The 41720-nt window shown below is 48.0% G+C and carries 38 protein-coding genes, 1 riboswitch and 1 other annotated feature; of the genes, 22 read left to right on the top strand and 16 right to left on the bottom strand.

The genetic code is table 11. The features are described from left to right. Positions 1-168: 168 nt before the first annotated feature. From KJS69_RS28345 to KJS69_RS28355, 3 genes are read right to left on the bottom strand one after another with little or no spacing between them, the layout of a single operon-like run. Entirely contained in the window at positions 169-843 is a 675-nt protein-coding gene (locus tag KJS69_RS28345; protein ID WP_213587489.1) for a TetR/AcrR family transcriptional regulator, read from the bottom strand. A gap of 41 nt (positions 844-884) precedes the next feature. Further along, a complete protein-coding gene (locus KJS69_RS28350) occupies positions 885-1925 on the bottom strand; it encodes an ABC transporter permease (RefSeq protein ID WP_213587491.1) in 1041 nt (346 codons plus the stop codon). Then, the gene (locus KJS69_RS28355) at positions 1922-2656 is read right to left on the bottom strand and encodes an ABC transporter ATP-binding protein (protein WP_213587493.1); all 735 of its coding nucleotides are present in this window, start codon (positions 2654-2656) and stop codon (positions 1922-1924) included. The genes KJS69_RS28350 and KJS69_RS28355 overlap by 4 nt, the downstream gene beginning before the upstream one ends. Positions 2657-2933: 277 nt before the next feature. Here KJS69_RS28355 and KJS69_RS28360 point away from each other — a divergent pair, with 277 nt between their 5' ends. Both KJS69_RS28360 and KJS69_RS28365 read left to right on the top strand, forming a co-directional pair. After that, entirely contained in the window at positions 2934-3404 is a 471-nt protein-coding gene (locus tag KJS69_RS28360) for a MarR family winged helix-turn-helix transcriptional regulator (RefSeq protein WP_213587495.1), read from the top strand. Between the two features lie 149 nt (positions 3405-3553). Beyond that, entirely contained in the window at positions 3554-4933 is a 1380-nt protein-coding gene (locus KJS69_RS28365) for a serine hydrolase (protein WP_213587497.1), read from the top strand. A gap of 724 nt (positions 4934-5657) precedes the next feature. Here the strand turns inward: KJS69_RS28365 and KJS69_RS28370 are convergent. After that, complete coding sequence (locus tag KJS69_RS28370) at positions 5658-7283, bottom strand: WG repeat-containing protein (RefSeq protein WP_213587499.1); 1626 nt, start codon at positions 7281-7283, stop codon at positions 5658-5660. Positions 7284-7470: 187 nt separating this feature from the next. Here KJS69_RS28370 and KJS69_RS28375 point away from each other — a divergent pair, with 187 nt between their 5' ends. Continuing rightward, positions 7471-8253: a DeoR/GlpR family DNA-binding transcription regulator gene (locus KJS69_RS28375; RefSeq protein ID WP_213587501.1), complete on the top strand. Its 783-nt coding sequence runs from the start codon at positions 7471-7473 to the stop codon at positions 8251-8253. 81 nt (positions 8254-8334) lie between these two features. Here the strand turns inward: KJS69_RS28375 and KJS69_RS28380 are convergent, their stop codons facing one another. Together KJS69_RS28380 and KJS69_RS28385 are read right to left on the bottom strand one after the other, a co-directional pair. Next, on the bottom strand, positions 8335-9195 hold the full coding sequence (locus KJS69_RS28380) for an alkaline phosphatase family protein (RefSeq protein WP_213587503.1): 861 nt from the start codon (positions 9193-9195) through the stop codon (positions 8335-8337). 38 nt (positions 9196-9233) lie between these two features. Next, positions 9234-10091 carry an SMR family transporter gene (locus KJS69_RS28385; RefSeq protein ID WP_213587505.1) on the bottom strand — a complete coding sequence of 286 codons (858 nt, stop codon included), beginning with the start codon at positions 10089-10091 and terminating at the stop codon, positions 9234-9236. Between the two features lie 407 nt (positions 10092-10498). On the opposite strand from KJS69_RS28385, the gene KJS69_RS28390 reads away from it, so the two are divergent. Continuing rightward, entirely contained in the window at positions 10499-12286 is a 1788-nt protein-coding gene (locus tag KJS69_RS28390; RefSeq protein ID WP_213587507.1) for a WG repeat-containing protein, read from the top strand. A gap of 216 nt (positions 12287-12502) precedes the next feature. Here KJS69_RS28390 and KJS69_RS28395 read toward each other — a convergent pair whose 3' ends face one another. Continuing rightward, positions 12503-13267, bottom strand: a complete 765-nt coding sequence (locus KJS69_RS28395; RefSeq protein ID WP_213587508.1) for an exodeoxyribonuclease III — start codon at positions 13265-13267, stop codon at positions 12503-12505. Positions 13268-13600: 333 nt separating this feature from the next. On the opposite strand from KJS69_RS28395, the gene KJS69_RS28400 reads away from it, so the two are divergent. After that, complete coding sequence (locus KJS69_RS28400; RefSeq protein ID WP_213587510.1) at positions 13601-14851, top strand: CAP and S-layer homology domain-containing protein; 1251 nt, start codon at positions 13601-13603, stop codon at positions 14849-14851. A gap of 119 nt (positions 14852-14970) precedes the next feature. On the opposite strand, the gene KJS69_RS28405 is transcribed toward KJS69_RS28400, so the two are convergent. The 4 genes from KJS69_RS28405 to KJS69_RS28420 form a co-directional block, all read right to left on the bottom strand. Then, complete coding sequence (locus tag KJS69_RS28405) at positions 14971-15507, bottom strand: DUF6273 domain-containing protein (protein WP_249730749.1); 537 nt, start codon at positions 15505-15507, stop codon at positions 14971-14973. A 105-nt stretch (positions 15508-15612) separates the two neighbouring features. Further along, positions 15613-15876 (bottom strand): hypothetical protein, encoded by a 264-nt coding sequence (locus KJS69_RS28410; protein ID WP_213587512.1) that lies wholly within the window; start codon positions 15874-15876, stop codon positions 15613-15615. Between the two features lie 463 nt (positions 15877-16339). Further along, positions 16340-16552, bottom strand: a complete 213-nt coding sequence (locus tag KJS69_RS28415) for a helix-turn-helix domain-containing protein (protein WP_213587514.1) — start codon at positions 16550-16552, stop codon at positions 16340-16342. A gap of 18 nt (positions 16553-16570) precedes the next feature. Then, on the bottom strand, positions 16571-17185 hold the full coding sequence (locus tag KJS69_RS28420) for a DUF2975 domain-containing protein (RefSeq protein WP_213587516.1): 615 nt from the start codon (positions 17183-17185) through the stop codon (positions 16571-16573). A gap of 275 nt (positions 17186-17460) precedes the next feature. Further along, positions 17461-17757, top strand: a binding site (T-box leader). 44 nt (positions 17758-17801) lie between these two features. Between KJS69_RS28420 and KJS69_RS28425 the strand changes: the two genes are divergently transcribed. The 4 genes from KJS69_RS28425 to KJS69_RS28440 all read left to right on the top strand — a co-directional run bounded on the left by KJS69_RS28425 (position 17802) and on the right by KJS69_RS28440 (position 21325). Further along, a complete protein-coding gene (locus KJS69_RS28425; protein WP_213587518.1) occupies positions 17802-18113 on the top strand; it encodes a hypothetical protein in 312 nt (103 codons plus the stop codon). 68 nt (positions 18114-18181) lie between these two features. Next, complete coding sequence (locus KJS69_RS28430; protein WP_213587520.1) at positions 18182-19729, top strand: 2-isopropylmalate synthase; 1548 nt, start codon at positions 18182-18184, stop codon at positions 19727-19729. 176 nt (positions 19730-19905) lie between these two features. Next, positions 19906-20415, top strand: a complete 510-nt coding sequence (locus KJS69_RS28435; RefSeq protein WP_213587522.1) for an NUDIX hydrolase — start codon at positions 19906-19908, stop codon at positions 20413-20415. Between the two features lie 166 nt (positions 20416-20581). Then, positions 20582-21325 carry a WecB/TagA/CpsF family glycosyltransferase gene (locus tag KJS69_RS28440; protein ID WP_213587524.1) on the top strand — a complete coding sequence of 248 codons (744 nt, stop codon included), beginning with the start codon at positions 20582-20584 and terminating at the stop codon, positions 21323-21325. A gap of 81 nt (positions 21326-21406) precedes the next feature. On the opposite strand, the gene KJS69_RS28445 is transcribed toward KJS69_RS28440, so the two are convergent. The 3 genes from KJS69_RS28445 to KJS69_RS28455 form a co-directional block, all read right to left on the bottom strand. Then, positions 21407-21874, bottom strand: a complete 468-nt coding sequence (locus KJS69_RS28445; RefSeq protein WP_213587526.1) for a C40 family peptidase — start codon at positions 21872-21874, stop codon at positions 21407-21409. Between the two features lie 9 nt (positions 21875-21883). Then, positions 21884-22021, bottom strand: a riboswitch (cyclic di-AMP (ydaO/yuaA leader). A 207-nt stretch (positions 22022-22228) separates the two neighbouring features. Next, positions 22229-23041, bottom strand: coding sequence for a hypothetical protein (locus KJS69_RS28450; RefSeq protein WP_213587528.1), 813 nt, complete (start codon positions 23039-23041; stop codon positions 22229-22231). Between the two features lie 10 nt (positions 23042-23051). Further along, a complete protein-coding gene (locus tag KJS69_RS28455; protein WP_213587530.1) occupies positions 23052-25028 on the bottom strand; it encodes a M1 family metallopeptidase in 1977 nt (658 codons plus the stop codon). 111 nt (positions 25029-25139) lie between these two features. On the opposite strand from KJS69_RS28455, the gene KJS69_RS28460 reads away from it, so the two are divergent. Continuing rightward, positions 25140-25643: a YwhD family protein gene (locus tag KJS69_RS28460; RefSeq protein ID WP_249730750.1), complete on the top strand. Its 504-nt coding sequence runs from the start codon at positions 25140-25142 to the stop codon at positions 25641-25643. A gap of 193 nt (positions 25644-25836) precedes the next feature. Here KJS69_RS28460 and KJS69_RS28465 read toward each other — a convergent pair whose 3' ends face one another. Continuing rightward, positions 25837-27876, bottom strand: a complete 2040-nt coding sequence (locus KJS69_RS28465) for a transglycosylase domain-containing protein (RefSeq protein ID WP_213587534.1) — start codon at positions 27874-27876, stop codon at positions 25837-25839. A gap of 410 nt (positions 27877-28286) precedes the next feature. Here KJS69_RS28465 and speE point away from each other — a divergent pair, with 410 nt between their 5' ends. The 3 genes from speE to KJS69_RS28480 all read left to right on the top strand — a co-directional run bounded on the left by speE (position 28287) and on the right by KJS69_RS28480 (position 30653). Next, entirely contained in the window at positions 28287-29114 is an 828-nt protein-coding gene (gene speE / locus KJS69_RS28470; protein WP_213587536.1) for a polyamine aminopropyltransferase, read from the top strand. A gap of 20 nt (positions 29115-29134) precedes the next feature. Then, positions 29135-30004: an agmatinase gene (gene speB, locus KJS69_RS28475; RefSeq protein WP_213587538.1), complete on the top strand. Its 870-nt coding sequence runs from the start codon at positions 29135-29137 to the stop codon at positions 30002-30004. Between the two features lie 229 nt (positions 30005-30233). Next, on the top strand, positions 30234-30653 hold the full coding sequence (locus tag KJS69_RS28480) for a YwiB family protein (protein WP_213587540.1): 420 nt from the start codon (positions 30234-30236) through the stop codon (positions 30651-30653). On the opposite strand, the gene KJS69_RS28485 is transcribed toward KJS69_RS28480, so the two are convergent. Next, positions 30650-31813 carry a S8 family peptidase gene (locus tag KJS69_RS28485; RefSeq protein WP_213587542.1) on the bottom strand — a complete coding sequence of 388 codons (1164 nt, stop codon included), beginning with the start codon at positions 31811-31813 and terminating at the stop codon, positions 30650-30652. The two genes, KJS69_RS28480 and KJS69_RS28485, sit on opposite strands and share 4 nt — an antisense overlap. 432 nt (positions 31814-32245) lie before the next feature. Between KJS69_RS28485 and rpoE the strand changes: the two genes are divergently transcribed. The 9 genes from rpoE to KJS69_RS28530 all read left to right on the top strand — a co-directional run bounded on the left by rpoE (position 32246) and on the right by KJS69_RS28530 (position 41470). Next, positions 32246-32803 (top strand): DNA-directed RNA polymerase subunit delta, encoded by a 558-nt coding sequence (gene rpoE / locus KJS69_RS28490; protein ID WP_213587544.1) that lies wholly within the window; start codon positions 32246-32248, stop codon positions 32801-32803. A gap of 487 nt (positions 32804-33290) precedes the next feature. Then, positions 33291-34901: a CTP synthase gene (locus KJS69_RS28495; protein ID WP_213587546.1), complete on the top strand. Its 1611-nt coding sequence runs from the start codon at positions 33291-33293 to the stop codon at positions 34899-34901. Positions 34902-35025: 124 nt separating this feature from the next. After that, entirely contained in the window at positions 35026-35421 is a 396-nt protein-coding gene (locus KJS69_RS28500) for a response regulator (protein WP_213587548.1), read from the top strand. A 182-nt stretch (positions 35422-35603) separates the two neighbouring features. Further along, positions 35604-36458 (top strand): class II fructose-1,6-bisphosphate aldolase, encoded by an 855-nt coding sequence (fba, locus tag KJS69_RS28505; protein ID WP_213587550.1) that lies wholly within the window; start codon positions 35604-35606, stop codon positions 36456-36458. Between the two features lie 104 nt (positions 36459-36562). After that, complete coding sequence (locus KJS69_RS28510) at positions 36563-37816, top strand: UDP-N-acetylglucosamine 1-carboxyvinyltransferase (RefSeq protein ID WP_213587552.1); 1254 nt, start codon at positions 36563-36565, stop codon at positions 37814-37816. A 107-nt stretch (positions 37817-37923) separates the two neighbouring features. Then, positions 37924-39201, top strand: a complete 1278-nt coding sequence (gene rho / locus KJS69_RS28515; RefSeq protein ID WP_213587554.1) for a transcription termination factor Rho — start codon at positions 37924-37926, stop codon at positions 39199-39201. A gap of 79 nt (positions 39202-39280) precedes the next feature. Beyond that, positions 39281-40552 carry a radical SAM family protein gene (locus KJS69_RS28520; protein WP_213587556.1) on the top strand — a complete coding sequence of 424 codons (1272 nt, stop codon included), beginning with the start codon at positions 39281-39283 and terminating at the stop codon, positions 40550-40552. A 250-nt stretch (positions 40553-40802) separates the two neighbouring features. Next, positions 40803-41000: a 50S ribosomal protein L31 gene (gene rpmE / locus KJS69_RS28525; RefSeq protein WP_213587558.1), complete on the top strand. Its 198-nt coding sequence runs from the start codon at positions 40803-40805 to the stop codon at positions 40998-41000. 83 nt (positions 41001-41083) lie between these two features. Further along, on the top strand, positions 41084-41470 hold the full coding sequence (locus KJS69_RS28530; protein ID WP_213587560.1) for a hypothetical protein: 387 nt from the start codon (positions 41084-41086) through the stop codon (positions 41468-41470). Positions 41471-41720 lie beyond the last annotated feature (250 nt).

Consider the following 41720-nt stretch of genomic DNA (forward strand, 5'->3'; position numbering starts at 1 on the left):
AATACTTTTCAATAGCTGCGATCTTTTCTGATCCTGATACTTTTGCTTTATGAGACATGAAAAAACGCTCCTCCTTACAGTAAACAGTTTTATTATTTCAACTGTCTACCTCAAGGGGAGCATAACACTTGAGGTGGGTCATTCTTGTTTATAGATCCTGATGAAAATCTACGTCTCATTCTGCCTTCCCGCGATGCCATACATCAGCAGATCAATCGTACGGTCAATTTCCTCTTCCTCATTCAGAGGAAATTCCGGCACAAGAAACACATGAAAGACGATCATGCCCATCAGCATACTGGCCGCAGAACGAATGATGCGCCAAGGCGGTGCTTCGACGATCTGCCCTTGCTCTTGAAAGTGCTTAATGACTTTCTGGATGCGAGAGACTACAATATTGGTTGCCAAGGCTTTGATCTGTTCCATCAGCTCAGGTTGAAAAGGCACCTCTTGGAACAGGATTTTAAGCAGTTTGATGTTTTTGCGTGCAAACTGAATCCGGTCTCGGGCAATCGCTCGAAAGAAATCATCCGCTTGTTGGTAGGGCACATCCAGCAGTTTGGCAAAATCACGAACGAGAAAAGGGGCTACTAGCTTGATCGCAATAGGCCCGGCGATGGATAGCAGGAGGTCCTTTTTTGTTTTGTAGTGGCGGAATATCGTTCCTTCTGCGACGCCTGCTTTTTGCGCGATTTCACTAGTGGAGGTGGCGGCGTAGCCTTTTTCTGAAAATATTTCTATGGCGGCCTCCAGAATCTTGGCCTGCTTATCTGTTTTGATCTGTTCGCCTTCCTCCGTCAATCGGATCAGGTCCTCCAGCCATTGCTCTTTTTGATCTGACATAGAGATCCCCTTCCCATGCTGCTTTTATTTCCATTAGAGTACTATATTTTTCGATGCTTGCGCAACGCGAGCACATTGGCTGCCATGAAGAGCAGTGTTAACGCCAGCAGAATGTAAACATCCATAGCAATAGAGCTCCAGCCTTCCCCGCGGATCATAATGCTGCGGAGAGCATCGGCCCCGTATTTAAGCGGCATGAGATGGGATAGCCAGCGAAGCCACGGCGACATGCTTCCCAGATCGAATAATCCCGAGAAAAACACTTGGGGTACAATGACAAGCGGGATGAATTGAATCATTTGAAATTCTGTGTTCGCGAATGCCGATAAGAAGGTGCCGAAGCTGAGTGCCGTCAAGGACAAAAGCAGCATGATCAGCAGCACGTACCCAAACGATCCAGCCATGAAGCTGCCCAGTATGCCGATCGTATATCCGGCGATAAGTACCGCCTGCAATGTGGTAAATAGGCCGAATCCCGCCATGTAGCCGGTCACGATCTCTGAGCGGCGCAGCGGAGTGGCCAGAAGGCGCTCCAAGGTTCCGCTGGTTCGCTCCTTCAAGAAGGAGACCCCTGCGATCAGGAAAACGAAGAAGAACGCAAATAAGCCGATCAATACCGGACTGAAATGATCAAATGAGGTCATCTCCTTCGACCCGTGCAAATAGTCAAAGACCGGAGCGGGAGGGGAGGAGGTCTGACCTTGTACCGGAGTCTGCCCCTGCATCGTTTGCTGTATAACCACCATCACTGCTCTGTTCTTGGCGGCATCGCTGCCTTCCAATGTCACGTGGGGAGTATTGTTATCCAACTTGATCACAGCGTCGATTTCTTGCCTTGCCAGTGCTTCATCCGCTTCATTAGCAGTGCCGAATGTTATCACGGAAGCACCGTTTGTGCTCAAGCTCTGGGTCAATGCTTCGGGCATTTGCACAACACCCAGCTTAGGCTCATAAGTATCGCCGTTGAAAACCAGATACATGAGGGACAGGACCAGAAGCGGGGCCGCGATCAGTAATGCCATCGTTCGTTTATCATGCAGGAATTGCCGGATGATCCGGACAATAAGGGCGCGAATTCTCATGCGCGTACACCTCCATAGTACAGAAATGCTTCTTCCAATGTGGCGCTGCCGGTTTCCTGCTTCAACTGCTCCAGCGTTCCTGCGGCTATAAGGCTTCCTTCGCGAATCATACCGAGCCGATGGCATTTATCAGCTTCATCCATGACGTGGGTCGTTACGATGATCGTTGTTCCTTGCTTGCTTTGGTTATCCAGCTCCTCCCAGATTGATTTGCGGAGCACGGGATCGATGCCCACGGTCGGCTCATCCAGGATCAGCACCTCCGGTTGGTGAAGAAGCGCAATAGCGAGCGACAATCGGCGCTTCATTCCCCCGGAGAAGGCACCGACGGGACGACGCAGATGAGGGGTTAAATCGACTAGCTCCATCACCTCGAGCATTCGTTTCTTTAGCTGTCCGCTGCGAAGGCCGAAGAGTGCGCCGAAGAACTCCATGTTCTCTTTGGCTGTCAGCTCCGTATATAAGGCGTCGGATTGAGACATGTAACCCATTCGGTTCATCATCGCAAGCTTAGGCATAGGGGTACCCAGCACTTCAATTTGTCCGCTTGTCGCTTCGTCGATGCCGGCGATCATTTTGACCAGGGTGGTTTTGCCGGAACCGGACGGACCGAGAAGTCCGAAAATTTCACTTTTGCTAACTTGCAGACTCATGTCCCGGATGATTTCTTTGTCGTCAAATTTGCGAAAAACATGTTGCACGTCGATACAAATGTCAGCAGATTCTCGCATCGTAAACACCTCTTTTTAAAAATGAGTGATTACTCACTCGAATGAATAATCTAAATATACACCTTAAGTTTGTGAGCATCAAGTAGGCTATTGTTTTTTTCACATTAGGATTTAAAAATTTGTATTGGCTGAACGACTTAGGCGTACCAGCTGTCCGGTGTCCTGGATACCGTTCTCGATCGATTGAGCTCCGTCCAATTCAGTGGGTTGCAAATTCATTTGTTAATCATTATAATAATTAAGGTAGCTTAATTATGAAGGGTGTGAATGTATTTAGATGGAGAAGGTGAATCCCGAGCTGATCCGTGTCGTCAAAGAGATGAATGAAGCCGATTATGCTATGAACATCATGCTGGTTCAGGCCCATGAATCGCTGTTTGATAGCGAAATTACGACTAAGCAGACTATTCTGCTGGAATTCGTTCATAAGCACGAGCGATTAACAGTCAGCGAAATTGCGGAACGGATGAAGGTTTCCTCCAGTGCGGTCAGTCAAATCATCAGCAAGCTGGAGAAGGCCAAGTATGTAAGCCGGGAGATTAATCCGCACAATCGCAGGGAAATATTCGTTCGTTTGGACAAACGGGGGATAGAGCACTTCGTCAAGGAAGAGCAGATGGAACGATCGATCATTGAACGCTTTTATTCCCAGCTCGATTTCGAGGAAGTCGTCGCATTGAAGAACACCATCCTGAAGCTTAAGGGGATTGTAGAGAAGGAACTGAACGGCGTCTCGGAGGAGGAGTGAACAGCAAGTGGAACAGAAGAAGTGCCTTGAATGAAAGGCGTAATTCTTCTTTGTCCAATAGTTAAGATGAATTAATAATTAAGACTAATAATTAATGATAATCATTATTTATTTGCCTTATATTTTATATGGAAAAGGGAGAGGATCACATGGAAAGCACGAAGAGACAGCGTTTGGAACGATTGTTCGGGGACATGGGAGAAAAGGGTGAGGTGAATGGAGTCCTCATGGCTGCCGAGCATGGGGAAATCATTTATCAAGCTGCCTTCGGGGAGGCCGATCTATCCAAGGGCCGTCGGTTGACGACAAACTCCGTGTTCGAATTGGCCTCACTATCGAAGCCGTTCACAGCCTTGGGCGTCATAGTGCTTAAAGAGCAGGGAAAGCTGGCCTATGACGATCTAATTGAACGATGGGTGCCGGAGCTTCCTTACAAGGGGGTTACCGTACGGCAGCTGCTCTGTCATACGTCGGGCTTGCCGGATTATATGGACTTGTTCTTCGAGCACTGGGACCGTACACGAATTGCGACGAATGCAGATGTTCTGGAGCTGTTGATTCAACATCGGCCTCCGGTCTATTTCGAACCTAATGAAAACTGGTTATACAGTAACACCGGTTATGTGCTGCTGGCGATCATTATTGAGCGGGTAACGGGACAGCGGTTCGCTGACTTTATGAAGGAAAGCGTGTTTAGCCCGTTAGGCATGACCGATACGAGAATCTACAATCGGAGGTATAGGTGGGAGGCAATTCCTGATTATGCCTTCGGCTATATCTACGATCTTCATTCCGCTCGTTACGAGCTGCCCGACGATGTGCCGGAAACGAATTACGTTGTGTTCCTGGATGGCATCCAGGGGGACGGAACCGTGAACTCGAATTTAACCGATCTGCTCAAGTTAGATCGGGCACTATATGCCGGAGAGCTTGTGAGCAAGCAAGCGCTGGAGGAGGCATTTGCGCCGGTTCGCTTGAACAACGGCGAGACCTTCGACTACGGTTTCGGCTGGATATTGGAAGCGAATGAGGGAAAGGGCAGAGCCGTTAGTCACAGCGGAGGGTGGCCAGGATACGCCACTAACCTGATCCGCTATATCGACGCCGATAGGACGCTGATTTATTTGAGCAACATGGAGCAGGACGTAGAATTCAACCAAGCGATTCTGGCAGCGGCCGAACAAATTTTGTTCGATCTCCCTTATGATACTCCACGGCGCCCGGAGCAAAGGAAGCTTGCTGTCGTAGACCCTGGCCTGTATGAGCGCTATGTCGGAACGTACCGGCTGGATGACAGCGAGGGCGGTGGAGAGGGGACCGCTGCAGTTGTTCTGGTGGAGGAGGACAGACTCTACTTGCAGATCACCGGCAAAGTGCGGCTGGAGCTCTATCCAGCTAACGAAACGCGGTTCTTCGTTCGTTCCGTTCCGGTGGAAGTGAAATTCGTCGTGCAGGACGGGGAGGACAAGGCGGAGAAGCTGGTTATTTTCCAGGAGGGGACGGAGACTCAAGCGGTTCGGATTGATTAGGGCGATCGGCAATATAAGCGGACAGTTATCCCTCGCTTCGCTTCTTGACAGAAATTCCATTTAGCTTTTCAAGGACTCCTACTGGGGCACTCAAATCTGTGCAATAGTGTCCCTGAATCTAGCAGCTGCCACATAGGAAGAATTGAAGTGTAAAAATGCCTCTTAATCCAACCATTTCTCCGAAAATGGATATTGAAGTGCAAGAGTACCCTCTAATTTTGGCGAAACGTCGATTTTCATAAAACGTTGAAAATAGAGTGCATTTTTACACCCTAAGCTCAAAAATGGCTAAGACTGTAGAATGGGGGTGCATATTTGCACCTTCATTTTTTTCTGCCTAACTACAGACCACTATATTAAAAGCACAGCACTTTTCGCATCGTATCTTTCTTGTAACGCCAGTGGCACTAGTAACGTTGCCACCCCACCCTTGTTATGCCCCGCTTTTTGGCGAGGGAGAGCGCGGCTAATGCTGTTTTGCGCGCCCACCCGTTTCTTCGATAGTTCTTATCCGTTTGAATGCCGAACTCACATTCATTACCGACTACCCAATCCGTAAGGCACCAGCTGATAATGGCGGGGCCCTTATCCGTATTATCAATAGCGGCACACCCGCGTATTAGAGGGCTAGGCTCTGGGGTGCTATTAACCTATCCCTCCATTCCATAATGTATAAATCATCCAGCTCCGGCAAGGTCAAGCTTGTGTATATGATGTTTTTCATTCATGGATCAAATAATCGCAAGACCGTCAAAAAGGCTTGTTGACGTGTGTAAGAGCCCTTGGGATCAAATTCATTATTTCCGATGCCGCTCATAATGCCCCGGGAAGACACATAAGCAACGGAATCGACAGCCCAACTGGCGATATGTTCGTTATCTGCGAAGCTTACAGGAGGGGCTTCCGTATCCAGATCCAATACGTTGGCGGTATTTCTTAGCATAACGGCTGCTTCCTCCCGCGTCAGGGTGCCGTCGGGATCGAAGCGGCCCGCACCCTTTCCGGACACAATCCCAAGGGTATAGGCAGCGAGAACGTCCTTATCCATGGTGTCGGTAAAGGGAGATTCGGGCAACGAAACGCCTTTCTCTAATAGAAAGCGATCCATGCTGGTGGCTGTCTGAGCCTCGATGAAATGGATGACAAGTGTGCTGAATTGTTGTCGGGTGATCTTGTTCCTATAGTCGCTCTGCAGCGCAGGGGGAATAATCCCGACCTGAATGGCAAGCGCTATCCCGTCTTCTGCCCAGTCATCGGGAGAATCCCCGCTGGAAGGCAGAGCGAATCCCGCGTCCGGCTGGGGGTGGGAGAGATAGCCCCACTTGTCAAACTTCTGAACCGGAGCCAGCCCATCGTTGAAATCCCATGCAAAGTCGTATTGAAGTTCAATGACTTCCTTCCCCGTTTTATCAATAAATCCGTATTTCAGATTTTTGCTGACTCGTGCCAATCCTTCGCTAAAATCACTAGCATTATGATATTGAGGCTTGACGATTTCCTTCCCGGTTTTGTCAATAAAGCCCCAAACCCCGTTCTGTTGAACTCTGGCGATTCCCTCCTTAAAGCCAAGCACACGTTCATACTGCGGCTTGACCACTTCTTTGCCGGTTTTGTCAATGAACCCATATTTAATATCGTAGTTTTCTTCTTTAATGACTACCCCCATTCCTTCATCAAAACCGATAATATAATCGTAGGTCGTGCCCAGATCAACTTCATTTCCCCATAGATCTATGAGCCCGCTCTTGCCATTTTTCGTCACGGACGCCAGGCCATCGCTAAAGGGACTCACCGATTCATATTGAAGCGGAATGATTTCTTTACCGGTCGTGTCGATAAATCCGTATTTCTTGTTTCTTTTGACCCATGCACGGCCTTCGTAGAAAGTTCCGACCTCATCATACTGCAGCTTAACGACCTCATGTCCGTTTATATCAATAAAACCCCATTTGTTGGCTTTGCTGACCGCTGCCAAGCCTTCACTGAAGAAATCCAAGCTATTATCGTATTGCGGGGGAATCACTTCTTTGCCTGTTTTATCTATAAATCCATATTTCCCCGCCCTTAAAATTTTTGCCATACCTTCGCTGAAATTCCATGTGTAGTCATTGTAATTATCGGTGTATTCGTGTTGCATAGGGATGACGATTTGACCCGTTCGGTCAATAAAGCCACGTTGGCCGTCCTGTTCAATCTGTGCCAGTCCCTCGCTAAAGGGCCATGCTGCCTCGAATTGAGGAGGGATGGCATATTTCGGGGATTGTGCGAAGGCCACATGAGTTGTGCTAAGCATCATGACAGCACAACCCATAATGCTGAACACGCGTTTTAAAGAAGAGCGTTTAGTCACGGTGAAAAATCTCCTTTCTTTCCACTTTGTCCTTCGACAGGCTTCGAATTTGCCAAAATTTAGATGGTTATCCCTTCATTCGTTCGACAGGCTGCCACAAAATCCTCTTTTCGGAACTGGGATTGGCTGTATACTTATTCAAATATCTCGTATATGTTAAGATTATAGAAGTTAAGGGGGCGGGAATGTGTCACTGCAAGGGGAAGAAAGGAAGAACAAAATACTTCATATGCTGGAAATGAAGGGAAGGGTAGAAACCGGGACCCTGGCTAAAGCATTGAAGGTATCCACAGAAACCATTCGCAGGGATTTGGACGAGCTGGAAGGGGCGGGGAAGCTTAAGAAGGTATATGGGGGCGCGGTCAAAACACTGGACGGGGAAGAGGCGCCTCACCTTGTCCGAGAAGTGGTTAATGTGGAGGCCAAGAAAAGAATTGGCCACCAGGCGGCCGCCATGGTTAACCCCGGCGATACTATATTTGTCGATGAGGGAACGACCACTTTGAAGATGATCTCTTATCTGCAGCAGATTCGCGGCCTTACGGTGTTTACCAATTCCTTCCCCGCGGCTTCGGCGTTGATGGACTACACGAACAAACAATCATTTCACGGTAAAATCATATTTATCGGCGGAGAAGTCAACTCCGGTCACGCCAGAACGGCGGGTTCCCTCACCGAGCATATGATGGACTCTTTCTATTTTACGAAGGCGTTTATTTCCATAGATGGAATGGACCCCGAAGCCGGTTTTACCGGTTATGACGGCAGCAAGTCGATGCTGGCGGCCAAAGTGATCCGGCGAACGAAAGAGGCCTTTATTGTCGCGGATTCCTCGAAAATCAGAACTCGTGCCAGTTATCGAATTGCCGGCCTGCACGAGATTCACGCTATCCTATGTGAAAATCCGCCGCCTCCAGAGTGGCAAACGGCATTGGAAGCAGCGGATACCCGCTGGATCGTCGTTCCCTGACGGGCTGTTATCCGCTGACGGCTCTTCACTCTGCTAAAGAAAGACAACTGGTGCTGCCTAAAGGGGGCCTAGCGGAGCGGGCTATTCCTTCCGCGTAAACAGATTTGCGGGAACCTTGCCTTCCCAGGCCTCGCAAGGCGGCAAACCGAGTGCATAGGCAACGATAGAAGCGGTATCCTTGAGCGAAATCTCTCCCGTCAACTGGGTGCCGGGCTGGATATGGGGGCCGTGGCAGCCCCAGAAAACCGTCATATCCTGTGGATCGCCGCTGCCATGTCCCCGCGGATGATCACCGCCTCCGCCATGATCGGAAGTAAGAATGATGAGGCTGTCCTCCAGCCAGCCGGCTTCACGAATGGCATCCAGCACCTGCCCGACATAGCGATCCGTCTCCGTTATCTTCGCCAAATATTCAGGCACATGGGCCCCGTAGCCGAATTCATGGCCGGTATAATCAGGCTCGCCGAAATGAATAAACATCATTCTAAGATCAGGATGATTGCGGATATATTCTACAGCCGAGGCGGCCAATTCAGGATCCGGCAAGGACAAGGCGTCGAAGCCGCAGGACTCTTCGATGATTCCATGAATAATGGGCCGCCATTCACAGAAAGCGGCGAGCCTGCCTTCCGGCCACTGTTCTTTGGCCAGCTTCATAAAAGACGGATATGGAGAATCATCCGGATATTTCTCCTCGAAGGCCTTTGTATTATCAAGCCCGTGTTTGGCCGGATCGACCCCATGGAACATCGATCCCCAGCACTGTGCGCTGATGGAAGGGAAGACCGTTTGGGCATTGTAGGTATAGGCCCCGTTCTGCAGCACACGATGAATATGGGGTGTGGGCGTGTCTTTAATGAAGTTGCCCGCGCCGTCCAAACCAATGATAATCACTCTTTTGCAGATGGCCTTATCCCCGCTCTGAAGCTCTTTCGTGTTCATTTCATTCAACCTCTTTCCCATTGTAATATTGCCCAGGGCTATCCCCATAGAGCTATTGCGACAATTCCGAACGTAATCACCGAAGCCATGATGATTCTGCGCATTCCCTGCTGCTCCTTTAGCAGCAAAATACCGAGCAGCGTCCCGAACACGGTACCGACTTCCCGAATAGGCGCAATAGCGGCCAGCGGAGCCAGCTGCAGGGCGAACAGAAATAACAGATAGGAGCCGGGAGAGAGAAAAGAACCGAGCACAATTGTGCGCCAATTCATCTGCCATTCTGTCCTGATCAGGCCGGACTTCCATACATAACGAGTCCCCACCAGAACATAACCTATATTGGAGATTTCGATCAGGGCAAACGGTGACATCTGGGTCACGATCTGTTTGTCGGTCAAGGTATAGCCGGTAATGCACAGGCCGACGGATAAGGCCAGCCCAACCGCGAGTGGAGTCAACGCGTTAGACTGGACGCCCGGCTGGCTGGATAAATTGCTGATGACAAATAAGCCGACAATGATGAGACCCAATCCCAGCCAACCTATTAGCGATAGAGATTCGTCATAAATGAAGGTGCTCATGACGGGAACTAGCAAAGCGCCTGTACCCCTCATGATCGGGTAGACCTGGGACATATCGCCATGCGAATAGGCTTTCGACAGCAGAACAAAGTATGCGCCCTGAAAGCCCATGGACAGCGCGATCCATAGAAGCAGCGGCCCTGTCAGATGAATATGCGTCAGCTCATAAATAAAATACGGCAAAAATAACACTGCGGCCATGATGTGGATCAGCCATAGAAAGACGGCCTTATCCCGGCTTCTTTTCGTAAACAGGTTCCAGACGGCATGGGCCAGACCGGAACCTAGCACCAATAGAATCGCTAACGAAGTCATTATCAGATCATCTCTTTTCCTGCAGCAGGAATATTATCCTCTTCATAATAAAGGGATATGCCACAAAAAAGCAATATAAAATGTGGTTTTTGTTGTTTTTATTTGGTTTTTCCATGGTAGTTATGTTCTCTGGCTCAAGATCATGAACCTATTCCTGCGGGTGACCTTATTTTACAAGGATGAATATGGAGGAATGTAATTGATGGGTGGATATCCCTATGCTATACTGGCATCTGAAAGGCCGGATACGCTTACAATTTCGGCTGTTTCATTGGCTTGGATGGGAAACACCTTCTAAGTGCTGATCCGATGACAACCCACCTGCGGCCGTCACTTGTCCTTGGGGTGGGTTTTTTGGCGATTCCGGCCATCCGCTTCCAAGGGGTTAATGCGATGAGGGAGAGTGGATGAAAAACATGAAGAAACGATGGTTGGTTGTGGTATGCGCTCTGTTAATGTTCGGTGGCACTCCGGTAGGGAGGGCTGCCGAAGCTCCGGCTTTCGTGATTGAACCGAAATATGATGATGTGGATCTTTACTTCACTGAAGGATTGACGAGCGTTCAATTGGGTGGAAAGTGGGGGGTTGTAGATAAGACAGGCCATGAAGTCGTTAAGCCTCAGTATGTGGGCATCAATTTTTTTAAGGGCGGCTATGCTGATTTTGTTGGACAATCGGGACAATACGGCTTTATTGACCACACAGGCCGCGTAGTGGTCCAACCCCAATATTCCAGAGTAGAGATATTTGGCGATGTCTGGGCTGTTCAAAAAAATAATTTTTGGGGCCTTATCGACAAGTCGGGCAGGGAAATTGTTAAGCCCCAATATGATAATTATAAATGGCAGGGGAACGAGGGGCTTGCATCCGTGAAGAAGAACGGAAAGTACGGCTTTATCGACGAAACGGGCAAAGAGGTTATCCCTTTTAAATTCGATGTCGCGTACGGCTTTAGCGATGGGCGGGCTCTCGTTATTTTGGATGGCAAAGAAGGTTTCATTGATAGGTCGGGTAACATCGTTTTCTGGCGTCAACATGATTATGTATGGGACTTTGTCGATGGCATGGCGGTAGCGGAGAAGGACAACCAGTACGGGTTTATCGATCTAACAGGAGCGGAGAAAGTTCCGCCTGTCTATGACCGGGTGTTGGACTATGAGGATGGATATGCGTTAGTCTCAAAGAACAATAAAAGCGGCATGATCGACAAGAATGGTCAAGAAGTGATCGAGCTAAAATATGATATTCTGTCATATTTTAGCGAAGGCCTGTCCGTGTTTAAGTCAAAGGGACGGTGGGGGGCCATCGCTCAGACGGGTCAAGTCGTCATCGAACCGAAATACGATTATATGTATTCATTTATAGATGGTCTGGCGAGAGTGGAACTCCGTAATAAACTTGGATTTGTAGATAAGACTGGCCAGGAGGTTATTCCTCTCCAGTATGATTATGCCGCCGAATTTGCAGACGGCCTTGCGGTAGTCAGGAGAGACGGTAAATTCGGGTACGTTGATAAGCAGGGCCGGGAAGTGATCGAGCCTCAATATGAGGATGCCTATAACTTTAGCGAAGGTCTGGCTTGGGTTAAAAAAGGCGAGAAATGGGGGGCCATCGCTCAGCCAACTGTTGCGGCCGATTCGGCTCCTCCCCTCGCCGATGTCCCGGATGATTGGGCTGCCAGCGAGGTGGACGAAGCTATAGAAGGCGGCCTAATCCCTTCCATCTTACAGAGCGGATATAAGGATAAAATTTCCCGACAAGACTTCTGCTTCTTGGCAGTCCATTTTCTAACCGTTCAGACGGGCCGCTCCTTGGAAAACATCCTGTCGGAAAGAGGGTTGGATTTAAACGATAATCCTTTTAACGATACGCAGGATGCATTTATTACAGCTGCTAATAAGCTGGGCATTGTGAGCGGAAGAGGGGAAGGATTATTTGTGCCGGATGATCCTATAACCCGACAGGAAGCCGCGGTCATGCTCAAGAATACTGCGAAGGTGCTCGGAATAGATATGCCCGTATCCCCATCGGGTTTTGCGGATCAGGACAACATTGCCGCTTGGGCGAAGGATGCCGTTGATTTTGTTTTCTCGGCAGAAATTATGAGCGGGATGGGGGACCGGCACTTTGTTCCGGAAGGGACTTATACACGCCAACAGGCTTATATGACTATTTTGCGGTTAGCTAAAAATTAAAGAGCAAGTCCGCTAGGCAGAATGCGTCTTATGGGAATAGATTTTAATTACAGCAGAATTTATAAATACCAAAACCTGTCTTGCGGCTGGTTTTGGTATTTTTCTTGAAACTATATAATTTACAAAAAATCGTTATTGGTAAATTTTCGCCAGTAAACGCAGGCTTTCTTGATCAGAGATCATGGACGCCGCAGGCGTTTATCCTTGGCCTGGCGATTATCCGGGTATTTCCGAAAGGGTTAGAATGATTGGACAGTGGTCGCTGCCTGATATCTCCGAAGCTATTTGCGAATCGATCAGATAAGGGGCTAATCGTGAAGAAGCGAGAAAATAATCAATTCGCCATCCAATGTTGCGCTCTCGCACCTTGGGCATGTAAGACCACCAGGTGTAAGAGTCCGCCTGCTCGGGATAGAAATGCCGGAAGGTATCGATGAATCCCGCATTCAGCAATTGAGTCATCTTGTCCCGTTCTTCCGATGTAAATCCCGAGTTGCCCCGATTCGACTTCGCATTCTTCAAATCGATTTCCTGATGAGCGACATTTAGATCACCGCAAATAATAACCGGCTTTACTGCATCCAACTGCAGAAGATAAGCAAGAAACCGGTCCTCCCATTCCAGCCGGTACGCAAGTCGGGATAAATCGCGTCTGGCATTAGGAGTATATACATTGACCAGATAAAAGCCTTCGAATTCCAGTGTTAGAATTCGCCCCTCTTGCTCTTGATCCTCTTCCAGGCCGTAGCGAACGGAGAGAGGTTCAAGTTTGGTGAATACGGCGGTGCCCGAGTAGCCTTTTTTGGAAGCATAATTCCAATAAGTCGTATATTCCCCACCTAGCTCCAGTTGGAGTTGTCCTTCCTGCAGCTTGGTCTCTTGGATACAGAAAATATCGGCGTTTACTTCCTCGAAATAGGAATAGAAGCCTTTACGGATACAGGATCGGAGTCCGTTAACGTTCCAGGATATTAACTTCATGATCATGTGCAGCAGGTGCCGTGACTTTTGTCATAATAGTAAATAAACCAGCGAGAATAGCCTTACCCCCGGTCTACCACGGGCCCCTTCCTTCCTCCTCGTATTTCTTAATTAGTTCCATCATAAGTTTAGCATATAAGCCGGAGTGCTGGCCTTATTTTTTGTGAATAGGGAAGGTCGCTGGCCTTTGTGTTTTGGGTATGAAGGCCTAATTTTATAAATTCGTCCCTTTCAAGTATAACTGGAATAGTTCTTTCGACCGATAATAGAGATATGAGATTCTTTATAAATTTGGTTGAATGAGTTGTATAAATTGGGATGTGGGGGATGGAAGTGAAGAAATTAAAATCGGCTAGGGTCAGCTTTTTGGTCATGTGCTTCGTCATCAGCATGGCGTTATCCGTCAAGGCCGCAGATTCCGGGTTTACTGATATTAATGAAACGCACTGGGCATATCAGGCTATTGAGTGGGCTTCAGGGAATGAAGTAGTTCAGGGGTATTCGGATGGAACCTTTCGTCCAGGCGATGAGGTGACCGAAGCTGAGTTTCTGACGATGTTTATCCGCAATTTCCGAACGGTGGATGCCGGCAACGCGGGGCAGCATTGGGCCGATCCCATCTACCAGATAGCAAAGGAGAATAATTATCCTGTTCGAAGCTATGACGTGGATACATATCGGGATACCGTCATTACTCGAGCGGGCATAGCCGAGATTATCGCGGCAGCGGATGGCACCCATTACACAGGCAGCAATGCTATTCAGTATCTGCTGGATAAGAAATATAGCTCCGGGAAAACCGCGCCAACGGTTGAAGGCTATCAAGGGCAGGATTCCTTGACGCGCGCTGAAGCCGTCCAATTTATTAAAAACCTGCGTGAACAAGGGATGGAGGATATTTCACCCCGTCCGCGGGAAGCTGAACCGGAAGTGAAGAAAGAGGAAGTGTCGGAGGCCCGCAACAAGGAACCGCATCCATCGGATGGGGAGCGAAGTCAGGATCGGGATCGTGAAATAGGGCAAGAAATTTCTGCAGCAGATACCGGGGCGGAAGAAGGACTGAGCGAATACGATCATCTATTGTTGCAGGATGGGATGTCCCCTTTGAGCAGCAAAGAGCAACAATTGGCCGATCTCATTAATGAGTATCGGGAAGAGCTCGGGCTGCCCGCTATGCAAGTATCCAAGTCCTTGACCAAAGTGGCGCGCTATCATGTGTATGACTCCCATGTTAACCAGCCTTCTGGGGAAGATTGCAATTTGCACAGTTGGTCGGATAAGGGAGATTGGACAGGGGGCTGCTACACAAGAGACCATAAGAACGCCTCCCTTATGTGGGACAAGCCTAAAGAAATCACTAATAACAGCTATGAGGGACTTGGCTTTGAAATATCGTATTGGAACTCTCTGGAGGCTACACCAACTAATGCGTTAGAGGGATGGAAGAAAAGCCCAGGACATAATGACGTCATAATTGGAGTCGATTATTGGAGTAAACTTCGATTCATGGGAGTCTCTGTGGAAGGAAACTACGCTCATGTCTGGTTCGGGATCGAAGAAGATCCGAATGGATATTTTGAATAGAGAAAGCTCATAAAAAATAATGGGTATTCAGATTTTAGAGTGGAAAGGGCTTATAATTCGCCCTTCTCCATTTTACATTCATAGTTGTTGGTTGGGTATTTTCTCGGTTTCCATCTTTATCATGAAAGATTCATATTTAAAGCAGGACGCACACCATAACCGTCTATACTGTTATTCCCATAGCTGCGAACACTGCAACCTGTACCTACAAAAAACGCACGTGAAGGCTTGTTTCCTTGTGTTCGCAGCCACCACCAGGAAAAGCCAACTTCTTCGCCGTCTCTGATGATATAGTTATCTTTGTTCGTTTTATCATATACATATAAGCTGCATCCATCGGGCTTTTTCGTCTTGGCAAAATCGGTTCCAACAGCGCGCCTCAAATCCTTGCCGTGGCTCTCGGATAAATCGTTTATCTCGGCAACGCTTAGCAGAAAGACCTTGTCCTCCGTATCCGGGCAGCCCTCTCCGTTGTCCGTGCAATGAGTTGTCTTTATGAATTGCTTTTCAGCGTCACTGAATGCGGCGTTATAGAATTCATCATTCAGCCATTCGCGCAAATCGCAGTCATGCCACGTCATTTCCATGCAATCACGCCACTTCAGATTCGCGCTCTTGCCGTGATACCTCTTGCAGTCCAAAATATACTCACTCAAAACAAACAGCTCGCTTCCTGAATTTTGAAGAACCCGCCATTTAATCGATCTAAAAAACCGGAGGCTAATCTCGAATGGAGAGAAGCTTCCGGTCTTCTTATGTCGTTATTTGATCTTCTTTACTTTATCAATATCCATCTCGTTCTGAAAAATTCTCGCGGCCATATATTGATGCTCAACCTTATTTTCCCTTAGCTCGTACATAACTTCATCAAACCTTTTATCTACCTGCTCGAACCGCTTGTCAATTTGCTCAAACCTTCTCTGGTTCTCATCCTTCATTTCTTCAATGACGGCTTTAATCGTTCCTATAGATAGAATAAGATCACTCAACATGGTCTCGATCTGGTTTAGCTTTTGTTCAGACAAAGGGCATCACCTCCGTGCGAATATTTGTTCCTATATTATATCATTTTTTCATAGGGAAAACAATAATTTAAACATAGTGATAACAATAATAATATTATTATTGATAATAATATTATACTTTTGATATTGTATTATCTTGATATATAAATTGAACTAATGATTAGCTCATGAAGTGGAGAAAGAAAGATGCTTCCAGGGCGAGTTTTGGCTTTGTATTCCAACCATCCGAAGGCCCATCTATATAGAAGGAATCTGTTGGTTTCGGGGTCCCCGAAAAGTACCTGGAATTGCTTCGAAGCTCATCTTCACTTTTTGGGGAAGGAGTATGATGTTTGAAGCTTCGGAGGCACTTTCCTTCGGAACGGAATGATAGCTTTCTTTAGTTCAACATATATAGATAGCGCTATTGAAATATTCGTCCATATTTAATAGCCAATCGCGAGAATTGAAATACTTACATAAATCACTCTTCATCGTGAACATATTCGAGGATATCCCCAGGCTGGCAGTCAAGGGTTTCACAAATGGCTTCCAGTGTGGAGAAGCGAATCGCTTTAACTTTGCCTGTTTTCAGATTCGATAAATTGACGTTAGAAATGCCGATTTGATCAGCCAAATCGTTCAATTTCATTTTTTTATCAGCCAATACCCGATCTAAGCGGATAATAATCGGCATTGTGCTCAACCCCATCATTCATATTGTCATATCATGCTCCTCCTGTAGGTAAACCCCGTGCTTAAATACGTCGGAGACGATTAGGACCAGCAGACCGATGATAACTCCCTTCAAGGATATGCCAGACAAGTTGATCGCGAAAATATGGTTGACAAAAACCCAACAGAGAACATTGATTATAAGCTTTGCCAGCAGGGAGTACAGAATGACCGCTATGCCAAGTCTCTTCAAACGGACAATATTCGCTTTATCAAAAGGCCGGTTTCCTTTGACCATAGAACCTATTATATTTCTTATTTGTAATATCGAATAGATGTAGGTAATGAAAGTAAGGAACGTGCTGGAAAGCTCTGTGACCAAAAAGGCGGATTTGGCGCTAAATTTATCGGGACTGATCGGTTGAAAAAGCTGAAAGGGGATTAAGATGCTGCGCGAAGTCGTCTCGGACAATGCGACGGAGAATGACCAATGCGCGATCCCTTTCTCTGCGGTGAACTGCTCCTGTGGCTTCAGGCTGATCCAAACATCGGATGCTACCAACAGGATAAAAACAAGAATTACTCCCCACAAAAGCCACTGAAGCAATACATACATTTTTTGAAAATGGGCGGCAGCTTTCGTATTATTTCCCATCCCTCGTTTTTCCCTCCTTTTTCTTGTTTTTAATAGCATAACAGGGTTTAAAATGTTAAACAATAAAAATTTAATGATAAACGATAATTAATTTATGATTTGTATTAATAAAATTAAGAAAAATCTGCCCACTCTGTTCAATAAATGGGTTAAACTTGGGTGTCTCTGTGTGTTGGGAGTGGTAGCCAACAACAATTTTATTACAAATCCGTAAATGATGAATTGACATTTAATTTTTAGCGGACTATAATAACTAACAATTAATGGCCAATATTAAAAACACAATGAACAGGAGTAGTACGTGTCACTGGGTTTAGAGAACTGCGGGGTGGTGCAACGCAGCCGAAGGTGGAACGGAATCTCGCCTGGAAGTGGAACGATGGAACTTTGAAGGAATAGAGTCACGCTGTATTCCACATCAAGACAGTACATCGTTACGGTTGACCTCCGTGATCGGGTGCAGCGAAGTTGTCGTCCGGACACAGCTTCGTTGCTTGAGGTGGGTGGCATATCGAAGGGATGCCCCAACAAGAGTGGTACCGCGATTGGACTAACAGCCTGTCGTCTCTTAGAAGAGATGGCAGGCTTTTTTGTATGTATTTTTGAACCTCTATTTTTGGAAATCAAACCTATACAGCATAAAACGCAACGAACAGAAGCAGTAGAGCAAGCGCCGGGAATCAGAGAGCTGCGGGAAGGTGCGACGCAGTCGAAGGCAGGCTCGAACTCGTCTGGAAGCGGAACGGTGAAACCGTCAGGGAAGATGCAGAAGCAAGGCATCCCCCAGGCTTACTATATCGTTACGAACTCATCCCCGTTAACGGATGTCCCAAGGCTTGATGTGTATGCATTGGGGAACAAGGTGGGCTGCTTCGGGCAGCCAACGAGAGTGGTACCGCGAAGGTGTTTAACGCCTGTCGTCTCTTGATATGGAGATGGCAGGCGTTTTTGGTATTTAATTTCGACGAAACGAATAGCAAAAGGAGCTGGGTGGCAATGAACAGCAAAGGGAATGTTAACCAAGAAAATATTCGTAAAATACAAATTTTTGATACGACCTTGAGAGATGGAGAGCAGGCTCCAGGAGCGACTTTAACCTTTGAGCAAAAAATGGTGCTGGCACACCAGCTTGCGAAATTAGGCGTTGATGTAATGGAGCCTGGGTTTCCTATTTCCAGCCCAGGGGAATTCGCAGCGGTACGGCAAATTTCCCGGGAGCTGCAGCAGGTTGAAATTTGTGGCTTCGGCCGTGCGGTTAAAGAGGATATCGACGCGGCGCTGAAGGCGACTCAAGATGCGGAACGCCGCCGAATTCACATGTTCCTGTCCTCCTCGGATATTCATTTGCAGCATCAACTGCGGAAGTCCCGTCAGGAGGTGGTGGCGATGGCCCGGGAAATGGTCGCCTATGCCAAACAGTATGTAAATACCATCGAATTCACGACAATGGATGCCACTCGTACCGACATTAATTTTCTGGTGGAGATGGTCGAGGCTGTTATTGCTGAAGGAGCAACGATCATTAACTTGCCGGATACGGTCGGTTACGCGCTGCCGGAGGAATACGGGAATATGTTCCGCAGAGTTCGTCAAGAAGCGCGCGGCGGAGATACGGTGCAATACAGCGCCCATTGCCATAATGATCTGGGGCTGGCGGTAGCCAATAGCTTGGCGGCAATCCAAGCGGGAGCATCGCAAATTGAGGTGACGATGAACGGTGTCGGAGAGCGGACGGGGAATTGTTCCCTGGAGGAGCTGGTTATGGCAATAGAAACGCGAAAAGCGGCGCTTCAGGTTGGAACGGGAATATCGTCAGAACATATTTACGAAACCTCGCGGATGGTCAGCCGGGCGATGCATTTTCCCATTGCCTACAATAAACCGGTTGTGGGACGCAATGCTTTCCAGCATGAATCGGGAATCCACCAGGACGGTTTGTTAAAGCACCGCAGCACCTATGAAATTATGGATCCGGAGCAGCTGGGAATTCCGCGCAGCATGATTATTCTGGGCAAACATTCGGGACGACACGCCCTGAAGCACCGGATTGCGCAATTTGGCGTTACGTTGAATGAAGGGGAACTGGAGACCGTTTACCGGCAGTTTAAGGAAGTCGCCGATGAGCAGAAAATCGTAACAGATGACCGCTTGCTGGAAATTGTCGGGCATTCCGTTCGTCAGGATGAAGCCGTGGAGGCATACTCGCTCATCGATCTGCAGGTTGTGGCCGGAAGCCAGCGGGCCCGCGTCGCTTCGGTAACGATTCGCGATCAACGACAAGGAATGGAGCAGTCCTACTCCGGGGTTGGCGACGGTCCGCTCGAGGCTGTAATCAACTGTATTCAGCAAGCGATTCCGGTAGCCGCCGAATTCGAAGATTTGGAGATTCATTCCTTATCATCCGGAGAAGAAGCGCACGGTGAGGCAATCGTTACGATTACCCATGACGAGCAGACGTATCGAGGAACTTCGATGCACAAGGACATCGTTCTTGCCGCCGCGCAAGCTTACATCTCCGCATGCAATCAAGCGGTTATGCGATAAGCCATGTATCCATATTCACTTCCTGGCAAACCGGTAATTTTCCGGTGGAGATGACGCTGCGGGACCGAGTCTGGTGCAGTCCGGAATAGCCAGAGAATCGCCGGAATGTTAGACTATATAAGAATGGAGCGGAAGGGATGGGGCGATACGCTTGAAGATAGGAGTGGGGACGAGGAATGCTCAAATATACGATTTGCTATATACGATGGAAGGATAGTCTACTATTATTAAATCGGAAATCACCTCCGGTTATGGGATTGTGGCACGGAGTAGGAGGCAAGCTTGAGCCGGGGGAAACTCCTGTGAACAGCGTCCTGAGGGAGGTTGCGGAAGAAACCGGTCTTCTTTTGAATAGCGTCAAAGACAAAGGAAAGATAACCTGGGAGGTAGAGGGAGCCTCTTTCGGGGGAATGTATGCCTTTTTGACGGAGCTTCCTGATCCTGAACGTTACGCCACTCCTCGCTTGACAGAAGAGGGAATACTCGATTGGAAGCCGGTCGAATGGGTGCTCGACCCGAGGAACGAAGGAATTCCCTCTCATGCCCGGCACTATTTGCCCCTGCTTCTTAACGATCCGTCAGCGTATGATCATCAATTTGTATTCGTTGATGGGAGGCTGGTCAGTTATTCTTCCGTGAAACTAACTTCCGGTATCGTTGCTGAATCGCCGGTTAAGCTCATTTAGGTGCGGATTATTGGATACGGAGAATCGGACGAAAATGTAAATTCAATCCCCTATATATTCATATATCTTGAGAAGAATAAAAGGCGAGGAGATTCTATCGCTTTGAAAGGGGAAGCGGCGGAATCCTCCCCATCCCATTATGAGATTACTAGGAGAGTTGGTTAAGATGAAAGACGTTAATGACGTGGTTCGCATTATGGGAGTTCCGGTTGCCAAGCTGAGTATGGATCAGACGGTGCAGTGGCTGACGGAGCGATTGAAGACCGGTGGAACGGAGCTGTGTCATGTGGTGACCGCGAATCCGGAGATGGTTATGAACCAGCAGCACGATCAAGAGCTTAAACAAATCATCCATGAGGCCGAGCTGGTGACTCCGGATGGTATTGGCATGGTGATGGCTGCCAAGTGGAAAGGGGAGCCTGTGCCGGAGAGGGTAACCGGGTATGACCTTTTGCTTCGGCTGCTGGAGGCTGGCGGTCAGCACGGCTGGTCTTTTTATTTCTTGGGTACGGATGAGGAGACTAACCGGAAAGCGGTAGAAATCATCCGGAATCGTTATCCCGGGGTGCAAATCGCAGGGAGTCATCATGGATTTTTTGCCCCGGAAGAGGAAGACAGACTCGTCACCGAAATACGGAAGGCTCAGCCGGATTTTCTTATAGTGGCGTTAGGAATACCACGTGCGGAAAAATGGATTCACCATTACAAGAATCAGCTTGGAGCCAAAGTGGCCATTGGGGTGGGCGGCAGTCTCGATGTCATAGCGGGTAAAGTGAAGGGCGCTCCCGAGATATGGAAACGGCTTAATCTGGAATGGCTGTATCGGCTTCTTCGGCAGCCATCCCGTTGGAGACGACAGCTCGTTTTGCCCAAATTTGCGGTGAAGGCGTATTTGACCCGTAATGAATAGCGAGTCGCGAATAGATAAGGAAAAGAAGCTCAGACGATCGGGCTTGTCCGGTCATCCTGAGCTTCTTCTCGTGAGTGCCGATTATTGCTCGGCGGTCAATTGCTTGTAAGTGTCGTCTCCCAGAATTCTGCGGGAGGTGACGTACCTTTTGGCGTAATACTTCTCATCCATGCGGCTGATTGTTACGCCTTCATCCGTTGCGGAGTGGGCAAACTCTCCATCTCCCATATAAACGCCAACATGGGAAATTCCATTGCCGTCGGTATTGAAGAATACGAGATCACCAACCCTTAGATCGGCTTTGTCCACCTCGGTTCCTTCTTTGGCCTGTGTCTTGGAACTGCGGGACAGTTCGATATCAAACTTGGCAAAGAGATACTTGGTGAACCCGGAGCAATCGAAGCCAGCTTCCGTCGTGCCTGCCCAGAGGTATGGAGTTCCTACAAGGGCGTCAACTTCTGCGCTGAGCGGCGTTTCTGCGGAAGCGCTTCCCAGCATGAAGCTGAATAGTAGTACAAAACTGAATAAACCGACGACTGCTTTTCTCAAAACAAGATGTCCCCTTCCACTTTATGCCTACGAGGTTAGCTTGAGGGTTCGGTTGAAGGTCCCCTATGATTCTTAATGAATGGAATCAATTCACCCAATGTGGTTCCCCCGTTTCCCATTGCAGAGGGAATTAGGCATTTTGTTGCATCGCACAAAATAACTATTCTTCATTAATATTAAAAATCCTTCTTGAAAAGCCAAATCACAACATTTTTCTCGGCGGCTCGCCCCAAATTCCCATTAAATGTAAAATGTTGACAAAAAAAAAGACCCTTCGGTCTATCCCGAAAGGTCTGAAGCTATACGATTAAGCTCTGTATGAAGCCTCCAGGCATTCCCTGTTCCTGTAGAGGATTAGGCGGTCTTGCTCGAATACCATTCGTGCTGGGCGGTTATCCCCCACACGGAGACGAAGGTTTCCACAAAGCGATACAGTTGATAGAGGAGAATGGCCCAGAAACCGGCCCATATAAATACGACGGATAGGACGGCTACGGAAATCAGGAAGGAGAGCAGCAGCAGGGCGGCGGCTATTCCGAGGATGGGCAGAAAGCCTTTAAGCAAGCAAGCCAATGATTGGAATAGCGGCCGGTTAGCGGTCCTCCCGAATTGCAAGTACATAACGGCTAGTCTAATCAGATAACCATAGATCAGGAGGCCTGCCGCCCACGGCAGCAAATGAACGAGCAAGGCTTCATAGGAGACAGCTTGGCTCAGCATTTTTTTTACAATGGGAATGAGAAAATAGATGGGTCCGAGCGTAATAATCATTTGCAGCAGGTAGTAGAGAAAGAAAGATTTATACAATTCCTTCATTCCTTTAAAAAAACGGTAGCCATTGTTTAAACGGGTATATTCTACAGAGTAATACAGAGCCGCATTTAGAAAAGGGGTCAGCAGCATTCTAGCCGCAAACAGCCCGAGTAATAGCCATACATAAGGGACAATCAAGTCGGTTTTCATTAGCTGGAATTGGATTTCTGCCAGAAAGAGCTTCACCCTTTCCGGGGAGGCGTTCCCCGGATAACGGTATAGTAAAGGGACAACTACCGATTTCACGAGCTCATACAAGGCGAATCCCCAGGCAAAGCGATACAGGAACAGAACCATAATGACGAAGGGCTGCCTTAAGGCTGATTTCCAGCCCAACCGGATAAATTGCAGCATTACGGACACCTCACCAGGAGACCCAGCCGAAGAAGGTCTCGATTATTTTGACAACACCGGTATTCCAACGAACCTTCCATTTCGTATCAATCGTAGCGTTCATGAAATTGTTAATCTTTTTATTTTCTAGAATGAGATTATTATCAGGATCGATTACGACCCACGAGAGCGGGGAGGTGTGACTGAGATTGAATACGATCTGACTGCCTTGACTGTCCCATAGTTTATCGATCTTGGTGCCGTCGGCAAAATGAAATTGTATCGGCACCGTATGATGCTGGGCTCCTTTGCGGGTAATAAGAACTTCATTCTCGTATCGATCCTGATCGGTTGGTAGGATGCGAATGTTATCTACTGCGTAATCGATCATTTGTTTGCCATAAACATATTGATTAAAGAAGTCCTCCCAGCTTTTTTTCGTAACGTCCTCCACCACATTCTGGAAATCTTTTGTGGACGGATGGCGGAACTTCCAGCGTTGGAAGTAGGTTTTCATAATTTGCTGCATCGTGCGGGGGCCGGCTTCCTGCTCAATGGCCATCAACACGAGCTTGCCGCGGATGTAGACATTGTCGGCATAATGGCTATGATCTCTATAGTCCCAGGCGTTAATAGTCAAGGATGCGGGGGAAGTGACATAAGCGGCCTCCAGCGGCAATCTCGGTTTCACCCCATATTCCTGCTCCATGACCTTGTCTTCGGCATAAGAGGTAAATCCTTCATCCAGCCATGCCTCTTCAAATTCATTGGAGGCCACCATTCCATAGAAAAATTGATGCCCGATCTCATGGACGACGACTCGCTCCAGGTTGAGGTCGGCTGTGTCTTCTGCGGCCCCCCAAGCGGTGATAAGCGTAGGATACTCCATTCCACCGGCTCCGTTGGCATTGCCTGGTGGAACGACGATAGACAGAGTGGAATAAGGATAAGTACCATACCATTCGCTGAAGCGGGCAAGCGATTTTTTGGCGGCCTGAAAGTAGCGTCCCTTCAACGACTCGTGCTTGGGATCGAGATACAATTTAATCTTCACCCCAGGAACGTTCGGGGCGGAGAAGGGCTCCTCATAATACTGAAAATGTGGAGAAGCGGCCCAAGCGAAGTCATGGACATCATCGGCATAAAACCGGTAGGTTTTGGTTTCATTCTGGACGACTGCGCTTTTCGTTGGGAAGCCGGTAGCTGCAACGGTATAGGTGGACGGCACCTTGATCTTGACATCATAGATTCCGAAGTCGGAATAGAATTCTGAATTTCCATGATACTGATGAATATTCCAGCCTTCGGTGGACCTTCCCCTCATGCCTTCCGTTTCGTACACGGCGATTTTGGGGAACCATTGTCCTGCCATATAAAAGTCATCCGCATATCCCATTCGTGCAAACACTTGCGGCAGCTTGACTTCAAAATCCATGCTTAGCGTTATTTTTTGCCCCGGCAAAACTGGCGCGGGCAGGGAGAGCTTGACCAATGTTCGGTCATCACGATTTCCGTCGTCAGGCTGAACGTACTCCATACGGGCGGTCAAGTCATGCCCGTCCGACGTAGTGACCGTCTGCAAGGTCATATTGCCGAAGCTTCCCGGCTTCTGCTCGTCTTGTCTGAGCCTTCCGGCTGATTCTTGGAAGAATGTCGTTTTTTTCGATTCAAAGGCGTTGGGGTACAGGTGCAGATAAAGCTCTTCAATGGGAAGCTTTCCCGGATGCTCCCAGGTTAAGGTCTGGCTGCCTGTTAATGATTTGCTGTCGGGCTGCAGCGCCACGGAAATGTGGTATTCCACAATTCTTCTGCTCATGGGCGGCGGGGCCGCAGGGTCCGGAGCCTGAACGCCTTGGGGAACCGGGTCTTTAAGGATAGGTTCCTGATGCAAAGAGGTGGACAAATGCTCCCCACTATGAGTAAGGAGTTGGATGCCGGCAGTCACAGCACAGCTGACAAAGACTACAAGCAACCAGATTGTGAAAGGTTTGGTAAGCTTAAATTTCATTAGTTCTCCCCCCGTTGACAAGCATCTACAGCATGTATATGTTTGCAAAAGCGGGAATATTAGCTAAAATAAAGAAAAGCACATCGATTTATAGAAAAGCGAGTGATGATCATGGAAGACCTAACAAAAGGCAAGAAGCTTAACGCATTAAATATAGTCAGCACCCGTGTGAATCATAGAGGATTTGGAGCGGGTTCTATTGATTTGAACAATGTGTCCGGAATTATTATTGACGGCGATGAAGCCTATCTGGACAATGGCACCTTGCATGCCAAGAGCAAGGTGGAGAAACGCATCCGCTTCTCGGCCAATAAGGAAGACGTCCCTAACGGCCGTAAATGCTGGATCATTTGGGTAGCGGTAGACCGGAATGAAGAAGGGCAGTTTTATGCCGGCTTGGCGGCTTGTGAAATGCTGATCGATTCGGAGGCCCGGAGAGGTTGGAAAATTCTCGCCGATCATGTGAACCGCATGGACAAAGCAATGAAGCGGCATGTGCTGGTAGAGAATTTAAACGAAACCGAGAAGAAACAGGTGAAGGATGTTTTAATGGGTCACAGTCTCGAATGGTGGGATCGTTCCAGCGATGAGCTGAAGGAAGCCTTGTCCGTTTAACCGGCAGAAATCTCCTTTTTTCATTGAACGGAAATTATGGCGATTGTGTGTCATCCGTTGAGAAGGTTGTTTAATAGGGGTATACTATGGAAAGTATATTTGCATCAATATACTAGGACAGCAAAAAAGCAGACGCTTTCGTCTGCTTTTTTGCGTTCTTTTACATTATAGAATGGATCAGTTTCGGGGCTCCCTAATCGTTCCACCATCGCTTCAGATGATCCCACCACGACTGATTGCTGGTTGCGGGCTGCGGCTGTTGAGTAGAGTCCGTTTTGGACTCTGCACAGTATTCCACGGGCTCCGTCCCTTGGACGAATACTTCCAGGCGGGAGGGAGTGCATGCGTCGTTAGCGAGCTTGCCCGTATCCGGATCAACGTACACGCTGGTCACACCGTCCGGAATGGGAAACAGCTTGGGCGGTACGGGATCCAGCGTTTTTTCCATGAATTCGGCAAAGATGGGAGCCGCTTTGTAGGAATCGGCCGTTGTAATGGCTTTATTGCGGTCGTACCCGACCCAAACCGCAGTCGAAAGCTCCGGAGTATATCCGACCATCCAGGCGTCATTGTTCGTCGTTCCGGTTTTCCCCGCCGCCGGTCGCTTAATGACACTGGAAACGCGATTGGCAGTTCCGCCCTGCTCGAACACACTTTGCATCATATTGGTCAGGATATAGGCGTAGGGAGCCTCAATGACTCTTTCCTTTTTGGGCTTGGCCTCATACAGCACTTTCCCTCTCGAATTAACTACTTTGAGCACTCCAATCGGCTCTACGCGGACTCCCTCATTGGCGATGATTCCAAAGGCGGAGGCCATTTCGTATGGACTGACGGGGTATGTGCCGAGCGCCAGAGACGGCAGCGGCTCCAGCGGGCTTGTGATCCCCATCCTGTGCGCCAAATCAATTACCTGATCGGCTCCTACATCCATAATAGTCTGAACGGCATAGATGTTATCGGACTTTGCAATCGCACGGCGCATGTCAATGAGCTTATTCTCATAATGATTGTTGAAATTGCTGGGGCGGTAAGTTTTCTTGCCGTCGTCGTATGTGAATTCCGTCGGCTCGCTCTTGTACTGGCTCACCGGAGTAAATCCGTTCTGCAGTGCAGCCAAGTAGACAAAAGGCTTAAAGGAGGATCCCGGCTGACGGGTTGTCGTAAATACGCGATTGTATTGATTCGTGTTGTAATCCTTGCCTCCGACCATCGCTTTAATATGCCCATTGCGGGGGTCGATAGAAATCAGGGCCCCCTGTAATTCCTCGTTCGACTTCAAATGCTTGCTGAGCACTTCCTCGGCGATATTTTGCGCTCTTAAATCCAAGGTTGTATAAATCCGTATGCCGCCTGTTTCAAATAAGGAATCCTCCAGCTTCAGCTTCTCGCTAACCCATTGCCGGATATAATCCTGGAAATAAGGGGCCTCCGATGACCTGTCCTTGGATAGATCGGAGAAGACCAACTTTTCCTGAGCTGCTCTATCCGCTTCTTCCCGAGTGATGAGATTCTGGTCGACCATCGTGTTCAGAATGATTTTTTGGCGGTTCAGGGCATTGTCCATATTATAGAAAGGCGAATAATATTTCGGCCCTTTAGGTACGCCCGCCAACAGGGCGCTTTCCCCCAAAGTTAAATCTTTGGCATTCTTGCCGAAAAAAAGCTGCGAGGCAGCCTGCACACCGTATGTAGAATGACCATAATAGATTTGATTCAAATATTGCTCGAGAATTTGATCCTTGCTCAGCTGCATCTCCATTTGAAGGGCGTAAGCCGCCTCTTTAATTTTCCGGGACCAGGTTCGGTCGTGATTCAAATATAAATTTCTCGCTAATTGCTGGGTGATCGTGCTTGCGCCTTGCTGCAGCGACATGGTTTTAATGTTGGTGGCCACAGCCCGGGCCAACCCTTTCGGATCCAGACCGAAATGATCATAAAACCTTCGATCCTCGATGGCAAGTGCGGCTTGCACCAAATAAGGCGAAATATCGTTTAAAGAAACGATTTGCCGATTTTGTCCGGCATGGAAGGAATCGATTAATTCCCCATGGATATCATAGATCTCAGATGTTTGCAGCGTAGTGGTTACAGGTAAAGCCTGGGAGCGCAAATAGAGCAGTGATAGGACAATGGCGGCTGTGAACAAAATTAATAAAGAGAACAGCAAAGAAACCAGCTTGCGAATTCGTCTCATCCAACTTATGCCGGATTTTTCATCGCCATTTCGCATCGCGCACACCCTCTTTCCCTTGGAAGCATAAAGATCATTATTCCTATTATGGAAAAGGTTGGGACCCGCTATTCATTCATGATCAAATTTTCTGGGCGGGCGGCCAATAATTCCTCGCTCAACAAACAGTATTCATTTACTAAAGTGGCGATGAGGTTTTTTTCATTGCAATTTTAGCGCGATTTACTATAATACAATTGTTGCTTTATTCGTTTGACGTTAATGATTCGTTGAAATTGAAAAAGTAATATAGGATCGGCCCTGAAATTTTAGGGTAAATGAAGGGTAGAAGCTGTTTTGAAGCAGGTTCGGCATGTATTCCTATTCCTACTAAAGAGCTGTCCTCAAGGAATACAACAAAAGGTTTCAAGCAAAGCTATTTTCAATAACCGAAAAGAGGGATAGGACCAATGGAGTTATGGTATACCGAGAAGCAAACGGAGTACTTCGGCATTACGGCAAAAATAAAAGAAACGTTAGTGGCAGAAAAGACAGAGTTTCAGGATCTGGCCATTATCGATACAGTAGAGTTCGGGCGGATGCTCGTTTTGGATGGAATGGTCATGACTACGGTCAAGGACGAATTTGTTTATCATGAAATGGTGGCTCATCCCGCGCTTTATACACATCCGAATCCTAAAAAGGTGCTCGTGGTTGGCGGCGGAGACGGGGGAGTCATCCGGGAAATTATGAAACACCCGGAAGTGGAAAAAGCGGTTCTGGTCGATATCGACGGCAAGGTGATTGAATATTCCAAAAAGTTTTTGCCGGAAATTGCTTGTGAACTGGAGAATCCGCGGGTAGAAGTCATTGTCAATGACGGTTACATGCATATTCATGACCACAAAAATGAATATGATGTCATTATGGTCGATTCTACAGAACCGGTAGGTCCGGCGGTGGAGCTGTTCAGCAAAGGCTTCTATCAGGGAATTTACGATGCTCTTAAGGAAGATGGAATTTTTGTAGCCCAAACGGATAACCCATGGTTCAAAGCAGATCTTATTCGCAAGGTGAATCACGATGTTCGTGAGATTTTCCCGATCGTTCGTGTCTATTGGGCCAATATCCCAACCTATCCGAGCGGCTTATGGACTTTTACAATGGGCAGCAAAAAGCATGACCCGCTGGCCGTGGAGGAAAGTGCTATTCCAGAAATCAATACTAAATATTACTCGCCGCGAATTCACAAGGCTTCGTTTGCACTGCCGAAATTTGTGGAAGAGCTTTGTAAATAAGGATGGGGGGAGATTGCCACATGCGGTTTGACGATGCTTATTCGGGCAATGTATTCATTGCCAGCTCATCGGACTATGATTCGTCCAAAGCGGTTATCTATGGCATGCCGATGGATTTTACGGTCAGCTTCCGCCCTGGCTCGCGGTTTGGCCCGGCGCGAATTAGAGAAGTATCCATTGGCCTGGAGGAATACAGTCCCTATTTGGATGCCGATCTGGCGGATGCAGCTTATTTTGACGCCGGTGATTTGCCGCTGCCTTTCGGCAATGCTGCGCGCAGCCTGGATATGATTGGCGAATACGTCAAAGGTTTGCTTAACGATGGCAAATTCCCGCTTGGTTTAGGGGGGGAGCACCTGGTCTCCTGGCCCGTCATCCGCGAGATGTATGCCAAATACTCGGACCTCGCCGTTATTCATATTGACGCGCATGCCGATTTGCGTGAGCAATACGAAGGGGAGCCGCTGTCGCACTCGACCCCGATTCGTAAAGCGGCGGAATGGATTGGCGGGCGCAACGTGTATCAGTTCGGTATTCGTTCCGGGACTCGTGAGGAATTTGAGTATGCGCGCAAACATCTCCATTTCTATCCGTTCGATGTTCTGGAGCCGCTCACCAAAGTGCTGCCGGAGCTGGCCGGTCGCCCGGTTTATGTTACGATCGATATCGATGTTCTCGATCCTTCGGCTGCGCCAGGAACCGGGACAGCCGAAGCGGGCGGGATTACCTCGAAGGAGCTGCTGGCCGCCGTTCATGCGATGGCCCGTTCGGACATTCATATTGTCGGGGCCGATGTGGTAGAGGTGGCTCCGGTCTATGACCCTTCCGAGCAGACACAGATAGTAGCGGCCAAGCTAGTCCGTGAAATGCTGCTTGGTTTTGTAAAGTAAGCCAAGCTCCCTTAGAGGACGAGCCCAGTATCGATGTTGTTGTCTCGGCTTCTTGGTATTCATCGTGATCAAAAAGAGATTTTTTGAGCAACCTCTTAAAGGATTAAGGCTGAGCCTTAATCCTATTTTTAAAATTATCCTTTATAAAAAATCATTATCGGTAAATTTCGACACGTATATCGTATTTAATAAAGCAGGAGATGGATGGCGATTCAAAGGAGGACAATGTATGGCAGCCAATAAAGAAATTCGACTAGTCGTTAAGAGCGTTCAAGATGACAGTACGACAGATCAGACCGTTATAGCGGAATGGTATCCGAAAGAAAAGAGCGGCTATATACGGTATAGGGAAGCAGAGTCTGAAATGGGCAAGACTACGACAACCGTTAAGGTCGGCACGGACGAAATCAAAATCATTCGCCACGGAGAGCTTCAATCGGAGCAAACCTTCGCTCTTCACAAAAGGCTGCCGGGCTTTTACCGGACTCCACAAGGAATCATCCACTTGGAGACCATTACCCATAAGCTGGATATTCATATGGTCGACGGCATCGGCAGATTGTCATGGGAGTATGAACTATTCGTACAACAGGAAAGCGTGGGCAGCTTTAGCCTGACGTTGGAAACGGAGCCTTACGTTGTGCATTAAGACAGGACAGAACGAACCGCTTGTAAAGCATTAAGCTCCCCGGTAACCGAAGAAGTAGACCTTTTTCTTTGAATCGTGCTTGAGCTTTGCTTCAATAATTCCTTGACGGTTCGGTGCGGCATTTTGCCGCGGAGGGCCATCATCATGGCGATAACCCCGGAAACATGAGAGGTAGCCATGGAGGTGCCGCTTAGCTCGTTATATTTGCCATTCAGCCACGATGAATACACCTTATCTCCGGGGGCGTAGATATCGATGCTTTTGCCCCGGTTGCTGAACCGGGCTATTTTTTTGTTCCTCGTTGTGGCTCCGACAGCGATTGTAGTCGTGAATCTCGCTGGATAGTCGATTCGGCCTGTGCGACCGTCATTGCCGGAAGAGGCAACAACGATGACACCCGCCTCATAGGCTTTGTGTATCGTGTCTTCCAGCGCTTTACTGTAATTTTTCATGCCAAAACTCATGTTGATAATATCGATTTTATTGCGGATACACCATTCGATGCCAAAGATGATATCCGAGATGAAGGCAGTCCCGTTATGGTCAAACGCTTTAACGGCATATAAAGAGGCGTTAGGGGACACTCCGACAATTCCCTTTCTGGTGGAGGAGGCAGCAATAGTGCCGGAAATATGTGTTCCATGGCCGTTGTCGTCTCTTGGCGGAAGATGGCGATAGATGACATTGACCCCGCCCGCCACATTCCTCTGAAGGTCCGGGTGCAGGTAGTCAATGCCTGTATCGATTACTGCGATTTTAATTCTATGCCCCGTGGAACGCGCCCAGGCGGAAGGGGCTTTAATTTGTCGAACCCCCCATGGAACCAATTGCTCGTCTAAGCGGAACTTCGCAGTGGTGCGCGAGCGGAGTGATGAAGAAGGATAGGCATGGACGAAGGCTTGCTTGCTATCTTCTTCTATGGATATCCTTTCTGAATAAGGGTTCCGACCTTGAGGGGGACGTAAAAAGCATGAGAAGCCTTGTATGGCAGGTAGCGGTTGAAGGAAGGGTGGACATTCCAGAGACGGCATCAGCTCGCCCATCAGACGCAAACAATTCAAGTAATCCTCCTGGGTCTTGAATCGGATGATATGCCTCGAGGAATCCGTTCCTCCGTTTTGCAGCTCATCAAGTATCCAATGGATCAGATCCCTTTCCATCTATGAATTTCCCCTTTGCCGCATGAATTCCATATAATGTTGCTGGAAGAGATTCCTCCGATGCTGTTGAGTCGTTAATTGGAGTCATGACGCGATATTCTTTTCCATATCGTATGTTAACGGTAAGCTACCCGCTTCGGATGGTCGCCCGCTTTTAGAGAAATAAGCATTCAACCGTGTCATTCGTTCCTATTCGACATACGATAAATAGAGGGATCATTTGCTGGCCCTTGATATGGGTACAAGGCGGTGGAGGGCCGAACACCGTTCGGGAAGTACAGTCGCAAGCGGGGGTGATTTATACCCCCGCTTAAATAATTTTCTGAAGCGAGTGTATATAGTTGCTTTTTTGAATAAAATAGGTTTTACTTAAGGATGATATTTCGATGTTATAGAATGAGGCAGTAAATATGTAAGAAGGGAAGTGTTTGAATGAGCAGCCAATTTACGCTCCAAATTCCGACAGAACAGGCCAAGGAAATGCCTATGGTCGATTTAGCCTTTCTAGTGTTGAAAACGGCCAATACGCCGTTTTATTACCGTGATTTAATGCAGGAGATTGCAAACATAAAAGGGTTTTCGCAAGAGGAAGTTATGCAGGTTATCGCTCAGCTATATACCGAGATCAATGTAGACGGCAGATTCGCATGCGTGGGCAACAATCTGTGGGGACTGAAGAGATGGTATCCTGTCGATAATAAATCGGATGATGGTGTGGGAACGACCAAACGCCCGAGAATTATTAACGATGACGATGATGATCTGGACGAAGAGGATGTTTACCCAGAGGAAGAGGAAGAAACCTACAATGGCGAAGATGACTTCGACTCTTACGATGAAGATCGTGAAGATGTAGATTCCGAAGAGGAGGAGGACGAGGAATTCTACGACGAAGAGGAAGAGGAGGATTCTGAGTTGGAGGAGGGCGAGGAAGAAGAGGAAGAAGAGGAGGAAGAAGATCTGTACTCCGAGGAGGATGAAGATAAATAGAGATTGCGCCCGCTTCCTGACGCTTCCCAAAATCCATGCTTCCGTTACTTGACAAGCCGTTGCAGGACAGAGTAAACTATAGCATGGGCTAGAAAATTAACGTGATTTTTATACATTGTCTATTTTAAAGTGCCCCGTCTTGACGGGTGTCACTTTTTATTTTTTTAAATTATAAGAATTTATAAAATCCAGTCTTATAACCATTCTTATAATTCACTGCGAAACATTATTCCGCCGTTAAAGGACGGCGAAAGCAGTTTAAGCTTGGCTGACTATATAGAGCGGTTTTCCTAACCGCGAACGACAGGATCAAACTTCCCTTTTGACCCGAGAAGCTTGATTTTTTTCTATGGCATTTAAACATCCCCCACACCAGTGTCGCAACGCACGCCGGGAGAGGCGCGCGTTTATCAGGACTATCATCGTTGCACGCGTCGGCAGACGTGTCATTACACCATGTCAGGAGATCACGCAGGAGGTAAACATTGTGACCAAATACATTTTTGTAACTGGGGGTGTCGTTTCATCCCTTGGTAAAGGAATTACGGCTGCTTCTCTTGGGAGGCTGCTAAAGAACCGGGGGTTGAAGGTAACGATCCAGAAATTCGATCCTTACATTAACGTCGACCCGGGAACGATGAGTCCTTATCAGCACGGAGAAGTTTACGTGACGGATGATGGTGCGGAGACCGACCTTGATCTTGGCCACTATGAGCGGTTTATCGACATCAATCTAACCAAGAACAGCAATGTCACGACCGGCAAAATTTATTCCTCCGTCATTTCCAAAGAGCGGAGAGGGGAATATTTAGGCGGGACGGTTCAAGTGATTCCCCATATTACTAACGAAATCAAAGACCGGGTATTCCGCGCCGGGAGAGAAGCGAAGTCCGATGTGGTCATTACCGAAATCGGAGGTACTGTCGGAGATATCGAAAGCTTGCCTTTCCTCGAAGCGATTCGTCAGATCAAAAGCGACACGGGACGGGATAATGTAATGTACATACACGTTACGCTTATCCCCTACATTAAAGCCGCTGGCGAAGTGAAAACCAAACCGACACAGCACAGCGTTAAGGAATTAAGAAGCATTGGTATTCAACCGCATATTATTGTCTGCCGTACCGAGCATCCTTTGGCAGAGGATCTAAAACGGAAAATCGCCTTGTTCTGCGATATTGATGCGAATGCGGTCGTGGAATGTCTGGATGCGGACACTCTTTATGAAATTCCGTTAATGATGAGAGACCAGGGACTGGACGAGATCGTGGTTAATCATCTGAAGCTTGAATGCTCGGAGCCGAATATGACGGAATGGGAAAGAATGGTCGAGAAGGTTAAAGGGCTCAAGCACAAGACTGAGATAGCTATCGTAGGTAAATACGTAGCGCTTCACGACGCTTATTTAAGTATTGTGGAAGCTTTATCCCATGCCGGCTTTGACAGTAACACCGAAGTGGACATCCGCTGGGTGAATGCTGAGGAACTTACGGAAAGCAATGCGGAGGAGAAGCTGAAGGGAGTCCATGGCATTCTGGTTCCTGGAGGATTCGGCGATCGGGGTATCGAGGGTAAAGTCGCTGCCATCAAGTACGCCCGCGAGAATCGGATTCCGTTCTTCGGAATTTGTCTGGGGATGCAGGTGGCTGTTGTGGAATATGCACGCTCTATAGCGAAGCTGGAAGGAGCCAACAGCTCCGAGATCAACCCGACTACGGCGTATCCGGTTATCGATTTGCTTCCGGAGCAAAAAGATATCGAGGACTTGGGAGGCACGATGCGTCTAGGCCTATATCCGTGCAAGCTGGCTGCCGGCTCGTTGGCTTTGGAATGCTATAAGGAAGAGCTTGTTTATGAAAGACATCGTCACCGGTATGAGTTCAACAATGAATATCGGGATGTGATCGAAGCGGCCGGGCTCAAAATATCGGGAACCTCTCCAGACGGACGTTTGGTAGAAATTGTAGAGCTTCCTGAACATCCTTGGTTTCTGGCGGTTCAATTCCACCCGGAATTTACTTCTCGGCCTAACCGCTCCCAGCCTTTGTTCCGCGGATTTGTCAAAGCGGCCTTCCAGCACTCTCAAGAGGAAGTCTGATCAGCCTGGGCTGCGGCTTAATGAGCACAAAAAAATAATCTGGCTTACAGAAGGAAATGCTCCTCCGGTTGTCGAATGTATTACTTAATAGCGTGAACAACGGCTTTCGGAGGAGGTTTTTTTATTGGACAAGAAAAAGTTGCTTATTGTTGATGACCAGAATGGTATACGGGTATTGCTCGTAGAAGTGTTCAACAGTGAAGGCTACCAGACTTTCCAAGCTTCGAACGGTAAGCTAGCACTAGAAATTGTGCGTAAGGAACCTCCTGATCTGGTTCTTTTGGATATGAAGATTCCTGGAATGGACGGCTTGGATATACTTAAGCATATCAAACAAATCGATTCCTCGATTAAAGTCATTATGATGACGGCATACGGAGAGCTCGATATGATTAAGGAAGCGACGGATTTAGGGGCGCTGATGCATTTTACGAAACCGTTCGATATCGACGAGCTCAGAGTTGCTGTCAACTCTCAAATGGGCTTATCCTCATCTCATGATTACGCAGTCGGATCCTGAATAAGGATCTTTTTTTCGTCGACATATCTTATCGACAGTCGCTCTGTCTGATAAATTCTATTTGCCTCTGATCTTCCATTTACCATTCCCCGCTTTATTATGCTATAATATCACAGTATAATTCGGTTGCGGACAAACCGGCTTAACTCTACTCTCTTCACGACAATAAGGAGGATTTTACTATGCCGTTGGTATCTATGAATGAATTTTTGCCTAAAGCAAAAGCGAACCGCTTTGCTGTAGGTCAGTTTAATATGAATAATCTGGAGTTTGCTCAAGCTATTATGCAGGCGGCAATGGAGTTGAATTCTCCGTTTATTTACGGTGTGAGCGAAGGCGCATTGAAGTATATGGGGATGGAATATACTGTGGCTATCGCCGAGGCTGCGGCGAAGAAATCTGGTCTGCCGATCGCCTTGCATCTGGATCACGGAAGCAGCTTCGAGGTAGCTATGCAATGTATCCGTGCCGGATTCAGTTCGGTTATGTTTGACGGGTCTCATTATCCATTTGAAGAAAATATTCGATTGACTAAAGAGGTAGTTAAGGCGGCTCATGCCATGGGAGTTTCCGTAGAAGGGGAGCTTGGAACAATTGGTGGAGTCGAGGATGACATCAGTGTTGATGAGGCGGATGCAAGCCTGGCCAAGCCGGAGGAAGCTATCCGTTTCTATGAAGAAACCGGAGTCGACTGTTTGGCTATTGCCGTAGGTACCGCTCATGGAATGTACTCGGGCGAACCGAATATCCGTTTTGATATTATCCGTGAAGTTACGAGCGCTATCCCGGTACCGGTTGTTCTGCATGGCGGCTCCGGAGTTCCGGATGATGCTATTCGCAAAGCAGTGGAGAACGGGGTTGGCAAAATCAACGTCAACACGGAAAACCAGGTTGCTTGTACGAACGCCATTCGGGAAGTGCTCGGTAAAGATGCGAAGGTTTATGATCCGCGTAAATACTTGACTCCTGCACGAAATGCTATGGTGGAAGTTGTCAAGTCCAAAATTTTACTATTCGGAAGCGACAATCAAGCCTAAGGTGTGACGGCTATGTTAATTAAGGGAACTGCGCAAATCATTTTTGTGCAATTCCCTTAATGTCTTTGCTTTGCCGCGCATAGGGTAGGAGGAAAGCAATAGGAATGAACAAATTGATGATTGCAGGCGGGCGGCCCCTGCGCGGGACGGTTTCGATTAGCGGGGCCAAGAACAGCGCGGTTGCTCTCATTCCGGCTGCTATTCTTGCAGAAACTACAGTAACACTGGATAACTTGCCAGCGTTAAGCGATGTGGCCATTTACATGGAATTGTTAACTGAACTGGGGGCCTCCATCGAATGGCGCGACGGCCAGATGATTATTAATCCCGAATCATTAAGAGCGGCTCCGCTTCCGAATGGGAATGTTAAGAAGCTCCGGGCTTCTTATTATTTAATGGGAGCGCTTCTGGGCCGATTTGGCGAAGCGGTTGTTGGGCTTCCCGGGGGCTGCAATTTTGAACCGCGGCCTATTGATCAGCACATTAAAGGATTTGAAGCCCTCGGCGCAGAAGTCTTCAATGAAGGCGGTGCCATTCATATTCGGGCCAAACAGCTTCGCGGGGCGAAGATTTATCTGGATGTCGTCAGCGTCGGCGCGACCATTAATATTATGCTGGCAGCCGCTCGGGCCAAAGGAGTGACCATCATTGAGAATGCGGCTAAAGAGCCGGAAATCATTGATGTAGCTACCTTGTTAAGCTCGATGGGAGTACAGATCAAAGGCGTAGGCACCGAAACAATCCGTATTGAAGGAGTCGACGCTCTTCATGGTTGCCGCCACTCTATTATTCCTGATCGAATTCAGGCAGGAACGTACATGATTGCAGCGGCGGCTACTCGCGGAGATGTAGTGGTAGACAACATCATTCCCAAGCATATGGAGGCTGTTATCGCCAAGCTGCAGGAAATGGGAGTAGGCATTGAAGAGATGGATGAATCGATTCGCGTGATTGGCCGGCAGGAATATGCCCATGTTGACGTCAAGGCGCTCATCTACCCCGGATTTGCGACCGATATTCAGTCTCCCATGGCCAGCCTGCTCACCCAGGCTAACGGAACGAGTATTCTAACGGATTATGTCTACAGCAATCGGTTTAAGTATGTTCCAGAGCTTGCGCGCATGGGCGCCAAAATCAAGCTCGAAGGCCGATCGGCCATTATTGAAGGAGGCACTCCTTTATCGGGTGCCAAGGTGACCGCAACCGATTTGCGGGCTGGAGCCGCTCTTGTTATCGCGGGACTAACCGCGCCATCCGGAATTACGGAAGTGAGTGGGCTTGAATATATAGATAGAGGCTACGATAATCTAGTAGAGAATCTATCCATGCTTGGTGCGGAAATTTGGAGAGCGGAGTAGCCCTGGGTGCCCCATTTCTGCAAGAAATGAAATCATAGGACTCCGGATAGCAAAAACTGGGTATACTAATCTTGTTTTCAAAATTTCATAGTGTGGTGGTTAATTCAATGGATATGCAACTGGCGCAGCTTGAAGCGCTTAAGTTAACCGATTTGTATAAACTGGCAAAGACCCATCAAATAGCTTATTATGGCCAGATGAAAAAAAAGGAACTAATCTTTTCCATTCTTAGAGCACAGGCCGAGAAGGGCGGACTAATGTTCATGGAGGGCGTTCTCGAAATCCTCCAGGAAGGGTTCGGCTTTCTCAGGCCGATTAACTATTTACCCAGTTCCGAAGATATCTATATTTCGGCTTCCCAAATCCGCAAATTCGACTTGAGATCGGGTGATGTCGTTTCCGGCAAATGCCGCCCTCCGAAAGAAAATGAAAGGTATTTTGGTCTTCTGCAGGTCGAGGCGGTCAATGGGGAGAAACCTGAGACAGCAGCTGAAAGGCTGCATTTTCCGGCCCTTACTCCTCTATATCCGCAGCAGAAAGTCGTCCTGGAAACTTCTCCTTCCATCCTCTCTACCCGTATTATGGATTTATTGAGTCCCGTAGGATTAGGACAACGGGGATTGATCGTTGCTCCACCCAAAGCGGGGAAAACATTGTTGCTGAAAGAAATCGCCAACAGTATTTCCACCAATTATCCAGAAATTGAATTGTTCGTGCTGCTAATCGATGAAAGACCAGAGGAAGTTACCGATATGCAGCGGTCGGTTAAAGGGGAAGTGGTAGCCTCCACTTTTGATGAGCTGCCGGAGAATCATATCAAAGTGGCTGAGCTTGTTCTCGAACGGGCACAAAGATTAGTAGAGCACAAGAAAGATGTAGTCATTCTCTTAGACAGCATTACCCGTTTGGCTCGCGCATACAACCTGGTCATTCCTCCTTCGGGAAGAACGCTGTCCGGCGGAATTGATCCCGGGGCCTTCCACAGACCCAAGCGATTCTTTGGTGCTGCGCGGAATATTGAGGAGGGCGGAAGCCTGACCATTCTGGCGACGGCCTTAATCGAGACGGGCTCCCGTATGGATGATGTCATCTACGAGGAGTTTAAAGGAACGGGAAATCTGGAGCTTCATCTGGATCGGAAGCTGGCGGAACGCAGAGTGTTCCCGGCTATAGATATTCGCAGATCGGGCACGCGCCGGGAAGAAATGCTGATGAGCAAGGAAGAACTGGAAAAAATATGGGCGCTGCGTAAAAATATGCAGGAATCGCACGAGTTTGTCGAGGCCTTCCTGAAGAAGCTCAAGGATACTAAAACAAACAGCGAATTTTTAGAGACTCTGGATGCGCAATCTGCCGGCAAAAAAGTAAAGAATTCGGCTTCCTAAAGGCTTCAACAGCAATCCAAGTACAGGTTTCTAATCCACTTTATAGCTTTAAAGGTAATGAAAGATTGAGGGGTACATCATGAATTTGGTATACGCGGATTCAGACGGAAAAGTATATGACCATCCCGAGTATGTTGCGCTTGGCCGCAGTGGGGATATGGTTGTTGAAATAATGGAAGATGAGCTGATTCCGCTCCCGGAAGGGGCGACGCTGGTCAGTCTGCCATCAACCCGGCCGGTGTATATGGACGCAGCAACCGGTGAAATGAAGGCGTTGGACGCATCCTTTCAAGCCGTAGGGGCGCTGCTGCCGCAAGGCTTCACCCGCCTTCTGCTTCCTGGTTATGTGAAGAATGATCGCTCCGCGGTGCTTCCATTATTCGGTTATACGGCCGTCGTATGGAAAGATGACGGATTCTACGTTGCTGCTCGGCTTAGTGATGATCCGTATCGCTGGAATCCCGTGAATTGTGATCCCGAACTGCTGGAACGCGAAGTGGCACTTCGATTGGAACGCTATCCTGAAAACAGGCTGTATAAGCATTTGTCCAAATGTGCGCTGGAATACGAATGTCTAACAGCTTCCAATACGTTCTTGAATCGTTGGGAGGGAGCAGTTCCGGTTTCTTATTCCTGCAATGCGGGCTGCTTCGGGTGCATATCGGAACAGCCGGAGGATAGCGGCTTCGTAGCCCCCCAGACGCGAATGAATTTTAAGCCGGCTCTGGAGGAGATTGTTCAAGTGATGCTGGAGCAGCTCACTTCACCCGACAGCATTATCAGCTTCGGACAAGGCTGTGAGGGAGAGCCGTCGACGCAGGCTGCATTGATTATACCGGCGATTCGCGAGGTTCGGCGGATTACGGACCAAGGTTACATCAACATTAACACCAATGCGGGATTAACCGATTTTATTCGAGGTATTGTGGATGCCGGATTGGATATGATGCGTGTAAGCACGATTAGCGCATTGGAGGAACACTACAACGCATACTATAAACCGCGCGGCTATAAGCTTCAGAATGTGGAGAAATCATTGAAGTATGCATCGGATCAAGGAGTATTGACGTCCATTAACTATCTGGTCTTTCCAGGAGTGACCGACCGGGAAGAGGAAATAGAGGCGATGCTCGGCTTTGCTCGGAGAACCGGACTGAAGCTAATTCAGCTGCGAAATCTGAATATCGATCCCGAAGCCTATCTAAAGCTTATTCCCGCTCCGCAGGGAGACGTTCTGGGAATGAAGCAGATGATAGAAATCTTCAGGCAAGAATTGCCTGATGTCGCTATTGGATCTTACTCCCATACACCTGGAGGATTACAATCCAAAATGGCTATGGAAAAAAGCTAATCCACCGCGGGATCTTCAGGACGCTTTTGAGAGAGTGCAGCTCTTGAAATGTAGGATAGGGTGCGCGATTAGCATGTGAATGACAGGCACGGAAAAGTCTTTTCAGGCTATCCCCGCTCTTTTATTGACGTTGAAAAGGTTGTTATAATTAAACTCTTGCGGATTAAAAACGGTTCTGATATAATCCGTTTATGTGTCCATTTACTCTGGATCTCCGAGCTTGATCCAGGGCGGAAAGAGGTGAAAGATTGTGAAAGAAGCAATTCATCCTAATTACCATGTAACGACGGTTACTTGTGCTTGCGGCAACACCTTTGAATCGGGTTCCGTTAAACAAGATCTTCGTGTGGAGATTTGCTCCAACTGCCATCCGTTCTTTACCGGCAAACAGAAGTTTGTCGATGCTGGCGGACGTGTAGATAGATTTAAGAAAAAATACGGAATGTAATTTTCCGACACTTTCCTTTTTAAAAATTGGAATAAATACACCTCTCCAGGTCATTCTAAGACCAAAGGGAGGTGTTTTGTTTTATGCTGAAAGCAATGAAAGTATCAATTGGACTTAGTCTGGGTCTATGTTTAATCCTATCGGGATGCGCGAATACCAACGGAGTGACGACCAAAAGCTATCCTAATGATGGCTTCCTGGGAACGACTAACGCCAATCCAAACTATCCAACAAGCCCCACCTATCATAATTATTCATCTGACCGGGGAATGGTCGAATCGGCCCTAAAAAATGTAGCCGGCATCCAGAATTCGCGAGTCGTGTTTAATGGCCGGCGCTTGAATATTACCGTATCCGTTCCCCGGAATACAAGTCCGGAGGAACAGCAGCGAATTGAGGCGCAAGCTTTGGAAGCGGTCAGCAATATGATGCCAAGATACGATGTCAAGGTAGTAGTTAAACGGCAGTAGCCGGATCCATAGTTAACGGTGAACTGGCTGTGAAGCCGTTGGTAAGAGGCATTCCGTGCGCGAGCTATAACTTACTATGCTGTCTCCATGGAACCACTCCCAAAACACTCCAAAAACCGAGAGTGTCAAACGTCTGTGAAAATGTCACCTTATCTGTGCTATGAAAATGTCACTTTTTTTGAAGGAGGCCACTCTTACCAGTAGGCCTCTGAATAACTGTTATGCTGTGAATACATAGCGTCTTGGAATG

It is taken from the genome of Paenibacillus sp. J2TS4 (assembly GCF_018403245.1).
Lineage (GTDB): Bacteria > Bacillota > Bacilli > Paenibacillales > NBRC-103111 > Paenibacillus_L.

Excerpts from the sequence above, each read along its gene's own strand:
- KJS69_RS28345 (WP_213587489.1), bottom strand. The coding sequence starts at position 843 with ATGTCAGATCAAAAAGAGCAATGGCTGGAGGACCTGATCCGATTGACG.
- KJS69_RS28350 (WP_213587491.1), bottom strand. The coding sequence starts at position 1,925 with ATGAGAATTCGCGCCCTTATTGTCCGGATCATCCGGCAATTCCTGCAT.
- KJS69_RS28355 (WP_213587493.1), bottom strand. The coding sequence starts at position 2,656 with ATGCGAGAATCTGCTGACATTTGTATCGACGTGCAACATGTTTTTCGC.
- KJS69_RS28360 (WP_213587495.1), top strand. The coding sequence starts at position 2,934 with ATGGAGAAGGTGAATCCCGAGCTGATCCGTGTCGTCAAAGAGATGAAT.
- KJS69_RS28365 (WP_213587497.1), top strand. The coding sequence starts at position 3,554 with ATGGAAAGCACGAAGAGACAGCGTTTGGAACGATTGTTCGGGGACATG.
- KJS69_RS28380 (WP_213587503.1), bottom strand. The coding sequence starts at position 9,195 with ATGAACACGAAAGAGCTTCAGAGCGGGGATAAGGCCATCTGCAAAAGA.
- KJS69_RS28385 (WP_213587505.1), bottom strand. The coding sequence starts at position 10,091 with ATGACTTCGTTAGCGATTCTATTGGTGCTAGGTTCCGGTCTGGCCCAT.
- KJS69_RS28390 (WP_213587507.1), top strand. The coding sequence starts at position 10,499 with ATGAAAAACATGAAGAAACGATGGTTGGTTGTGGTATGCGCTCTGTTA.
- KJS69_RS28395 (WP_213587508.1), bottom strand. The coding sequence starts at position 13,267 with ATGAAGTTAATATCCTGGAACGTTAACGGACTCCGATCCTGTATCCGT.
- KJS69_RS28415 (WP_213587514.1), bottom strand. The coding sequence starts at position 16,552 with ATGCCGATTATTATCCGCTTAGATCGGGTATTGGCTGATAAAAAAATG.
- KJS69_RS28420 (WP_213587516.1), bottom strand. The coding sequence starts at position 17,185 with ATGGGAAATAATACGAAAGCTGCCGCCCATTTTCAAAAAATGTATGTA.
- KJS69_RS28430 (WP_213587520.1), top strand. The coding sequence starts at position 18,182 with ATGAACAGCAAAGGGAATGTTAACCAAGAAAATATTCGTAAAATACAA.
- KJS69_RS28435 (WP_213587522.1), top strand. The coding sequence starts at position 19,906 with ATGCTCAAATATACGATTTGCTATATACGATGGAAGGATAGTCTACTA.
- KJS69_RS28440 (WP_213587524.1), top strand. The coding sequence starts at position 20,582 with ATGAAAGACGTTAATGACGTGGTTCGCATTATGGGAGTTCCGGTTGCC.
- KJS69_RS28450 (WP_213587528.1), bottom strand. The coding sequence starts at position 23,041 with ATGCTGCAATTTATCCGGTTGGGCTGGAAATCAGCCTTAAGGCAGCCC.
- KJS69_RS28455 (WP_213587530.1), bottom strand. The coding sequence starts at position 25,028 with ATGAAATTTAAGCTTACCAAACCTTTCACAATCTGGTTGCTTGTAGTC.
- KJS69_RS28460 (WP_249730750.1), top strand. The coding sequence starts at position 25,140 with ATGGAAGACCTAACAAAAGGCAAGAAGCTTAACGCATTAAATATAGTC.
- KJS69_RS28465 (WP_213587534.1), bottom strand. The coding sequence starts at position 27,876 with ATGCGAAATGGCGATGAAAAATCCGGCATAAGTTGGATGAGACGAATT.
- speE (WP_213587536.1), top strand. The coding sequence starts at position 28,287 with ATGGAGTTATGGTATACCGAGAAGCAAACGGAGTACTTCGGCATTACG.
- speB (WP_213587538.1), top strand. The coding sequence starts at position 29,135 with ATGCGGTTTGACGATGCTTATTCGGGCAATGTATTCATTGCCAGCTCA.
- KJS69_RS28480 (WP_213587540.1), top strand. The coding sequence starts at position 30,234 with ATGGCAGCCAATAAAGAAATTCGACTAGTCGTTAAGAGCGTTCAAGAT.
- KJS69_RS28485 (WP_213587542.1), bottom strand. The coding sequence starts at position 31,813 with ATGGAAAGGGATCTGATCCATTGGATACTTGATGAGCTGCAAAACGGA.
- rpoE (WP_213587544.1), top strand. The coding sequence starts at position 32,246 with ATGAGCAGCCAATTTACGCTCCAAATTCCGACAGAACAGGCCAAGGAA.
- fba (WP_213587550.1), top strand. The coding sequence starts at position 35,604 with ATGCCGTTGGTATCTATGAATGAATTTTTGCCTAAAGCAAAAGCGAAC.
- KJS69_RS28510 (WP_213587552.1), top strand. The coding sequence starts at position 36,563 with ATGAACAAATTGATGATTGCAGGCGGGCGGCCCCTGCGCGGGACGGTT.
- rho (WP_213587554.1), top strand. The coding sequence starts at position 37,924 with ATGGATATGCAACTGGCGCAGCTTGAAGCGCTTAAGTTAACCGATTTG.
- KJS69_RS28520 (WP_213587556.1), top strand. The coding sequence starts at position 39,281 with ATGAATTTGGTATACGCGGATTCAGACGGAAAAGTATATGACCATCCC.
- KJS69_RS28530 (WP_213587560.1), top strand. The coding sequence starts at position 41,084 with ATGCTGAAAGCAATGAAAGTATCAATTGGACTTAGTCTGGGTCTATGT.